The following is a 57044-nucleotide window of genomic DNA, read 5'->3' as shown; positions in this document are numbered from 1 at the left end:
GCGGCGGGCGCGGCGTGTCCAGCGACCCCGACTTCGCACGGCCCGGCCGCGCCGGCCTGGGCGCGCTGATGGCCAACGCCACCCGGCTCTTGCCCGTACTGCGCGGCGCGCAGGTCATCCGCTTCTGGACGGGCGTGGAAGGCAACATGCCCGATCACAACCCCGTGCTGGGACCCAGCGCCCGCGTGCCCGGCCTGTTGCACGCCTTCGGCCTGTCCGGCGCGGGCTTTCAGATCGGTCCCGCGGTGGGTGAAGTGTTGTCCGAACTGGTCGTGCGCGGCCAGTCCTCCATTCCTATCGATGCCTTTTGCATTGAACGATTTACGGCCGCCGCTCACGGCGCCGTGACTCGGCCTGAACCTGTTCGTGAGCAAACGCAGGAGTCACCATGATGGATAAGAAACAGGGCGCATCGCGCCTGACCAAGGGGAAACGGCTGCTGGGCGCGGCGACGCTGGCGTTGCTGTCCGCAGGGGCCATGGCGCAGCAGAAGACGCTGTACGTCGGCATGAACGGCGGCGACATGGAGCGCGCGTTCACGCAGTACGTGTTCCCCGATTTCGAGAAAGCCAACAACGTGAAGATCGTCGTCGTGCCCGGCACCTCGACCGACGTTCTGGCCAAGGCGCAAGCCTACAAAGACAACCCGCAGATGCACGTCATGTTCCTGGACGACGGCATCATGGCGCGCGCGATTTCGATGGGCCTGTGCCAACAGCTCAACGACGACCCCGTCCTGAAAGAGCTCTATCCCACCGCCGTGATGAAGGACCGCATGGCGGCCGGCATCGACATCGGCATGACGGGCCTGGGCTACAACACCAAGATGTTCGCCGACAAGGGCTGGGCGCCGCCCACCTCGTGGATGGACCTGGCCGACCCGAAGTACAAGGGCAAGGTCGTGTTCCAGTCCGCCTCGGGCAGCACCTTCGGCCTGCACGGCTTCCTGATGTTCAACCGCATCCAGGGCGGCGACGACAAGAACTATGAGCCCGGCTTCAAGAAGTGGCCCGACACCATCGGCCCCAACGTGCTGGAATACATCCCCAACTCGGCCAAGCTTGCCGAGATGATCCAGTCCAACGAAGCCGCCATCTTCCCGCTGACGCCCACCGCCATCGCCCGCCTGAAAAAGCGCGACATCCCGGTGGAATACGCGCAGCCCAAGGAAGGGTCCGTCATCTTGATGGTGGGCGAATGCGTCATCGCCAAGAACAGCGAACCCGAGCTGTCGCAAAAGCTCGCGCTGTACCTCTTGTCCGCCAGCGCGCAGGCCAAGGCGCTGGAAATGGGCGGCCACTTCCCGTCCAACAAGAACGTGAAGGCGCCAGCCGATAGCGTCGAGGCGCTCAAGCGTTTCCAAGGCTATATGGAAAACGCCAAGATCCTGGATTGGGACCAGATCAACACCGCGCGTCCGGCCTTCAACGCCCGCTGGAATCGCACCGTCGAACGTTGATAAGATCTTGCGGCGCGCACGCCTGTGGATAAGCCGCAGGCGCGCGCGCCGCAAACCAGGAACTCCACCATGCGGCTCATCATCAACTCCGGCGGCCCCCAGGCGATAGACGCATGGCGCGCGCAATTTCGCACGTTCGCGCCCGAGCTGGACGTGGTGGGCTGGCATGAAGAGGTCGATCCCGCCAGCGTCGATTACGCCCTGGTCTGGGCCCCCGACGCCGGCCGCCTGGCCACCTTTCCCAACCTCAAGCTCATCATCAGCGCCGGCGCGGGCGTCGACCACATCCTGGCCGATCCGCAACTGCCCCGGCACCTGTCCATCGCCCGCATGGTCACCGCCCGCACCCAGACCGAAATGGCGGAATTCGTGCTGACCTGCGCACTCATGCTCACGCGCGATATCAAGCGCGTTGTGGACAACCAGGCGCGACGCCACTGGGAAGTGTTCGAGTCGCTACGCGTCGCCGCCGACGTGCGCGTCGGCATCATGGGCCTGGGCCACCTGGGCATCGCTGCCGCGCAACTGCTCGCGCGCGTGGGCTTCCCCGTCAGCGGCTGGTCACGCGGATCCAGCAAACTCGAAGGCATGCCCTCCTACGCCGGCCAGGCAGAGTTCGGCCAGTTCCTGTCCAACACCGACCTGCTCGTCTGCCTGCTGCCCGCCACCGACGCCACCAAGGGCATCCTCAACACCGCCACGCTATCGCAACTGCCGCGCGGCGCCAGCCTCATCAACGCCGGCCGAGGCGCGCACATGGTCACCCCAGACCTCCTCGCCGCACTGGACAGCGGCCACCTGCAGCAAGCCGTGCTCGACGTCTTCGAGCAAGAGCCGCTACCCGCGGACTCCCCGCTATGGACGCATCCCCAGATCATCATCACCCCGCATTGCGCGGCGATCCCCGACCGCAAGGAACGCGCCCGCCACACCGCATGGCTGATCCAATCCAACGAACGCGGCGAAGCGCTACCCAACATCTACGATCCCAACCGCGGCTATTGACGCCAGGACAGGGCGCGCACCGCCGAGTCGCCACGATGAGGTGCGCGAGTGCGCCCCGCACCACGCCACCCACACCAAGCAAGCTCGCCTCCCACCCCCCACCCCCCATCAGCGCCCCTCACCACGTAAGCCCCAAAAGGCCGCCCGCGCGGCCGACCTGGGGCGGGCCCCGCAAGATCTTCCTCCCCATCCCCTCCCTCCCCAGGAACCCCAAGCACACCGCCCTGCCCCCCCCCGTCAGATTCCCTCTGATCGAGCATGGTGGGGCGGTGGTGGGTGGGAGGCGGGGAGTCGATAAGCCCGAGGGAATCCGAAGGCAGCCGCCGCAGGCGGCAACGAGGATGACGACGGGGCAGTCCGGAGCGAAGGCTCCGGACCGCAATCGTTGACCCGCCTCCCGCCCGCCGCCGCCCCGCCGTGCGCCAAAAGAACACGACCCCAGGCACAACACCGGCACGTCAAACAAAACCCCAGCAACGCCCCTTCCCAACAAAAAAAACAGCAAAATCCGCAAACCCCCCTTAGCTACATTGCCCTCCAAGGAGCAGCCATGAAGCCCACCACCCGATCCCTCTACACCGACCGCCTGGACCCCGTCCTGCGCTGGCTCGCCGCCCACCCCGACGCCGACCCCGACCTGCACCAGCTGGCCGACCTGGCCTGCCTCTCCCCCTATCACTTCCACCGCGTCTACCGCGCCATGCTCGGCGAAACCGTCAACGCCACCGTCCAACGCATCCGCATGCACCGCGCCGCCGCCGCGCTCGCCGATTCCCAAGCCCCCTTGCGAGACATCGCACAACGCGCCGGCTACGACTCCGACGCCGCCTTCAACCGCGCCTTCGGCGCCTTCTTCGGCACCCCGCCCGGCCGCTACCGCACCGCCCGCTCCCAACCCTTCGACTCCCAGGAGAACGCCATGTACCCCATCGCCATCGAAAACTTCGCCGGCGTCACGCTCGCCGTCCTGCCCCACCACGGCAGCTACCAGAACATCGGCCCCGTCTTCACCCGCGCCTTCATGCTCGCCCATGGACAAGGCATCGCCGACCCCGACGCGCCCGGCTTCGGCGTCTACTTCGACGATCCCGAACAAGTCCCCGAAAGCCAGCTGCGATCCCTGGCCGGCATGGTCGTCGCACCCGATGCAACCCTGGGCGGTGGACTGGAACGCCACGTCATCCCCCCGTGCCGCTGCGCCATCCTCACCTACACCGGCCCCTACAACGAAATGGCCAAGCCCTATCAATGGATGTTCTCTGAATGGCTGCCCGCCAGCGGCATGATCCCCGCCGACATCCCCATGTTCGAGCAGTACATGAACGACCCGCGCAGCACCCCGCCCGCCCTGCTGCAAACCCGCATCTGCCTGCCGCTCAAATGACCGCGCCTATCCCAGCACGCCGGCCAGGTACTGCCTGAGCCACGCGTGCGCGGGGTCGTCCTGATAACGCTCGTGCCAGTACAGCGACACCGCGATCGGCGGCAGCGTCAGCGGCACCTTCTGCGTCACGATGCGCGCCGCGCCCGCCATGGCCCGCGCCACGCTCACCGGCATCGTCGCGATCAGATCCGACGCCTCCACGATGAACGGGCACACCAGATAACTCGACAACGTCGCCACGATCTTGCGGCTGCGGTTCTGCCCCATCAGGATGCGGTCGATCGCGGTGCTGAAATAACGCGTGTGCGCCGCCAGATCCAGATGGCCATAACGCAGGTAAGCGTCCAGATTCCAGCGCTTGCGTAAACAGGGATGCCCCTCGCGCACGATGCACACCGCCGGCTCCTGGTACAGAAAGCGCGTGCGCAGATCCGGCGCCGGATCCGGGAAGTATCCCGCGATCAACTCAACATGGTTCGTGTCCAGCATGCTCAAGCCGTGTTGCGGCCGCGCCGGCACGATCTGCAACTGAAAATGCGGCGCGTCCACGGCCAGCCGGGGAATCAGCTTGGGCAACAGCGTGTACTGCACATAGTCCGTCGCATACAGCGACAGCGTGCGTGAAGAGTGAGCCGGGTCGAAGGCCTCGCGCGTGCGCGTTGCGCGATGCCAGCTTTCCAGCAGCGGCTTGAAGTTCTGATGCAGTTCCAGCGCACGCGGCGTGGGCTGCCACGCGCCGCCCTCGCGCACCAGCAGGGGGTCGCCGAACAACTGCCGCAGCCGGTTCATTGCCGCGCTCATCGCGGGCTGGGTGATGTCCAGCGCCTCGGCCGCGCGCGACACGTTGCGGCACGCCATCAGGGCGTCGAAATGCAAAAGCAGATTCAGGTCCGGGTTCTTCACGGCCACGCCCCTATAAATAGCGTTTATACAAATATAAACCTGCCGGACTGCTGCCTTCGAAGCGACAGGCCTAGCATGGCCCTGTTGTTGCAGCGAACCAGGACCGGACACGCATGATCCGGCCACAAGGAAGTTCTATCAACAAGGGGAAACCAAGCCATGAACCATGGGCTGAATAGCAGTTGCCGTCGCATTGCGGCCGGCGTCGTGTTGTTGGCTGCGGCGGGCTCCGCCCACGCCGCGTGGCCGGACAAGGTGATCCGCATCGTCGTGCCGTTTGCGGCTGGCGGGTCCACCGACCTGATCGCGCGCAAGATCGCCGAAGGGCTGGGCCAGCGCCTGTCCGCCAACGTCATCGTCGAAAACCGGCCTGGCGCGGGCGGCACCGTCGGCACGGAGTACGTCGCCCGCCAGCCCGCCGACGGCTACACCATCCTGATGGGTTCGGTCAGCACGCACGGCAGCGCGCCATGCGTCTATTCCAAGCTGCCTTACGACGCCGTCAAGGACTTCACGCCTCTGACCGTGATCGCCACGATTCCGAACGTGATGTCGGTCAACCAGTCAGTGCCCGCCAACAACCTGCCCGAATTCGTAGCCCTGCTGAAGAAGGAGCCCGAGAAATACTCCTTCGCATCCAACGGCCAGGGCACGTCGAACCACCTGGCGGCCGAACTGTTCAAGTCGACCGCGGGCGTGTCGATGGTGCACGTGCCCTATCGCGGTTCGGGTCCCGCCCTGATCGACCTGGTGGGCGGCCAGATCAACATGATGATGGACGTCGTGATGACGTCCTACCCCTATATCAAGGACGGCAAGATCAAGGCGCTGGCTGTCACTTCGCCGCAGCGCTCCAAGCTGTTGCCTGACGTGCCCACCGTGGCGGAGTCCGGTTACCCCGGCTACGAGGCCATGGTGTGGTTCGGCATGCTGGCGCCGGCCAACCTGCCCGAGTCGCTGCGCCAGAAGCTGACCGACGGCCTCACGCAGACCCTGCATGCGCCCGCCATGACAACGTATCTGGAGCAGCAGGGCGCGCAGGTCTCCGATGTGGCGGGCCCCGCATTCGGCGCCATGATCAAGAGCGAGATCGGCAAATGGTGCGGCGTGGTCAAGCAGGCCGGCATCCGCCTGGACTGATCCTGCACCGCAGGACCTTTTCTTTGGAATCAACGATATGTATCGCATAGGGATAGACGTCGGCGGCACCTTCACCGACTTCACGATGATCGACGAGGACGCGGGCGTGGTGCACTTTCACAAAGTGCCCTCGACCCCGCACGATCCATCCGAAGCCATCGCCACGGGTATCGGCCAGATGCTGGAAGACCACGACGTGCCGCCCTCGCAGGTGTCGCACGTGGGGCATGGCACCACGGTCGCCACCAACCTCATCATCGAACGCAAGGGTGCGCGCGTCGGCCTCATCACTACGCGCGGCTTTCGCGACGTGCTGGAGATCGGCCGCCAGACCCGTCCGCATCTGTACGACTACAGCGTCGGCAAGCCGCCCGTTGCCGTGCCGCGCGAGTTCCGTATCGAAGTCAGTGAACGCGTGAACGCCGCGGGCGAAGTGTTGACCGCATTGGACGAGGCGCAGGTGCTGGCGGCCGCGCGGCAATTCGCGGCGGCCGGCATCGAGGCCGTCACGATCTGCTTCCTGCACGCCTACCGCAATCCCGCGCACGAACGCCGCGCGGCGCAGATCGTGGCCGAGGTGATGCCCGACGCCTACATCAGCCTGTCGTCCGACGTGCTGCCCGAGTTCCGCGAATACGAACGCCTGTCCACCACCGTGCTGAATGCGGCGGTCGGCCCGAAGATGGCGCGCTATCTGGAACGCTTCCTGCAACGGGTGCGCGACCTGGACATAGCCCATGAGCCGCACACCATCCATTCCAACGGCGGCCTGATGTCGATAGGCACCGTGCGCCAGTATCCGGTGCGCACCTGCCTGTCCGGCCCGGCAGCCGGCGTCGTGGGCGCGGCGGCGGTCGGACGCGCCATCGGCAGCCTGAATCTGGTCACGTTCGACGTGGGCGGCACCAGCACCGATGTGTCGCTCGTCTGCGAAGGGCGGCCGCTGTTCACCTCGCATCGGCACGTGGCGGGCTATCCCGTGAAGACGCCCATGGTCGATATCCACGTGATCGGCGCGGGCGGTGGCAGCATCGCGTGGCTGGACGACGCGGGCGCCTTGAAGGTGGGGCCGCACAGCGCCGGCGCGGTGCCCGGCCCCGTGGGCTATGGCCGGGGCGGCCAGGAACCCACCATCACCGATGCGGAAATCGCCTTGCAGCGGCTCAATCCCATCGCCCTGCTGAACGGCCGCATGCCCGTGCACGCCGAGGCGGCGCGCGACGTCATCGAACAGCGCGTGGCGCAGCCGCTGGGCCTGGAGCTTGAAGCGGCGGCCGAGGGCATCCTGCGCATCGCGGCGGCCAACATGAGCCGGGCCATCCGCGCGGTGTCGACGGAACGCGGCTATGACCTGTCGCGCTTCGCGCTCTACGCCTACGGCGGCGCGGGGCCGTTGCATGCGGTGGAAGTCGCCGAAGAATGCGGCATCCCCGTGGTGATCGTGCCGCAGGAGCCGGGCACCATGTGTGCGCGCGGCATCCTGCTCAGCGACATCTCCTTTGACTTCGTGCAGAGCGAAATTTCGCTGGCCTCCGAAGCCAGCTGGCCGGCCATCAGCGCCATCTTCGAGAGCCTGCATCAACAAGCCGATCGCTGGTTGGAACAGGAGCGCGTCGATCCCGCGCTGCGCGTGTGCCATCGCGCCATCGACGCGCGCTATGAAGGGCAGAACTTCGAAGTGCAGGTCAGCCTGGACGGCGAAGCTGCCGTTGGCTACGCGGAATTTGCGCGGCGCTTCGCCGAGGCGCACGAGCGCGAATACGGCTACACGGTGGACGATCGCAAGGTGCAGATCATCAATTGCCGCATGCAGGCTGTGGGCCAGGTGGTCAAGGCGCCGCTTGCGCCTCGTCACATTGGCGGTGTGTTGCAGGACGCCAGCCTGGGCCGGCGCAAGGCCTATTTCGGACCGGTGCACGGCTGGCTGGAAACGCCCGTCTACGACCGCGACCGGGTGCCCACGGGCGCGCGCTTCACCGGGCCTGCCCTGCTTGAAGAAATGAGCTCGACCACGGTGGTGGGCGTGGGCCATGAGGCCAGCGTGGACGAGTACGGCAACCTGATCATCCGTTTGCAAGGAGGCTTGCATGACTAAGCCCGACCCCACCGACGCCGGCGCAGCGCTGGCCGATCCGATCGGCATGGAGGTGTTCTGCAACCGCCTGCTGTCCATCACCGAAGACATGAACAACACGCTGGTGCGTGCGTCGTTCTCGACCAATATCAAGGAACGCAAGGATTGCTCGGTGGCGCTGTTCGACGCTACCGGGCGGCTCGTCGCGCAGGGCACCCAGATTCCGCTGCACCTGGGATCGCTCGATGGCGCCATGGGCGCCATCCTGCGCACGTATCCCGTGGATGAGATCCGCGACGGCGACGTGTTCATCTGCAACGATCCCTACCTGGCCGACGGCAGTCACCTGCCCGACATCAACATCGTCACGCCCGTGTTCTGGGACGGCGTGCTGCGCTTCTTCGCGGCCAACATTGCGCACCATTCGGATGTGGGCGGCGCGGTGCCGGGCTCCATCGCGGGCGGCTTGAAGTCCATTTTCGAAGAAGGTATCCGCATCCCCGCCTGCCGCATTGCGCGCCACGGGCAGTCGGACGAAGACCTGTTGCGCCTGATCTGCGCGAACACCCGCGACCCCGAAGAACGCGTGCTGGACCTGCGCGTGCAGATGGCCACGAACCGTCGCGGCGCCGCCGCCGTGCAGGGCCTGATCCGGCAGATGGGACTGGATGCGGTGCTGCGTTCTGTCGATGACGTCATCGCCTATACGCGCCGCCGCCTGCTCAACCGCATCGCCGAGCTTCAGGAAGGCAGCTACACGTTCCGCAGCGACCTGGACGACGACGGCATGGGTGGCGACCCGGTGCCTATCCAGGTCACGCTGACCGTGCGACGCGACAACCTGCACTTTGACTTTGACGGGTCTGGCAAGCAGGCGCGCGGCGCAATGAACCTGCCGTTCAATGCGCTGCGCGCCTGCGTCTATTACGCCGTGAAGGCATTGCTGGATCCCGACCTGGCGCCCAACGCCGGCCTGTTCGATCCCATTACCTTGTCGGCGCCGGTGGGCACCATCACCAATCCGGAACACCCCGCCGCCGTCGGCGCGCGTTCGATCACGGCGCAGAAGGTGGCGGGCGCGATCTTCGGCGCGTTCCGTGGCCTGCTGCCGGCATCCAGGACCATGGCCTCCAGCAACGATTGCTGCCCCGCCATCGTGTTCTCGGGACGCTGGCGCGAACGCGCCGGGCACTTCGTTTACCTGGAAACGCTGGGCGGCGGCGCGGGCGCACGCCTGGACAAGGACGGCATGGACGCCGTGCACGTGCACATGACGAACACGTCGAACCTGCCGGTCGAAGCGCTGGAAAACGAGTACCCATTGTTGATGGACGAATACGCCATGATCCCGGATTCGGGCGGCGCGGGCCGCACGCGCGGCGGCCTGGCGATTGCCAAGCAGATACGCGCGGTGGGGCCGGGCATCGTGTTTTCAGCGCGGTCCGACAGCCATACGGTGGGCGTGGCGTCGGGGGTGGATGGCGGCGGCGACGGGCGCCGCGCGCGGCTGGTGCGCAATTTCGGCACGGAGCAACAGGAAGAACTCTTTTCCAAGACCGCGAACATCGCGCTGGCGCCGGGCGAAAGCGTGCGCATCGAAACGCCGGGCGGCGGTGGCTATGGGCCGCCCTCGGAACGCTCGCAGGCGCGCATCGAGCAGGACCTGGCCGACGGCAAGATCAGCGCCGAGGCGGCGCGCGCCGCATACGGCGTGCGGGGAGCGCTCGCGGTCGACGCTGCGAGTCTGGCTAGGCCACGTTGAGCGTCATCGAGTACTTCATCTTGTCGTGCGGGAAAGTGGTGATGGTGGCCAACAGCAGCAGGCCGCCTTCGCCGTAATAGCGGCGGGTGATGACAAAGCCCGCCGACTTGGGCTCGACCTTGAGTTGCCGGGCAATCGTGGCGTTGATGGGCGTGGCCGAGAACTCCTGGTTCACCTCGGTGATGCGGTCGCCGAAATGGTCTTCGATCAGGCGCAGCAGCGAAATGCGCGACTTGACCTCGACCCGCACGTCGGAGTGCTCGGGATCGGCGTAGATCAGCGTGCTGGCGGCAGCGGTGTTCGCGTCATCCAGCGTTTTGATGGAGTTGATATGCAGCCAGGTCTTGTCGGCCGCGCAGCCCAGCGCTTCGGCCAGGCGCTTGGGCAACTTGATGGTGCGCACGTCCTGCACCAGCAAGGCGGCGTTGCGCGCGTATTGCAGCAGGTCGGGAAACTGCGAGATGCGCTGGGTGAAGCGGGTGCTGGCGCGGGCGGTTTCCACGCGGGTGCCTACGCCGGGGCGGCGCGACACCATGCCTGCCACCGTCAGCATGCGGATGGCTTCGCGGATGGTGTGGCGGCTGGCGTTGAACTGGTCGCACAGCTCGTGTTCGGTGGGCAGCAGCGTCATCACGGGGTAGCGGCCGGTGCTGATGTCGCGCGACAGCGCCTGGAAAATGCTCTTGTAGCGGGGGCCGCCGGCATCGTCTTCGGGCGCGGGCGATTCAGGCTTTCCACGCGCCTGCCGTGCTCCGCCGGGGCCGGCGGCGCGCTCGGAGGATCGGGTCATGGGGGAGGCTCCTTGAATTGTTATATGGGGTTTGTACGGACAATAACCGATTGACAACGATGTCTAGTCGGATTCATTATTTGTCCGGACATTCATGTACGGACAAAGTGTACCAACAATCGGGGGTTTTCATGGGCAAGGTACTTGCAGTGATCGCGGCCGCGACAGTGGCGGCCGGACTCAGCGCGAATGCAGCAGCGCAGCAGAAGTTGGTGGTGGCCGGCTACGGCGGCTCGTTCGAAGACATCATGCGCAAGGACATCTTCCCGCCCTTCGCCAAGCAGCACGGCATCGAGCTGGACTATGTGGCCGGCAACTCCACCAACACGGTGGCGCGTCTGCAAGCGCAGAAAAGCAATCAGCAGATCGATGTGGCCATCATCGATGACGGCCCCATGTACCAGGCCATCGCGCTGGGCTTTTGCGAACCGATCAAGGGCCTGCCCGCCGACGATATCTACAGCACCGCGCGCTACAAGGATGACAAGGCGGTCGCTATCGGCATCGTGGCGACCGGCATCATGTACAACAAGAAGGTCTTCGACGAAAAGAAATGGGCGCCGCCCACGTCCTGGAAGGACCTGAAAGATCCCAAGTACAAAAAGCAGTTGGTCGTGCCGCCGCTGAACAACACCTACGGCCTGCACGCACTGGTGGAATATGCGCGCGAAGGCGGTGGCGGCGAAAAGAAGATCGACCCGGGCTTTACCACCTTCAAGAACGAGGTCGGCCCCAACGTGCTGGTCTACGAGCCTTCGCCCGGCAAGATGACCGAGCTGTTCTCGTCCGGCCAGGCGGTCATTTCTGTGTGGGGCAGCGGCCGCGCCAAATCGTTTGCCGACACGGGCTTCCCGGTGGGCTTCGTGTATCCGCAGGAAGGCGCCTATGCGCTGCTGTCGTCGGTCTGCCCGGTGGCCAAGCCCAACGTCAACCCGATGGCCCAAGCCTTCGTTCAATACCTGGTGACGCCTGAAGTTCAGGAAAAGCTGGCGAACGCATATGGCTACGGCCCGGTCAACAAGAAGGCCAAGGTCACCGACGATCCGCGCGTGCCGTTGCCTATCGGCAAGCGCGCCGCCGACCTGATCGTCATCGATTGGGACACGGTGAACCAGAACCGCGACGACTGGAACAAGCGCTGGACGCGCGAAGTCGAGCGCTGACACGCGCAGCACGCAGTGCAATACGGGGCGGCGCGGCGCGTCGCCCACGGGAGCCTTCATGACCTATCTAGTGCTGGACCGCCTGTGCAAGCGCTATGGCGAGACGACCGCTGTTGAAGAACTGAGCCTGTCGGTGAACCGCGGCGAATTCATATCCCTGCTGGGGCCCTCGGGCTGCGGCAAGACCACCACCTTGCAGATGATCGCGGGCTTTGTCGAACCTACCAGCGGCAGCATCGTGCTGGACGGGCGCGACGTTAGCCGGGTGCCGGCCAACAAGCGCGGCCTGGGTCTGGTGTTTCAGAATTACGCGCTGTTCCCGCACATGACCGCGTCCGAGAACGTGTCGTTCGGCCTGGAGATGCAGCGGGTCAAGAAGGATGAGCGCGAGGCGCGCGTGGCCGATGCGTTGAAGCTGGTGGGACTGGCGCATTTGGCCGACCGCCACCCGGCGCGCATGTCCGGCGGGCAGCAACAACGCGTGGCCCTGGCGCGCGCGCTGGTGATCCGGCCCAGCGTGCTGTTGCTGGACGAGCCCTTGTCGAACCTGGACGCCAAGTTGCGCGAGGAAATGCAGCTGGAACTGCGCAGCATCCAGCGCACGATCGGCACCACCACCATCCTGGTCACGCACGATCAGTCCGAAGCGCTGGCGCTGTCTGACCGCATCGTCGTGATGAACCAGGGCCGCGTCGAGCAGGTGGCCGAACCCTTCCAGGCTTATGAAGGGCCGGCCAGTCATTTCGTGGGCGGCTTTCTGGGCAAAGCCAATGTGTTCACGCCGAAGGCCGAGCAGTACGAGAACGAAACGCGCGCTCGCGTTGGCGAAGCGCACATCCCGATGGCCGGCGCGCCGGTGCCGCAAGGCGCGGTGATCGTGCGGCCCGAGAAGATCCTGTTCTCGGAACCCGCCGCCTGTGCCTTGCCCGGACGCATGAAGACGCGCGTGTTCCAGGGCAACCACTGGCTGTGCCAGGTCGAGACATCGGTGGGCGAAGTCATGGTGATCCGTCAGAACGACGGCGTGGCCGTGCCCGCGGAAGGCGAACCGGTGCATCTGCGCTGGCGCGCGCAGGATATGTGCGAGGTCGCACCCGCGCAACAGGGCCGCGTCTCATGAGCGCGCGCGCCAATCCGTGGATGTTGAGCGCGCCGGCGTTGGTGGTCTACGCCACCTTCCTGGTGGTGCCGATGGCGCTGGTATTGCTGATCAGCTTCTTCGACTTCCAGTTCTACGGCGGCATGCAGGTGACCTTCACCTGGAAGAACTATTTCGAGATCTTCAGCGACGGCTATTACTACGAAATCTACGCGCGCACGTTTGGCGTGGCGGCGGCGGTGACCGTGGCCTGCCTGGTGCTGGGCACGGCGGAAGCCTACGTGCTGTCGCGCATGGCCAATCCGTGGAAGGGCCTGTTCCTGATGGTGGTGCTGGGCCCGTTGCTGATATCGGTCGTGGTGCGCACGCTGGGCTGGGCGCTGCTGTTCGGTTCCACCGGCCTCATCAACAAGGCGCTGATGGGAATCGGATTGATCAGTACGCCCGTTGACCTGATGTACAGCAATCTGGGCGTGGCCATTGCGCTGACGCACGTGCTGGTGCCCTTCATGGTGATCTCGGTGTGGGCGTCGCTGCAACGGATCAACCCGGCGACCGAAGCCGCTGCCTTGTCCTTGGGCGCATCGCAGTTCACGGTGATCCGCCGCGTCATCGTGCCGCAGGTCATGCCCGGCATCCTGTCGGGCGCGATCATGGTGTTTGCAATGGCGGCCAGCTCCTTCGCCACGCCGGCCATCATCGGCGGCCGGCGCTTGAAGAATGTGGCCACCGCCGCCTACGACGAGTTCCTGAACACGCTGAACTGGCCGCTGGGCGCGGCGCTGGCGGTGGTGCTGCTGGTGGCGACCGTGGTGGTGCTGCTGTCGGCCAACCGGATCATCGAGCGCAAATACGGCGCGGTCTTCAACCAGGCAGGAGGCTGACATGCAATTTCGAAACGGCCCCATCGGCCTGGTGTTCCACACGCTGTTCATCCTTTTCATCCTGGCGCCCATCGTCATGGTGTGCGCGGTGGCGTTCACCTCCGAAGGCTTCATCTCCTTGCCCACCAACGGCTTGTCCCTGCGCTGGTTCCGCGCCATCCTGGACAACCCGCGTTTCATCGAAGCGTTCTGGTTCAGCCTGGGCCTGGGCACCTTGTCAGCGACGCTGGCCATCGGGCTGGCCGTGCCCAGCGCGCTGGCGCTGGCGCGCAATCGTTTCCGGGGCCGCGAGGCGCTGGTGGCGTTCTTCCTGTCGCCCCTGATGATTCCGCACGTCGTGCTGGGCCTGGCGTTCCTGAAGTTCTTCACTACGGTCGATCTGGCTGGCACGTATGTGGGCCTGGTGGTGGCGCACGTGATCCTGGTGATGCCGTACGCGCTGCGGCTGGTGCTGGCTTCGGCCACGGGCATCGACCCTGCGCTGGAGCGCGCTGCGCAGTCGTTGGGCGCATCCAACTGGACGGCGTTTCGCCGCGTGGTGCTGCCGCTGTTGCTGCCGGGGGTGGTCAGCGGCTGGGTCATCGCCTTCATCACCAGCTTCGATGAGCTGACCATGTCGATCTTCATCGCCTCGCCGTCCACCACCACGCTGCCGGTGCGGATCTTCCTGCATATCGAAGACACCATCGATCCGCTGGTGACCGCCGTATCGGCCGTGCTGATTTACGTGACGATCATCGCCATTTTCATTCTGGACCGCGTGGTCGGCCTGGAGAAGCTGTTTGTAGGAAAGGGACGCTAATGACGGACGAGAAAGAACTGGCGCCGCGCGCGCCCGTGCATCGCGGCATCTACGACGCCGTGGTGATCGGCGGCGGGCTGGTGGGATCGGCGATTGCCTATGGCTTGCGGCGCGAGCTGGACCATGTGGCGGTGCTGGATGAAGGCGACGTGGCCTATCGCGCGTCGCGCGGCAATTTCGGGCTGGTGTGGGTGCAGAGCAAAGGCATGGGCCTGCCGCGCTACGGCGTGTGGACGATGACGTCCGCCTCGGGCTGGCCGCGTCTGGCCGCGCAACTGCTGGAGGAAACCGGGGTTGATGTGCATCTTGAGCAGCGCGGCGGACTGCATGCGCTGCTCAGTGACGAAGAAGTGGAGGCGCGCGGCAATTTCATGAAGACGCTGCTGGCGCAGCCCGGCATGGCGCAATATGACTGGAAGCTGCTGGACCGCGCCGAGGTGGCCGATCTGGTGCCGGGCATCGGCCCGGATGTGCGCGGCGCCACGTGGACGCCGGTCGATGGCATCGCCAACCCGCTCAAGCTGCTGCGCGCCTTGCATGCGAGTTTTGCACAGCGGGTTGTGGATTACCTGCCGCGCCGTCCCGCGCAAACCGTCACGCAGCGCGACGGCGTGTTCGACATCGCGACGCCGTCGGGCACGGTGCGCGCGCGCAAGGTCGTGCTTGCCTCGGGCCTGTCCAACAAGGATCTGGGCGCGCAGGTGGGGCTGGACGTGCCGGTGCGGCCGCAGCGCGGCCAGATCGTAGTGTTGGAACGCACGCGTCGCCTGCTGGAAACGCCGCTGTCCACGTTGCGCCAGACCGACGAAGGCACGTGGTTGATCGGCGATTCGCAAGAAGAAGCGGGCTATGTGGACAACCTGGTCGGGCTGCCCATCCTGGGCACGCTGGCCGACCGCGCCGTGCGTACCTTGCCCGCCTTGCGCGACGTGCGCGTGGTGCGCAGCTGGGCGGCGCTGCGCGTGATGTCCAAGGACGGCTTTCCGATTTATCAGCAATCCGAAACGTGCCCCGGCGCCTTCGTCGCCACCTGTCATAGCGGCGTGACGCTGGCCGCCGCGCACGCACTCAATCTGGCGCCCATGATCGTGGCCGGCAAGCTTGCCGACGACATGGCGCCCTTCTCGACCCGGAGGTTCCATGTTCAAGAGGCTTGAAGAGGCGCAGCGCCAGACGCAAGGCGCGCCCGTGCGCGTGACGGTCAATGGGGCCGAGCTGCAATGCCGCCAGGGCGACAGCGTGGCGGCGGCCTTGTTCGCCGGTGGCGTGTCGGCCTGTCGCGACACGGCCGTGAACGAAGTGCCGCGCGGCCCCTATTGCATGATGGGCGTGTGCTACGACTGCCTGGTCACCATTGATGGCCAGGCGAACCAGCAGGGCTGCATGACGGCCGTGCGCGAAGGCATGAAGATCGAGCGCCAGCTGGGCGCGCGCAAGGTGCAGGCATGATCGAGACGACGCAATGCGATTTGCTGGTGGTGGGCGCGGGTCCTGCCGGCTTGGCGGCGGCGACGCTGGCGGCCGGGCTGGGCGTGGACACCGTCTTGCTGGACGAACAGGCGGCGCCGGGCGGACAGATCTATCGCGCCATCACAACCACCCCCGTTACCGACCGGGGCATCCTGGGTGAAGACTATTGGCACGGCGCATCGCTGGTTGCGCCGTTCAAGCAGTCGGGCGCGCGATACGTGCCGGGTGCAACGGTATGGGCCGTGGCCGAGCGCACCGCGCCGCATCCCGAAAAAGGATTTGAAGTGGCGTACTCCGTGGCGGGCGAAGCGCGCATCGTGCACGCGCGCCGCCTGCTGCTGGCCACGGGCGCGCAAGAGCGGCCCTTTCCCATTCCCGGCTGGACGCTGCCCGGTGTCATCACCGCGGGCGCGGCGCAGATTCTGTTGAAGTCAGCCGGCGTGGTGCCTGCCGACCGTACGGTGCTGGCGGGCAGCGGCCCGCTGCTGTATCTGGTGGCCTGGCAATATCTGAACGCGGGCGTGAAGATCGACGCGCTGCTGGAAACCACGCCGCCCGGCCGCATGGGGCAGGCGCTGCCCAAGGTGTGGGGCTTTTTGCGTTCGCCGTATCTGGGCAAGGGCCTGAAGCTGCTGCGCGCGGTCAAGGCGGCGGTGCCCATCGTCAAGGGCGTCACGTCGCTGGAAGCGCTGGGCGAGGACAAGCTGCACAGCGTGCGCTACACGGCGGGCGGCGTTACCAAGACCTTGCCCGCCGAACAGCTGATGCTGCATCAGGGCGTGGTGCCCAATGTGAACCTGTCGCGCGCGGTCGGCGCCGAGCACCGCTGGAACGAGGCGCTGGATTGCTGGGAACCGCAGGTCGACGAATGGGGGCTGACGACGGTGGACGGCATCGGCATGGCGGGCGACGGCGCGGGCATCGCGGGCGCGCTGGCGGCGGAGCACCGGGGCCGCCTGGCCGCGTTGCAGGCCGCGCATCTGCTGGGTCGCATCGACGCCCGCAAGCGCGACAGCGAGGCCGCCGCGCCGCGTGACGCGCTGGCCCGTGCGGTGCGGGGCCGCGAGTTCTTCGACGCGCTCTACAAGGCGCCCGATGCATTCAGACGGCCGACGGGCGACACCATCGTGTGCCGCTGCGAGGAAGTCACCGCCGCGCAGGTGCGCGAGACGGTCAAGCTGGGCTGCTCCGGTCCGAACCAGATGAAGGCGTTCCTGCGTTGCGGCATGGGACCGTGCCAGGGCCGCTTCTGCGGGCTGACGGTGGCCGAGATCATCGCCGAGGAACGCGGCGTGCCGACGCAGGAAGTGGGCTACTACCGGCTGCGCTTTCCGACCAAGCCGCTGACACTGGGAGAGCTTGCGTCGCTGCCGCAGACCGACGATTCCCGACAAGCCGTCGTGCGCCTGAAAAAGTGATGCCATGACCGGGTCAACGCGGTCGGCACAGGTCATCATCATCGGCGGCGGGCTGCACGGCAGCTCGGCCGCGCTGCATCTGGCGCGGGCGGGCGTGTCCGCTCTGGTGATCGAAAAGAACTACGTGGGGCGGCATGCTTCCGGCGTGAACGCGGGCGGCGTGCGCACCCTGTCGCGCCATCTGGCCGAGGTGCCGCTGGCGCTGGCCTCGCGCGAACTTTGGTATCGCATCAGCGAGCTGGTCGATGACGACTGCGGTTTCGAGCAGCATGGCCAGGTGCGCGTGGCCGAGGATGCGGCCGACGTCGACACCTTGCAGACGCGCCTGCGCACGATGACCGATCACGGCTACACGCATGAACAATGGATCAGCGCCGAGGACCTGCGTGCAATGATCCCCGCCATCGCGCCCACCGTGCAGGGCGGATTGATTGCGCGCGAGGATGCGGCGGCCGATCCTTATCGCACGACGTTGGCGTTCCGGACCAAGGCCGCCAGCCTGGGCGCGCGCTTTGTCGAAGGCGTGCGGGTGGACAAGGTGGCGCGCGTGGACGGCCAATGGCGCGTCGATACCGATGCGGGCGTCTACACCGCGCCGCAGGTGTTGAACTGCGCGGGCGCCTGGGCCGATCGCATCGCGGCGCAATGGGGCGAACCCGTGCCGCTGTTGGCGATCAGCCCCATGATGCTGGTGACGCTGCGCATGGATCACTTCCTGGACCCGGTGGTGTTGGGCACGGGCCGCGCCTTGTCGTTCAAGCAGCGCAGCAACGGCACCGTGCTGATCGGCGGCGGGCGGCGCGCGTGGGTGGACCGCGATGCGGAATGGACCGAGCTGGATTTCCGGTCCCTTGCCGAAGGCGCGCGCACCGTCTGCGATCTGTTTCCGCACATGCGCGACGCCATCGTGAACCGGGGCTGGGCCGGCATCGAGGCGGCCATGCCCGACGAGATTCCCGTGATCGGCCGCAGCAGCCGGCACGAGACCGCGTTTCATGCGTTCGGCTTTTCGGCGCATGGTTTCGAGCTGGGCCCGATCGTGGGCCGCATCATGGCCGACCTGATCACTACCGGCGCGACGGACTTGCCGATCGCGCCGTTTCGGATAGAACGTTTTTCGGACGCGACCCTCGCGTCCACCCCATCAAAGGAGCAACGCGAATGAACGACGACATCGTGCGCAAGCAAACCAACCAGCGCCTGAGCCGCATCGTGATCCATGGCGACACGGTCTATGTGGCGGGCGTGACATCGAACGCGGAAGGCGGCATCGCCGCGCAGACGCGCGACGCGCTGGCCAAGATCGACGGCTATCTGGCCGAGGCCGGCACCGACAAATCGCGGCTGTTGTCGGTGCAGATCTGGCTCAAGGATATCGACCGCGATTTTGCCGGCATGAACGGCGTGTGGGCCGAGTGGGCGTTGCCCGAGGCGATGCCCACGCGCGCCACCTGCGAGGCCAAGCTGGCCGCGCCCGAGTTGCTGGTGGAGATCATCGTCACCGCCGCGAAACGGCCGCCTTACGTCAGCGGGCCGGTGTCTGAAAGCTGACCTGACCAGGACGACCCGGCAGGTTCAGCGTCGCGGTGGCGGGCGGCGTGGTGGCGATGACCTCGCCGCCTCGCATCACCATCAGGCGAGTGGCGCGCAGGCGTAGCGCTTCGACCGGATCGCGCGCTTGGAGCAATACCAGGTCGGCGCGCTTGCCGACCGCGATGCCCGTTTCGTCCAGGCCCAGGATCTTTGCGGGCGTGGTCGTTACCGCTTCGAAACAGGCGCGCATGGCGTCCTGGCCCGTCATCTGGGCCACGTGCAGGCCCATGTGCGCCACTTCCAGCATGTCGCCAGAACCCAGGCTGTACCACGGGTCCATCACGCAATCATGGCCAAAGGCCACCGGCACGCCGGCCGCCAGCAGCTCGGGCACGCGCGTCATGCCACGGCGCTTTGGATAGGTGTCGTGACGGCCTTGCAGCGTGATGTTGATGAGCGGGTTGGCAATGGCCGACACGCCGGCCTCGCGCATCAGCGGGATCAGCTTGGACACGTAGTAGTTGTCCATCGAATGCATGGATGTCAGGTGCGAGCCGGTGACGCGGCCTTGCAGGCCCAGACGCTGCGTGTGATAGGCCAGCGTTTCGATATGGCGCGAGAGCGGGTCATCGCTTTCGTCGCAGTGCATGTCCACGCGCAAGCCGCGTTCAGCGGCCAGTTCGCACAGGATGCGCACGGATTCCGCGCCGTCCTGCATGGTGCGTTCAAAGTGCGGGATGCCGCCCACCACGTCCACGCCCATGTCGAGCGCGCGTTTCAGGTTGTCCAGTGCGCCCGGCGCGCGCAGCACGCCGTCCTGCGGGAAGGCGACCAGTTGCAGATCCAGATACGGTTTGACCTTGTCGCGCACGTGCAGCAGCGCTTCGGTGGCGAGCAGGCGCGGATCGCAGACGTCCACGTGCGAGCGGATGGCCAGCAGGCCGCGCGCAACTGCCCAATCGCAATAGGCCAGCGCGCGCTCCACCAGCGCCTCTTGCGTCAGGAGCGGCTTGAGTTCGCCCCACAGCGCGATGCCTTCAAGCAGCGTGCCGGACTGGTTCACGCGCGGCAGTCCGAAGGACAGCGTGGAATCCATATGGAAGTGCGCGTCCACAAAGGGCGAGCTCACCAACTGCCCAGCGGCGTCGATGATCTGGCCGGCCTCGGCGCGCAGCGCAGGCTCCACCGCCGTGATGCGGCCTTGCGCCACGCCGATATCCACATTCGTGCGGCCATCGGCCAGCGTGCAGTTCTTGATGATCAAATCGAGCATAGACAGCCCCTAAAACAAATTAAAAAAAGCGCTTCAGCGAAGCCCCCCATCCAGGTCGCACGGAGCCGGCTCCGCCGGTCCGTCGCGACGCCCCCTTGAGGGGGAAGCGCGAAGCGCTGCGGGGGTGGGTCTAGCCTTTTAGCGTTCGCCCTTGCGGTACGGCTTCATCAACGCTTGCGGGTAGGCGGCGCGGCGCGCCATCACCACCAGCGCCAGGATGGACAGGATGTAGGGCAGCATCAGGTACACCTGATACGGTAGCTCAGGCAGGCCGGGCAAGGCCGCGCCGCCCTGTTGCAGGCGCAGTTGCAGGGCGTCGAAGAAGGCGAAGATCAGCGCGCCCAGCAGCGCCTTGCCGGGCCGCCAGGATGCGAACACGACCAGCGCCACGCAGACCCAGCCACGGCCGTTGACCATGTTGAAGAAGAAGGCGTTGAAGGCGGCCAGCGTCAGGAAGCTGCCCGCCACGCCCATCAGCGCGGACCCGGCCACGATGGCGCCGATGCGCAGACGCGTCACCGACAGGCCCTGCCCTTCGGCGGCGGCGGGGTTTTCGCCCACCATGCGGATCGCCAGGCCGACCGGCGTGCGGTTCAGCACCCACGCCAGGATCGGCACGGCGGCCAGCGCGATCAGCGTCATCGGCGTCTGGCCCGCCAGCACGGGACCGATCACGGGTATGCCCTCCAGGAACTTCATCTCGGCAAACGGCGTGATGGTGGGCGGCGTGTTCACGCTGGGAAACGTCACGCGATAAGCGAAGTAAGACAGGCTGGTCGCTAGCAGCGTCACCCCCAGCCCCGACACGTGCTGCGACAGGCCCAGCGGCACCGTCAGCACGGCGTGCAGCAGGCCGAACACCGCGCCGGCCAGCGCCGCCGCCAACACGCCCACGTACAGCGGCGCGCCCAGGTACACCACCAGCCAGCCGGTGAAGGCGCCGGCCGCCATGATGCCCTCGATGCCCAGGTTCAGCACGCCCGCGCGTTCGCATAGCAACACGCCCAGCGTGCCGAGAATCAGCGGCGTCGCCAGACGCAGCACGGCGACCCAGAAGGCCGAGGAACTCAACAGATCCATCCATTCCATGGCGTGCTCCTCAAGCCCGGTTGCGGCGCAGGCGGTACTGCGCAAATAGCGTCGCGACCAGCATGGCGAGCAACGAGGTGGCGACGATGACGTCGGCGATGTAGTTCGGTACGGCGATGGCGCGGCTCATGCTGTCCGCGCCCACCAGCATGCCGGCAACGAAGATGCTGGCCAGGATCACGCCCAGCGGATGCAGGCCGGCCAGCATGGCGACGACCACGCCGGTGTAGCCATAGCCCGGCGACATATCCAACGTGACGTAGCCGGTGCGGCCCGCCACTTCGATGGCGCCCGCCAGACCGGCCAGCGCGCCGGACAACATGGCGGTGCCCAGCATCACGCGGTTGACCGGCAGGCCCAGGAAACGCGAGGCGTGCGCGTTCGCGCCCACCGCGCGCATCTGAAAGCCGAAGACGGTGTAGCGATTGAGCAGCCACAGGCCCAATGCCAGCCCCGCCGCCCACAGCAGCCCGGTGTGCGCGCGCGTGCGTTCGATCAGCTTGCCCAGTTCCAAGTCGCCGTTCAGCGCGACGGACTGCGGCCAGCCCATCGCCATCGGGTCCTTCATGGGACCGTCCAGCATCATGGACACGAACAGCAGCACGATGAAGTTGCCCAGCAGCGTGGTCACCACTTCATCGACGCCCAGCCGGGTTTTCAGCAGCGCCGGAATCAGCAGCAGCAAGGCGCCTGCCAGCGCGGCCGCCAGCATCATGCCGCCGAACAGCACGGGCACCGGCAGGTCGAAGCCCGTGCCGTCATGCAGCCCGCCGATGGCCACGGCCGCCAGCGCGCCCAGGTACAACTGGCCTTCCGCGCCGATGTTGTAGAAGCGCGCGCGAAACGCCACGGCGCAGGCCAGGCCCGTCAGCATCAGCGGCGTGGCGCGGGTCAGCGTTTCCGACAGCGCAAAGCGCGAACCGAACGCGCCTTCGAACAGCAGCGCGTAGGTACGGCCCACCGGCGCGCCGGCCCAGGCGACCAGCAGCGTGCAGACCGCCAGGGTGAAGAGGATGGCCGCGATCGGGGCCAAGGCCAGCGCCATGCGGCTGGGCTCGGGGCGGCGTTCCAGGATCAGTTTCATGCGAGTGATGCTCAATAAAGAGGGAAGCGGCGCGGAACGGCGCGGGCCGTTACGCGCGGGTTCCCGTCATGGCCAGGCCCACGGTGGCGGGCGTCCATTCGGCCACCGGCTTGACGGCGACCAGCTTGCCGCCGCACAACACGGCGATGCGGTCGGCCAGGGCGAAGATTTCTTCCAAGTCTTCGGACACCAGCAGCACGCCCGCACCGCGCGCGCGGGCGGCCAGCAACTGCTCGCGCACGTAGGCCACGGCGCCGATGTCCAGGCCCCAGGTTGGCTGGTCGGCGACGATGAAGCGCGGTTCGCGCGCCAGCGTGCGGCCCAGGATCAGCTTTTGCATATTGCCGCCGGACAGGCTGCGCGTACGCACGTCCAACGACGCCGCGCGCACATCGAACTGCTTGGCCAGCGATGCCGCGTAGGCTCGGCCCGCGCGCGCGCGGATCAGGCCATAGCGCGCGAAGCGCTTGTCCTTCAAATCTTCGACGATGGCGTTTTCCCAAAGCGGGCTGTCGCCGATCATGCCTTCGCCGTGGCGGTCTTCGGGGATGCGGCCCACGCGGGCGGCGGTCCAGCCCGCAGGCGTGGTGGGCGCGACGGCGTGTTCTGCGCCCAGCCGGATCGTGCCATCGCTGGGTTGGCGCAGGCCGGTCAATACCGACACCAGCGCCTGCTGCCCGTTGCCGGCCACGCCGGCGATCGCCACGATTTCATGTTTGTGGACAACGAGGTCCAGGCTGTCCAGGCGCGGCGCACCCTCGCGGCCATCGCGCACGGTGACTTGCGACAGCGTCACGACCGGCGCGGCCTGTTCGGCGGCAGCCACGGCTTCGGCGCGCGGCATGACCACCTTGCGGCCCACCATCAGCTCGGCCAGTTCGGCGGGGCTGGTGCCGGCGGTGTCGCACTCGGCCACCAGCTTGCCCTGGCGCAGCACGGCCACGCGGCGCGACACGGCCATCACTTCGTCCAGCTTGTGCGAGATGAAGATGACTGCCAGGCCTTCGTCGACAAAGCCGCGCAAGGTCGCGAACAGATCCTGCACTTCCTGCGGCGTCAGCACCGCGGTGGGCTCGTCCAGGATGAGCACGCGCGCGCCGCGATACAGCGCCTTCAGGATTTCCACGCGCTGCTTTTCGCCGACGGACAGGCTGCCCACGCGCGCGTCCGGGTCCACGCCCAGGCCGAAGCGCTGGCCCAGTTCAACCAGGCGGCGGCGCGCCTTGGTGCGGCCCGAGGCCAGCTTCCACAACGATTCCGTGCCGACCATGATGTTGTCCAGCACGGTCAGGTTGTCGGCCAGCGTGAAGTGCTGATGCACCATGCCTACGCCCGCCGCCAGCGCGGCGTCGGGCCGGCCGGGCGGCAGGGGCTTGCCGAACACATCGATACTGCCGGCGTCGGCCACGTAGTGGCCGAACAGGATCGACACCAGGGTCGATTTGCCGGCGCCGTTCTCGCCCAGCAAGGCCAACACCTCGCCTTGCGCGAGCGTCAGCGAGATGTCGTCGTTGGCCGTGAGGCTGCCGAACCGCTTGGTGATCCCTGTCAGTTGCAGGGCGAGAGGCGCTGGTTTCATCGTGCCGAGGACTTGGGTTCTTTGTCGTTGACCTTGACGGTGAAGCTGCCATCCAGAATGGCCTTCTGCTTGGCATCCACCTTGGCGATCAGGTCGGCGGGGATCTTCGATTGGAAGGTGCCCAACGGCGCCAGCGACGAGCCCTTGTGCTTCATCAGCGAGTATTGGCCATAGTCGTCGGCCTTGAACGTGCCGGCCTTCACTTGCTTGAGCGCTTCGTCGATGGTGGGCTCCATGCTCCACAGGGCGGACGCCACGACGGTCTCGGGGTATTGCGGCTGGGTGTCGATCACGTTGCCGATGGCCAGCTTGCCGCGTTCCTTGGCGGCGTCCGACACGCCAAAGCGCTCGGCGTACAGCACGTCCGCGCCCTTGTCGATCATGGCGAAGGCGGCTTCCTTGGCCTTCGGGGGATCGAACCACGACCCGATGAAAGTCACGGTGAACTCGGCCTTCGGGTTCACTTCCTTGGCGCCTTCCATGAAGGCTTGCATCAGACGGTTCACTTCCGGAATGGGATAGCCGCCGACCAGGCCGATCTTGCCCGACTTGCTCATGCCGCCGGCGATCATGCCGGTCAGGTAGGCCGGTTCCTGGATGTAGTTGTCGAACACCGAGAAGTTCGGTTGCTGCGGCTTGCCCGAGGAACCCATCAGGAAGGCGGTCTGCGGGTAGTCCTTGGCCACCTTGCGGGCGGCGGCTTCCACCGCGAAGGCTTCGCCCACCACCAGCTTGTTGCCCTGCTCGGCGTACTGGCGCATGACGCGCTCGTAGTCGGCGTTGGTGACGTTTTCCGAGAAGGTGTAGTCGATCTCGCCACGGTCGCGAGCGGCCGTCAGGGCCTTGTGAATGCGCGACACCCATTGCTGTTCCACCGGCACCGTATAGATGGCGGCGACCTTGGTCTTGGCGGGCGCCTGGGCATGCGCCAGGCCCGAGAACAGCAGCGCGCCGGTGGCGGCGGCCGCGGCCAGCTTGAGCAGGCCACGGCGGGCGATGCCGCCTGCGGACGGGAGGGACAGGGATTTCATGCGGGTGACTCCTTCGCGGGGGATGGAAACGTGAGGGAAAGACGGTGTTGCGGGGACGCTGCGGTGCGCCTCGGGACGGGCGGCGCGGGCCGGGTCGCGGCTCGCGGCCCCATGGTTCCGGCCGTCGGCGGGCAGGCCAGGACGAGCGGGCGGAAACGTAGGCGTGGGATCGGTCATCGGATGGAGGCGCCAGACGGCGCGCCCTATCCACATGGTCGGGTCCGCAGCCAGTGCTGGCGAAGCAAGTTGTATGCCATGGAAGTCCACCCGGACTAGTCGGGGAAACCTGATGGCCGGGCGGAATTATAGGCACCCTCGCAGGGAAACGTGGCACCAATTTGGTGCCCGCCGTTGCTCGTCTTGGACATGCGTGTCGCAAAACGCGATTCGAATGGCGGGTTCGTCCGGTAAACCGACAGGCGGCGCTGCCGCACCCGTAAAATCGCCGCTTCGGCTGCGCGTGGCGCGGCAGGCTGGAAGATCCATGCAAGACATTCAATTGCTGCTCGAACAGTACGGCGGGTGGCTGGTGTTCGCCAACGTCCTGGTCGAACAGGCGGGGCTGCCCGTGCCCGCCTATCCCATGTTGATCGCGGCCGGTGCGCTGGGCGGCGCGGCGGGCTGGCTCGCGCCGTGGCTGGCCGCCACCGTGGCATGCCTGTTGGCCGACACGCTTTGGTACGTGGCGGGCCGGCGCTATGGCGCGCGGCTGCTGGGGGTGGTGTGCAAGCTGTCGCTGTCGCAGGATTCCTGCATCCGCCAGACGCAGCGCCTGTATTTGCGCATAGGCGTGCGCGCCTTGCTGGTGTGCAAATTCCTGCCGGGCGCTGGCGCGCTGTCGACCGTCATGGCCGGGCTGACCGGCACCGCCTACCGGCGCTTTCTGCTCTACGACCTGGCCGGCGCCATGATCTGGGCCGGCTCGGCGCTGCTGCTGGGCGGGCTGTTCCATAGCGTGATCAACGACGTGCTCGATCTGTTGGGCACGTATGGGCCGATGGGCCTGGGCGTCCTGGCGGCGGTGCTGGGCCTGTACATCCTGGCGCGCTTTCTGCGCCGCCGCATTCTGCTGCGCAGCCTGCGCATCATTCCGCGCGTGTCCGTCGACGAGCTGATGCAGTGGCGCCAGGACGGCCGCAACCCGCTGGTCTTTGACGTGCGGCCCGAGGCCACGAGCGACGCCGCGCGCATTCCCGGCGCTATCGCTGTGGACCTGAAGGCGCCCTTGCCCGCGCTGGATGCGCAAGCGCTGGAGTCCGACATCGTGGTCTATTGCGCCTGCCCCAACGAGGTGTCGGCCGCGCTGCTGGCCTCGCGCCTGCGCGCGGCGGGCTATCCGAAGACGTGGGCGCTGCGCGGCGGCTTCGAGGCCTGGACGGAGCGCAACCACGGAGCTTGAACCGGGCGCGCGCGGTGTGCGTTGCGAAAGATCGGGCCTACGTAGTGCCGGAGACGACGCCTGCGCGCTACGTCCGGCCCGTTGAAGGTGGAACCCAACTACGACGCGGTCTCTGGCGGCGTTGCTCGGCGAGCCTCGGACGCGGCCGAGGCGCATCAGCGATTATTTCCCTTTCTGGCCGCGCCCCAAAAGCAGTCTTGCGCCTGATCTCGGGAACGGGGTCGTGCGAAGCATTTCCCACCGGCCCGCAGACCTTCATGCATCAGGTGATCTTTCCGCGAATCAACGGGCAGGACGTGACGTGGCGGCTGGTGAAACTCTTGAAATAAGCGTCGTCTCCTTCCGCCACCGTTCACGGGCCGTTCAGGTTCCGGCCGGGCTGGGCGAGCCTGCGCGCCAAGCGCATAATTCCATCTCAGCCCGTCACAGAGGCGGGCGGCAACAGGAGAGACGAATGCGGTTGTTGTTTTTGGGTGCCGGCGGCACCGGTGGCTATTTCGGCGGACGCGCCGCCCAGGCGGGCGCGGACGTGACGTTTTTGGTGCGTGAGCCGCGCGCGGCGCGTATCCGTGAACACGGCTTGCGCATTCAGAGCCCGCTGGGCGACGCCACCTTGCACCCGAAGCTTGCCACGCAACAAACCCTGCAAGGCCATTACGACGTTGTCGTGCTCAGTTGCAAGGCCTATGACCTGGCCAGCGCCGTCGAGGCCATCCGCCCCGCCGTCGGCCCGGACACGGCCGTGTTGCCCATCATGAACGGCGTGCTGCAATACGACGTGCTGGACCGCGAATTCGAGCCGCATCGCGTGTTGGGCGGGCTGTGCCAGATCAACGCCACGCTGGGTCCGGAAGGCGAAGTGGTGCATCTGGGCAAGCATGCGAACATCGTGTTCGGCGAGCGTGCCGGCCCCGCCCGCAGCGAGCGTTGCGTGGCGCTGGAACAGGCGCTTGCCGGAGGCGAGTACGTCAGCCGCCTCAGTGAAGACATCCACCAGGACATGTGGGAAAAGTACGTCATGCTGACGACGCTGGCGGCGGCGACCTGCCTGATGCGCGGCTCGATCGGCCAGATCGCTTCCACCGATGACGGCATCGACATCCTGAAAAGCCTGTTGCAGGAATCCCAGGCCGTGGCGGCGGCATCCGGCCATGCCGTGCGTCCCGAAGCCGATGCCTTCGTGCAGAACCTGATCAGCGACCGCACGCAACCGATGACGGCGTCCATGTTCCGTGATCTGCGTCAGGGTCTGCCTGTCGAAGCCGATCACATCGTGGGCGACATGGTTCACCGCGCGCAGACGCTGGGCGTGGACGCCACCTATCTGCGTGTGGCGTACTCGCATCTTCAGGTTTATCAGGCGCAGCGCGCAGCGGGTTGATCCGACAATTGATGCATGGATTGCAAAAAACTCGTGTGATGGAATGGGTTTTTTGTTCGGATTCGACCGAATAGTATGGATTGCCAGATCCGGGGCGGCAGGCGGCGCATCGCGCACCGCGTGTCGCCTCGGTCCTCTCCCAAGGAGCAAGACCATGAAAATCGCATTGATCGGAATCACGGGCCGCGTCGGCTCGCGCGTCGCGGACGAACTGCTCAAACGCGGCCACCAAGTGACGGGCATCGCCCGCAACCCGGCCGACGTCAACGCCCAACCGGGCTTGACCGTCCAACAGGGCGACGCCACCGACCCGGCCGCGCTGACCCCCCTGCTGACCGGCCACGACGCCGTGGTCAGCGCCACGCGCTTTGTCTCGACCGACGCCAAGCCCTTGATCGCCGCCGTGAAAAACGCCGGCGTGCCGCGCCTGCTGGTGGTGGGCGGCGCGGGCAGCCTGCTGGTGGCGCCGGGCAAGCTGCTGATCGATACGCCCGAATTTCCGGATGCCTACAAACCTGAGGCCCGCGCGGGCGTCGTGTTCCTGGACACGCTGCGCCAGGAAAAGGTGCTGAACTGGACGTTCCTGTCGCCCTCGGCGATGTTCGAACCCGGCGAGCGCACAGGCTCGTTTCGGCTGGGCGAAGACCATCTGCTGGCCGACGACGAAGGCAAGAGCTGGATTTCGATGGAAGACTACGCCATCGCCCTGGTCGATGAAATCGAAAACCCCAAGCATGCGCGCCGCCGCTACACGGTAGGGTACTGAACCGCTGGCGGGCTAAGTTCTGCCTGCTTTCCGGGGAGCCCGTCAAGGGCTCCTTTTCTATTGTGCAAGCGTGCCGGCGCCGCTGTTTTTATTTGTAAACTGGCAGGCCGCCCGTCGGCGTATTCGAAAGTTGTCTGTATGCGTATGAAGTGCAAAGCCTTGGCCGCCTGTGTGCTGGTCGCGTCCCAATGCCTGGCCGTCGCGCCGGCGCTGGCGGCCGCGCCCCAGTCGAACAAGGAGATCGTCGTCGCGTTTTTTCGCATGATGTTCCAGGACCGCGAGATCGACGAAGCGGTGCGTCTGTACGTCAGTCCCAACTATGTGCAGCACAATCCCTACATGCGCGATGGCGTGGGCCCGATGGTGGATTTCTTTCCGCCCTACTTCGACCAGCATCCGCAAGCCATCGTCGATATCAAGCGCGTGATCGCCGAGGGCGATCTTGTGGTTATCCACAACCAGTGGCGCGATTCGCCGGAAGATCGTGGCCAGGCGGTTGTGGATATCTTCAGGGTGGACAAAGGCAAGATCGTCGAGCATTGGGACGTGAGCCAGGAAATTCCCGAAAACCCCGCCAACCAGAACGGCATGTTCTAGGAGAGCCGCCCATGTCCCCCATCGAACCGGTCGAATTGGCGCGTGCGTATCTGCTGCTCAACCACGGGCCCACGGTGCTGGTCACCAGCGCCCATGGCCAGGCGCGCAATGTCATGGCGGCGGCGTGGGCGATGCCGCTGGATTTCAGCCCGCCCAAGATGCTTGTGGTGGTGGACAAGAACACCTACACGCGCGAACTGATCGAGGCGTCCGGCGAATTCGCGCTGTGCATTCCGTCACGCGCGCAAGCGTCCGCGACCTTCAAGGTGGGATCGGAATCGGGCCGCGACGAAGACAAGTTCCAGGCCGCAGGCCTGACCACGTTCGCGGCCAGCAAGATTGGCGCGCCCTTGGTGGCCGATTGCCTGGGCTGGCTGGAATGCAAGGTGGTGCCCGAGCCCCACAACCAGCAGGCTTATGATCTGTTCATCGGCGAAGTCGTGGCGGCCTGGGCCGCGCCGGATGTGTACTCGCAAAATCGCTGGCACTTTCCCAGCGACGAGCGCCGTTCGATCCACTACCTGGCTGGCGGGTCTTTCTTTGCCACGGGCGACGCCTTCAACGTTTCAGAACCGGAGTAGCTTTTATGCGCAGCGTGTATCTCGCGGGTTTCGATGTGTTCCTGCCCGATGCCGTGGCGCACGGCCAGCGGCTCAAGGCGTTGTGCGCCACCTATGGATTCGACGGGCTTTTTCCCCTGGACAACACCGCGCCGCCGGAACTGTCGGGCGCGGCGCTGGCGCAATGGATCTACCGTGAAAACGTGGCGCTGATCCGACGCGCGGATATGGTGATGGCCAACCTGAACTGCTTCCGTGGCGCCGAGCCCGATTCGGGCACCGCGTTTGAAGTGGGCTACGCCATCGCTTGCGGCAAACCGGTGTGGGGCTATACCAGCCAGGCCGGCACGCTGATCGATCAGGTGGCCGTGGGCGCCGCAGCCGACGACGGCATCTCGCGCATGGTGGATGCCGATGGCCACACGGTGGAAGACTTCGGCTTGAACCTGAACCTGATGCTTGCGTGCAGCGCGCGCATCGTCGTGGGCAAGGCGTCCGATTGCCTGGCCCGTATGGCCCAGGACGCGTCGCGTTGACGTTGCGCGTTTGTCGTTGGATCAGCCGGCGGCTTTGCGGCGCGGGGCCTTCTTGGCTGCCGTGGGCAAGGCAGCCGGCGTTGCAGCCCGGCCTGTCTTGGCCGGACGCGCGGCCTTCGCAGCCGCCGCCGTTTTCGCCGTCGTCCTGAGCTTCGTCGCCTTCGCTGGCCGGGGCGTTGCGGCCGCACCGGGCGTCGCCAGATAGCCCATCACCGCATCGACCACCGACTGTTCAAGCTGCCGCGCGTCAAAGCCCGCGGGCGGCTCCAGCGCCATCGCGTGCACCAGCGACTCCATGATGCGCAGCACCACGTAGGTGGCCAGATCGCGGTCCTGCTGCGCGATCTCGGCGCGATGCAGCTCCAGCAGATGCCGCATGCGGCGATGGATATCCTGATCGGCCAGGCTGTGGTCGCCCGGGATGTCGAACAGCGGGAATTCGCGCTCCAGCACGCGGTGCAGCGCGGGTTCGAGCAGGTGCGCATGCAACATGGCCTGCACGATGGCGGCCACGCGCTCTTTCAGCGTGGCGGCGGGATTGCTGTTCAACACGTCGTCGATGACGTCCAGCATCTGGTTGTCGTGGCGCTGGTGCAGCGCGGCGATCAGCGCGTTCTTGTTCGGAAAGTACTGATACAGCGACCCGACGCTGACGCCGGCGGTTTCAGCGATCAGGTTGGTATTGGTGCCCGCATAGCCGTGCGCGGCCAACACGCGCGCCGTGGCTTGCAGAATGGTGTCGACGGTTTGCTGGGACCGCTGCTGGCGCGGCGATTTGCGGGGCTGGGGGATAGCGGTCATGGGTGCGTTCAAGGCGATTATCAAACCTGAGCAATGGCTCATAAGCGTTGCAGCAGGCAATCCGGCTCGTCACCCGCAAGCGCGGATTATGCCATCGACGAATTCTCCGCGATGGTTTCGGATTGTCATCACCCCTGGAAGCACGCATCGGGGTACGCAGCGATGCGCGCCCCGACTGCGCGCGGGTCTGCTCTTCAGACCGTGGCGGCCATTTCCAGGACCTCGTCATCGACGGGTTCGGCCTGGCCATCCTTCAGCTTTTGCAGATGGTCGGCCAGCTCGGCGATGGTCAGGGCGACCAGGCCGTGCTGGGCCGCATAGCGTTCCAGCGAGGCGCCGCGCATCATGGTGCCATCGGCATTCATCAGTTCGCACAGCACGCCAGCCGGACGCAGGCCGGCCAGCACGGCCAGGTCCACCGAGCCTTCGGTGTGGCCCCGGCGGGTCAGCACGCCACCGGGCTGGGCACGCAGCGGGAACACGTGGCCGGGGCTGACGATGTCTTCGCTTTGGGCCGACGGCGAGATGGCGGCGCGGATGGTGGTGACGCGGTCAACGGCAGACACGCCGGTGCTGACGCCTTCGCGGGCTTCGATCGACACGGTGAAAGCGGTGGCGAAGCGGCTTTGGTTGCGCGCGACCATGGGCGGCAATTCCAGCCGGTCCAGCGTTTCGCCGGGCAGGCACAGGCAGACAATGCCGCTGCCGTCGCGGATCAGTTGGGCCATGACGGGCACGGTCAGCTTGTCGGCGGCGACGATGAGGTCGGCTTCGTTTTCGCGGTCGAAGTCGTCCATGAGGATGACGGGACGGCCCAGGCGCAGATGATGCAGCGCGCGCTGCAAGCGGGCGGCGAACGGTTGTGAAGCCAGGCTGGGAAGGGACTGCTGGGTATTGAAGTGGGACATTGAAACGCTCTCGCAAAATAAAAGGGGGCGAAAAACGTTTCAGGGCTAATCGACAGCCGTACGCAATACGACGTTCCAGGCGCGAGCGCGCCTGGATGACGGGGTGTTGCGGCGGCACATCTTCTCTCATCCGGACTATGACCGTCGGCTCTGGCATCTCACCAGATCTGCTGACCCCGATGTCCGTACTGGACGCCGGGCGCTCGCGGGCTCGCCACATTGCATGGCATACCGCCGGTGGGGAATTGCACCCCGCCCTGAAGACGTACTGCATGTCGTGTTAACGACATCGGCGATTGTACGCCTGTCCGCGCGGGTGGCGGAACAGGGCGGCGCAGGGATGCGTTTTTAAGGGACGGTCTTGTCGGAACTGGCCGGTTTCGGAGCGCTGGCGGGTTTCTTGGCGCTGGCCGTTTTGGTGGGCTTGGGAGACGTGAGCGGCTTGGCCGAGGTGGCCGTTTTCGCGGTCTTGCGTCCCGTTGTCCTGGACGGGGCCGCTTGCACGGCCGCTTCGACAGGCGCCTGGACAGTCGCTTCGACAGGCGCGTCCGCTACGGGCGCGGCATCCGCACTCTTGGACTTCTTCGTCTTCTTTTTCGGCAGCGCCAGCATCGTGCCCCGGCACGGCGGCGTGCCGCAAAGGCAGCGGTAGCCTTCTTTCAGCGCCTTGGTGATGCGCCCATCCAGCACCAGGCCGTAGTCGTACGACAGCTCGGTGCCGCGCGGGATGTCCTGCAAGGCGACGATGTAGACGCGCTTGCCGTGCTTGCCTTCCTGCGCTTCACAGTTGGGCTGACAGGAATGGTTGATCCAGCGCGCGTCGTTGCCTTCGTCGCCACCGTCGATCACGCGGCCCGAACTGAGCGCGAAGAAGAAAGTGTGAAACGGGTCATCGGGATTGGTCGGATGGCGCCGGTCGGCTTCTTTTGCGCTGATGCGCGCGCCACCGTACTCGATGATGCGCGTGCCGGCTGGGATCTTGCGGGCGGCGAAGACGCCGTTGCCATGCAGCTTGGAGCGGCGAACGACGTGCCAGGGCTTGATCGGGGTGGCTTCGGTGGTCATGGAGGCGGCAGCGTGTCGGTGGGGGGCGGGTGAGACGAAACAGAATTATATCGACGCGTCCATGACGTGGATGACAGGCGTATAGTGAGCGCCGCCTTGTCCTTACTTGATATTCATCATGATCGTCCGTCCGCGGCCCTCCGCGCTGGCTTTGTTCTTTGTACTGCGCGGTTCCATCATCCCGCGCATTCTCAGCAGGATCCTGGTCATCACCCTGCTGTCGTGCGTGGTCGTGTGGATGTACCACCGGCAGTGGTTCTCGCCCGCGCATCTGACGGCGGTGCCCTTCTCGCTGTTCGGCCTGGCCTTGTCGGTGTTCATGGGGTTTCGCAACAACGTCTGTTATGACCGTTGGTGGGAAGCGCGCAAGCAGTGGGGCGACCTGATCGTGCAGGCGCGCAGCCTGGCCCGCGAAAGCGCGGTGCTGCTGGCGGCCAGCACGGCCAACCCCATCCAGGAACGGCTGGTGCGGCGCTGCATCGGATTCGGCTACGGACTGGCGGCGCGCCTGCGCGGGCAGGACATGGTCGAGGCGGTACGCCCGTGGGTGCAGCAAGACGAGCTCGACACGCTGGCCGGTTGCCGCAATGTGCCCGACGCCTTGCTCATGGCGATCAACCGCGATCTGGCCGGCTGCCTGCGGCGCGGCGAACTCAGCGACATTCTTTATCAGGGCCTGACCCAGCGCGTGGCGCAATGCGCCGCCATCCAGGCCGCCTGCGAACGCATCAAGTTCACGCCCTGTCCGTTCGCGTATTCCTTGCTGCTGCATCGCACGGCCTGGCTGTTCTGCCTGCTGCTGCCGTTCGGCCTCGTAGGCACGCTGGAATACCTGACGCCGGTGGCGGTCACCATCATCGCCTATACCTTCTTCGGCCTGGACGCCCTGGGCGACGAGCTTGAAGACCCCTTCGGCCTGGAAGAAAACGACCTGCCGCTGTCGGCGCTGGCGCGCGTGATCGAGATCGACCTGCTGGAAGGGCTGGGCGTGCGCCCGCTGCCCACACCCGCCGAACCGGACGACTTCGTGCTGCGCTGAAAGCGCGGCTTATCCCACCGGGCCGGTCAGCGGCAGCATGGTTTCCTTCAAGCGGCGCAGCACGAAGCACGATTTGCTGTGGCGGATGCCGGGAATGCGGTACAGCTGTTCGCGCAGCAGGCGTTCATAGTCGCGCGTATCGCGCACCGCGATGCGGATGTAATAGTCGTAGTCGCCCGACACGAGAAACGCTTCCAGCACTTCGGGGATGGCCGCCAGCGCGCGGCCGAACTCGTACAGGGTTTCTTCGCTGTGGCTCTCCAGCGTGACGTGGACGATCACCGTGTCCATGAACCCCAGGCTGGCCGGGTCGATGTCCACCGTATAGCCTCGGATGACGCCGGCGCCCTCCATGCGCTTGATGCGATTCCAGCAGGGCGTGGACGACAGCCCCACCGCCGCGCCGATCTCGTTCAGGCTGGCGCGCGCGTTCTCTTGCAGCACCTTCAAAATGGCGAGGTCGAATTTGTCCAGGTTCATTTTCTTTGATTCCTCCAAATCAAAGACAAATTTACTCCGATCGACCGGTATTCGTGGAAAAGAAGATAAAAATTCTGCGGCGCTACGAATAAGATAGATAGTATGAACGATCGCCTGCACCCCACCGCCGCTGCCGCGCTAGCCGCCACCTCCGCCCCGCTTGCGAACGGGGCCAAGATTCTGCTCGACACGCTGATTGCGAACGGGGTGGACACCGTCTTCGGCTATCCCGGCGGCGCGGTCCTACCGCTGTATGACGCCTTGTACGCCGAACCGCGCTTGCGCCACGTACTGGTGCGCCACGAGCAGGCCGCCGTGCACGCCGCTGAAGGCTACGCCCGCACCACCGGCCGCACAGGCGTCGTGTTCGTCACCTCGGGCCCCGGCATGGCCAACACCACTTCGGGTCTGCTGGACGCCATGTGCGATTCGATCCCTGTGTTGTGCATCAGCGGCCAGGTGGCCACTGCCGCCATCGGCACCGACGCGTTCCAGGAATGCGACGCCATCGGCATCTCGCGTTCCGTCACCAAGTGGAATACCCAGATCCGCGCCGTCGACGACGTGGCCAACGTCGTGGGCCGCGCGTTCGACTTGACCCGCCAGGGCCGGCCCGGCCCGGTGCTGGTGGATTTTCCCAAGGATGTGCAGCTGGCCGTGCCGCGCGATGCGGACGACGACGTGCCGGGCCTGCCGTCGCAACAGAAGCTGGCCGCGCTGCGTGCGCGCCGGCAGTCGGGCAAGCTGGCGACCAAGCTGCCGCAGTCGGCCGTGCGCCGCGCCGCCGCGCTGATCGCCCAGGCCCGCCGCCCCATCTTTTACGGCGGAGGCGGGCTGATCAACGCCGGCCCCGAGGCCTGCGAGGCTTACACCGATCTGGTCCGCCACACCGGCGCGCCGTGCACGCTGACCCTGATGGGGCTGGGCGCCTTTCCCGCGTCCGACCCGCAGTTCGTCGGCATGCTGGGCATGCACGGCACGGTCGAAGCCAACCTGGCCATGCACAACGCCGATCTGGTGGTGTGCATAGGCGCCCGTTTCGATGACCGCATCACCGGCAAGCTGTCCGAATTCTGCCCGCATGCGCGCAAGATCCATATCGACATCGACCCCGCTTCCATCAACAAGGTGGTGCGCGTGGACGTGGCGCTGGTGGGCGATTGCCTGCCGCTGGTGCGCGCGCTGCGCGCCGAGCTGGGCGATACGCCGCTGGAGGCCGCGCGGCTGGCGCCGTGGTTCAAGCGCATCGACGCCTGGCGTGCGCAGGACTGCCTGGGTTTCACGCCCGCCGCCGACGCCATCCTGCCGCAGCACCTGATGTCCAGCCTGAACGCCGCGCTGTCGGACCGGGACGCCATCGTCTCGACCGACGTGGGCCAGCATCAGATGTGGGCCGCGCAGTACCTGCGGTTCGACAAGCCGAACCGTTGGCTGACCTCGGGCGGCGCGGGCACGATGGGTTACGGCGTGCCGGCCGCGATCGGCGCGCAGGTGGCGCATCCGGACAAGACAGTGGTGTGCGTCAGCGGCGACGCCTCGGTGCTGATGAACATCCAGGAATTGTCCACGGCCATGCAGCACCAGACGCCCGTGAAGGTCGTGCTGTGCAACAACGGCTACATGGGCATGGTGCGCCAATGGCAGGAGCTGATCCATGGCGGGCGGTACAGCCATAGCTACAACGCATCGCTACCCGATTTCGTGGCGCTGGCGCGTGCGTTCGGCTGGGGCGCGGCGCGCGTGGACGATCCGGCCAAGCTGGATGCGGCGCTGGCCGAATGCCTGGCCCACGATGGCCCCTACTTCCTGGACGTGGCCGTGACCGCGCAAGAGAACTGCTTTCCGATGATGCCGGCAGGTCATGGGCATCAGAAGATGATGCTGGCCGAAGGCGTCTGGTACCAGGACGAGACGACCTGATCGGGCTGGGGCCGAGGGGGGGCGCACCGCGCCCGCCTTGCCCTTAGAACTGAATCGACAGGCCGCCGTCCACCACCAGCACGTGCCCGTTCACATAGGACGCGGCCGGCGAGGCCAGGAACACCGCCGCGCCGGCGATTTCCTCGGGTTCGCCCCAACGCCCCGTCGGATTGCGGGCCGCGACGCGCGGGCCGACGTTGGGATCGGCCACCATGGTCGCATTGGTTTCGGTGGCGAAGGTGCCGGGCGCAATCGCGTTGCTGGTGATGTGATGGCCGCCGAATTCCGCCGCCAGCGCGCGCACCATGCCGGTCAGGCCCTGCTTGGCGGCCGGATACACGGCGTCGCCCGCGCGGGCCAGCTCCCCCACCACCGAAGTGATCGCGATCAGGCGGCCGCCGCCCTGGCGCATCATGCGCTCGGCCGCGAACTTCGCCAGCAGCATGCCGGCGACCAGGTCCGTATCGATCAGCTCGCGGATTTCGGCGGGGCTGGTGTCGCGCAGCGTCTTGCGGTTGCGCGCGCCGACGTTGTTGACCAGCACGTCGAGACGGCCGTGTTCATCGTCGATGCGCTGGAAGGCGCGCTGCATTTCATCGTCGCGGCTGACGTCGAACGGCAAGCCATGCGCGTCCAGCCCGGCATTGGCCAGCTCGGCCACGGCGGCGTCGACCGACGCGGCGCTGCGCCCGTTGATCAGCACGCGCGCGCCGCAGCCCGCCAAGGCCCGCGCGATGCAAAAGCCCAGCCCACGCGCCGAGCCGGTCACCAGCGCGACCTGGCCCGTCAGGTCGAAGTTACGCAGATACGGAAGTGTGCTCATCGATGCGGTCCCGATTTTTCCATGGTCATTCCCTGAATTCCGGCGCCCAGTGCAGCAGCCGCCGTTCAAGCCAGGTCACACAATAAACCAGCGCGATGCCGACGATGGACAACAAGGTCACGGCGGCGAACATGTCGGTGGCGTTCAGGGTGGCCAGCGCGGTGATCATCAGATAGCCCATGCCGGTGGTGGACCCGACGAATTCGGCCAGCACCACGCCGATCAGCGCGAAGCTGATCGCGTTGGGTAACGCGGCGAAGGTCCAGGCCGCCGCCGTGGGTATGCGCACGCGCCACAGGATCTGGCGCGGCGAGGCGCCCAGCGTACGGCAGAAGTCCACCAATTCGCGCTCGACGCTGCGGCCGCCCTTGTAGGTGTTGAAGAACACCAGGAAGAACACCACGAACCACGACGTCACCACCTTGGACGCCAGCCCCAGGCCGAAGAACATGGTGATGAGCGGCACGAACGCGATGCGCGGCATCGAGTTGAACGCCACGATGAAAGGGTTGAACACATCGGCCAGGAAGCGGCTGCGGCTAAGGGTCATGCCGACGATGAAGCCGCTGCCCACGCCCACCACCAGCCCCACCATCGTCGCCTGCAAGGTCAGCCACAGGTGCGGCCAGACCGAGCGCGGCCCGGGCTGTAGCCATTCCCACAGCCGCACCGCCACGCGCGAAGGCTGGCTGATGAAGAAGGGGTCGAACAAGGTGTTCTGCGTGAACCACGGAATGCGCGTCAGCGTTTCCCAGGAGCCCAGGATGACGGCAAGTATCAGCACTTGCCACAAGGTGATGCGCAGCCGGCGCTTGATGCCGGCGCGGCGGTCCAGCCGCAGCTGGTCCTGCAAGGAATCGGAAGTTTCAGTCGACATCATGGAGGCGTAAGCGTCAGGCGGCGGCGCGGAACTGCTGGCCCAGCACGCTCCACAGGCTTTGTACGTGGGCAACGAATTGCGGCGTTTCGCGCAGCGTGAAGACGTCGCGCGGATGCGGAATGCGGATGCGCTCATCGAGCAGTACGCGGCTGGGCGGGCCGGACAGCACCACCACGCGGTCCGACAGCAGGATGGCTTCGTCCAGGTCGTGCGTGACCATCACGATGGTCTGGCCCAGCTTGCGCCAGATCTCCATGAGTTCCCGATGCAGGTGCGTCTTGGTGTGCGTGTCCAGCGCGCCGAAGGGTTCGTCCAGCAGCAGGATGCGCGGCTCGACGGCCAGGCTCATCAACAGCGCCACGCGCCGCCGCATGCCGCCCGAGAGCTGGTGGGGATAGGCGTTGGCGAAGTCGGTCAGGTGGCCGAGCTCAAGCAGTTCGGCCACCCGGCGCTCGATCCGGTCAGGCGCCACGCCCTGGAATTTCAGTCCCAGCGCCACGTTCTTCTTGACGCTGAACCAGGGGAGCAGCGTGTCCTTCTGAAAGATGTAGCCCAGCGCGGGCGGCACCTGCCCATCGACCAGGCGGCCGTCGACGTGGATGGCTCCCGTGGTGGGGCGCAGAAAGCCCGCGATCATGTTCAAGAGCGTGCTCTTGCCGCAGCCCGAAGGACCGACGATGGAGACGAATTCGCCCGCTTCGATGGTCAGGCTGACTTCGCCCACCGCATGCGTCGTGCCCTGGCGCGACTGGTACGCCTTGCCGACCTTGTCCAGCGTGATCATCAAAGGCCCCGCGCTTTGCGCACGAAGCTCATGTCGACACACTTGGCGTAGGGCACGGTCTTGATTTCGTCGTTCGAGAACTGGCGGCCATCGCCCATGATGGCCGTCATGCGGTTGTAGGCGTCTTCGGTGATGATGTTGTCTTTCAAGAACACCGTGTCCTTGTAGACGCCCAGCGTCTTTTCAATGGCGGCGCGCGGGAACGCGCTGAGGTAGTCGTCGTAGATGACGTCGGTGATGCCGGATGCCGAGTTGGCGGTGATGAAGTCCTGCGCCTTGACCATCGCGGTCACGAAGGCCTGCACCACTTCGGGCCGCTTCTGGATGGTGTCTTGCAGCGTCAGCGCGGCGATGCCGGGGACGTCGCCGCCCATGAATTCGTTCCACGAACTTTCGGTGGTGGCGTCGAATATCGGTACGCCCCAGCCTTCCTGGCGCGCCTGTTCCATCATGGACATCGTGGCCATGCTGGCCGATACCGAGCCGGTCTTGAGCGCGCCCAGCATCGTGGCCAGATCGCCCAGCGGGCGGATGTCCACCTTGTCGGCCACGCCGGCCTTCTGCATCAGGTAGAGCGCCATCAGCCAGGTGCTGGACTGTGGCTGCGTGGCGCCGACGCGCTTGCCTGCGAGGTCTTTCAGCGATTTGATCTTGCCGCTGTCGTAGTCTTCGCGGCGCACGATGACGTTGGCGTAGGTCAGCTTGCGGTCAAAGCCGAACACCAGCGTGGCGGCCTTGCCGGCAATGGTCAGCGCGGGCGCGGCGGTGGCGGCGGTAGCGCCAAATACGATCTGGCCGGCCGCCAGCAACTGGTTGGTGCGCGGGCCGCTTTGCGAATTCAGGTACTCGACTTCCAGCCCGCCTTCACCGAAATAGCCCTTCTTGAGCGCCACATAGCCGGCCGCGAAAAAAGGGTCGATGCTGCCTTGCCCGTAGACGACGCGGCCCAGCTTGGGTTGGGCGAACGCGACGCGTCCGTCCAGCAAGGCGATGCCGGCCAGGGACCCGGCGGCCGCCAGCACGCGGCGGCGAGTGGTAAAGCGGGAACTAGCGGTCATGTCGTCCTCGTCGTGGTTTTGGTTGCAGCTGTTTGGCGTAAACAATACCCCAGCGCCTGCCGTCCAACAATGGAAAACGCCCGGCTTGTCCGGGCGTTGGTGCGTATCGGGATGATGGCGCTCAAGGCGGCGATGGGCGGGGCCGGGCTTGCGGCCGGCCCCCCATGCCGTGACCCTTTACGCGGCGGTCTTCTTGGGCGCGGCCTTCTTCACGGCTTTCTTGACGGCGGTTTTGCTTGCCGTCTTGGTGGCCGTTTTCGTGGCGGTCTTGGTCGCGGCTTTCTTCACCGCAGCCTTCTTGGCTGGCGCCTTCTTGGCGGCCGTCTTGGTCGCGGTTTTTGCAGCGGTCTTGGACGGCGCGCGGCCCGGTTTTTCAGGACGCGGCTCGAATTCGAAGCCGATCTTGCCGTCGGGCTGACGCACCAGGAACGCCTTGAACTTGCGGTTGGTGCGGCTGGACACAAAGCCTTCGAGCAGGTCGGTGCGGCCCGCGGACAGCAGCTTGCCCATCTGCTCGGCCGAGATCTCCTGTTGCAGGATGACCTTGCCCGAACGGAAGTCGCAGGTCTTTTCGGGACCGACCGACTTCTCGCACACGTAGCTCATGCCGTGTTCGAATACGCGCGATTGGCACTTGGGGCAGGCGCCCACCGGCGTGTGGCCGGAGAAGTCCACCGCTTCGGCATCGTCTTCGTCGTTCTGGCCGAAGTCGAATTCCAGCTTGTATTCGTCACTGATGCGCAGGATGGCCGCGAACGGCCGACCCATCTTGCTGATGAAGCCTTGCAGCGGACCGATCTCGCGCTTGGCCAGCAGCTCTTCGACTTCGGGCAGCTCGAACGTGCGGCCGCCCGGGTGCTTGCCGATCGAGAAATCGCAGGCGGTGCAGGCAAAGCGGCGGTAGTTTTCCTTCACCACCGCGCCGCACTTGGGGCACGGCGTCTGCAAGGTGGCGTAGTCGCCGGGCACCGTGTCGCGCTCGTATTCCTTGGCGCGCTTGACGATGACCTGCGTCATCTGCGCGATTTCGCGCATGAACGCCTCGCGGCCCAGGCCGCCCTGCTCGATCTGCTTGAGCTTGTGTTCCCACTCGCCCGTCAGTTCGGGCGAAGTCAGTTCGGTCACGTCCAGGCCCGACAGCAGCGTCATCAACTGGCGCGCCTTGGCGGTGGGCACCAGGTCGCGGCCTTCGCGGCGCAGGTAGACCTCGTTGAGCAGGCCTTCGATGATGGCGGCGCGCGTGGCCGGCGTGCCCAGGCCGCGCTCGGACATGGCTTCGCGCAGCTCTTCGTCGTCCACCAGCTTGCCCGCGCCTTCCATGGCGGACAGCAACGTGCCTTCGTTGAAGCGGGCGGGCGGCTTGGTGGACAGGCCGACGGCTTCCACGTCTTCCGTGCGCACGGTTTCGCCATCGGCAACCGGCACCAGGTTGGCGTCTTCGCCCTGGGCTTCCTTGCCGTACACGGCGAGCCAGCCCGGGGTGACCAGCACCTTGCCGTCGGTGCGGAAGCGGTGCCCCTGCACTTCGGTCAGGCGGGTGGTGACGCGGTATTCGGCGGCCGGGAAGAACACGGCCAGGAAGCGCTTGAGCACCAGGTCGTACAGCTTGGCCTCGGCTTCGCTCAGGTCATGCGGAATTTGCAGCGTGGGGATGATGGCAAAGTGATCCGACACCTTCTTGTTGTCGAAGATGCGGCGGTTCGGCTTCACCCATTGCTGGCTGACGACGGTATCGGCGTGGCGCGACAGGCCGCCGACGGCGTTCGAACCGCCCTTGGCCAGCGCGCGCATCGTCTCCTGCACCGTGGTGATGTAGTCCTCGGGCAGATAGCGCGAGTCGGTACGCGGATAGGTCAGCGCCTTGTGGCGTTCGTACAAGGTCTGCGCCAGCGCCAGCGTGGTCTTGGCGGAAAAGCCGAAACGGCCGTTGGCTTCGCGCTGGAGCGAGGTCAGGTCGTACAGGGCCGGCGACATCTGGGTCGACGGCTTGGATTCCTCGGTAACGCTGCCCGGCTGCTCGCGGCAGGCGGCAACCACGCTTTGCGCGGCGGCGGCCGACCACAGGCGCGACTCGCGTTTTTCGGGGTCGCGGTCATCTTTCTTGAATTGCGGGTCGATCCAGCGGCCTTCGTAAAGGCCGGCGGCGGCGATGAAGGTCGCGCGCACTTCCCAGTAGTCGCGCGGCACGAAACGACGGATGCGCTCTTCGCGTTCGGCCACGATGGCCAGCGTCGGCGTCTGCACGCGGCCCACCGGCGTCTTGAAGAAGCCGCCGTCCTTGCTGTTGAAGGCGGTCATGGCGCGCGTGCCGTTGATGCCCACCAGCCAGTCGGCCTCGGCGCGCGAACGGGCGGCCGCTTCCAGCGGCTTCAGCTGCGAGTCGTCGCGCAGGTTGGCGAAGGCTTCGCGGATGGCGGCCTGCGTCATCGATTGCAGCCACAGACGCTGAATCGGCTTTTTCACGCCCGCATACTGAATGATGTAGCGGAAGATCAGTTCGCCTTCGCGTCCGGCGTCACAGGCGTTGATGATCGAGTCCACGTCCTTGCGCTTGGCCAGGCGGACCAGCAGCTTCAGACGTTCGGCCGACTTCTTGTCAGTGGGGCCCAGTTCGAATTCCGGCGGAATCACGGGCAGGTGCGTGAAGCTCCACTTTCCCTTGACCGGATCATTGGGCGCGACCAAGCTCAACAAGTGGCCAATGCTGGACGCCAGGACGTAACGTTCGCTTTCAAAATAGTCGCCCTCGCGCGCGAAGCCTCCCAAGGCGCGTGATATATCAAGGGCCACCGAGGGCTTCTCGGCAATAATCAGCGTTTTATTCATGTGTATCCAGTGGCGGTAGTCCCGCCTTAGTAGCGCGGATAATAAGATCGGAGATTCGCCAGATGCAAGTCGGCACTGAAAGACAAGCGGGATCCGAACTGCACGCTTGGCGTCAATTTTTGGCGCGAAGCACCTTGTGGCTAGGTGTTTTGCTGCTGGGCAGCGCTGCAATTTGCTGGGTCGCCGCCAACTGGCAGGACATGACAAAAGTGCAGCGCTTTGCCGGCACGCAAGGTTTGCTGGCGATATCGGCGCTTGCCGCGGCATGGGCCGGTTTGCGCCTTCGCGCCTCGCCCGGCGTGCGGCGCAGCATCCCCGGCGCGCTTCTGGCATTGGCCGGCATCCTGCTGGGCGCCTTGCTCGCGTTATTGGGTCAAACTTACCAGACTGGCGCCGATACCTGGGAATTGTTCGCCTGGTGGGCGGTTCTGCTGCTGCCGTGGGCGCTGGCTTCGGCCAGCCAGGCCGTGTGGCTATTGTGGGTGCTGGTGCTGAACGTTGCCGCCGCATTGTGGCTGGGCGAACGGGTGTTCACCTGGTATGCCCTCTATGACGGCTCGGGCCTGCCCAATCTCATCATGGCGGCGCTCAACCTGACCTTGCTGCTGGGCTGGGAACTGGCGGCGCGCCGCTGGCGGGCCAGCACGCTGATTGGTCCCCGCGTCCTGGCCGCCATCGTCATCAGCACCCTGGTGGTGTCGCTGATGTTCGGCGACTTCATCGGACGCAACGTCGGATCGCTCAATGGCATCGCCTGGGTCGCCGCGACGCTGGGCCTGGGCTTTTTCTATCAGCGTGGGCGGCGCGACCTGATCATCCTGGCCATGCTGGCGGCGGGCGTCATCTGCGTCTCGCTGCGGGTGGTGGGCGAATGGCTGCTGCGGCTGGAGCCCGGCGTGTGGGCGGCGCTGCCGCTGGCCGCCCTGCTCATGGCCGAGGCCGTCCTGGCCGCGCGCTGGCTGCGCAAGCTGGCGGCCGAACCGGCGACCCCCATCGTGACGGCGGACGCCGAACCCGCCGCCGCCTCGGCGGGTAACGCGGTGGAATCGGGCGACGCCGGCACGCCGGTGGCGCAACTGGCCCCCGCCGCCAAGCCGCATGCCGAACCGCCTTGGTACGTGCAATGCCTGCTTGGCCTGAGCGCCTGGCTGGCGACCTTGCTGTTGCTGGTGTTCGTGGCGTTCTCCAACATCGTCACGACCGACGAGAGCGCGCTCGTGGCCGGCCTGGTGCTATGCGGCGCGGGCGTGGCGGTGCTGCGCAGCGACGCCGGCCCATTCTGGCGCCAATGCGGCACCGCGATGGCTTTCACCGGCCAGCTGCTTCTTATCTACGGCCTTGCCAGCTCCACCTCGTTCACCAGCGCGTGCTTGTTCGTGCTGCTGATGGCGGCGGTGGTCTACGCGCTGGGTCCCGACGTGATCCTGCGCTTTCTTTCGGGCCTGCTGATCGCGCAGGCCGGCGCCGCCCTGATCTGGCGCGTGCTCTCGCCCGACCTGTTGAGCGACGATCTGCTGGATGCCTGGCTGTACTTCGATCCGAACCGCGCGGGCTTCGTCTGGTTGCCCATTGCCGTCATCGGCGCGTGGTCCACGGCGGTCATCCTGACCTGGAGCCATCGCATGGGCGGCAAGCGCGGCCACGCGCTGGAGCCGCTGGCCTGGGCTTTCCTCTTGTCCGTGCAGGGCATGGTGTGGCTGGCGGGCGGTATCTCGGCCCTGAACTTGCCGGCCATGTGGCAGCTCAATCCCCAGGGCGCGTTCCTGGTGGTGGCGGGTGCTCTGCTTCCGGCGGCAGCAGCGATGGCAGTGCTCTGGCCGCGCCGCCACGTGTTGACGGCAGGCGTCACCTGGGGCGTGCCCCTGGCCTTGCTGGCGCTGGCGTTGTTCTGGCTGCCCAGCCCGGGCGTCGGGTTTGCGCTGGCCTGGCTGCTGCTGGGTTTTGGATTGAACCAACTGCGCCTGGTCATTTTCGGCGTGTTGAGCCTGCTGGTGTATCTGGGCGTCTATTACTACCAGCTTGAGGTGCCACTGCTGCAAAAGGCCCTGTGGCTGGGCGGTGGTGCGCTGCTGCTGTTCGTGCTGCGCGGCCTGGTCTGGCTGGTGCCGCGCCTGATGCGCACGCAATCGCCCGACCGGCGCGCGCCGCTGCCTCCGGTGTCAGGTCCGCTGCGCTGGCGCACGCTGGCCATCCTGGGCGGACTGGCACTGGTGCTGGTGGTGGCCAACGGCGGCATCTGGCAGCGCGAGAAGCTGCTGGCGACCGGCAAGGTCGTGATCCTGGAGTTGGCGCCCGTGGACCCCCGCTCATTGATGCAGGGCGACTACATGGCGCTGAATTTCGCGGCCAGCCGCGATATCACCCGCTTGCGGCTGGGGGGCGATCGCCCGGTCGATGACGATTCCCTGATGGGCGTCGAACCCGACGGCTACGTGATGCTGCAACCTGATGCGCGCGGCGTCGCCACGGCGCTGCGCATCCAGCCGGACGTGCAGCCGAAAGCGCCGGGCGAAGTGCCGTTGCGGTACCGCGTCCGCGATCGCGGCGTGCGCATCGTGACCAACGCCTGGTTCTTTCCGGAGGGCGAGGCCAAGCGCTACGAAGTGGCGCGGTATGGCGAACTGCGGGTCGCCGACAATGGCGAGGCCTTGCTGGTGCGGATGCTGGGCGAAGATCTCCAGCCGCTGTAGCGCGTCAGCCGGCGACGGCTGGCAGCGGAAAGCGCCGCGCCCAGTGCGCGGTGGCTGCCGACAGGAAATCGGCTGGGCGGTCGGCGGCGATGGGCGCGAATCCCAGGTTGCGCCAGGCGCTTTGCAGCGCGGCTAGCGGTGAGCCGGTATCGATTGCGGGCGCACCATTTTGCTTGGACAGCTTCAGGCCGCTATCGATGTCCAGGATCAACGGCACATGCAGGTAACGCAGCGGCGGTGCGCCCAGCAGGCGGCCCAGCACGCGTTGGCGCGCCGTGGAACTGAGCAGGTCCGCCCCGCGCACCACGTCCGTCACGCCCTGTTCCGCATCGTCCACGACCACCGCCAATTGATACGCCCACAAACCGTCGGCGCGGCGTAAGGCGAAGTCGCCTACGGCCGTCGCCACGTCCTGTGTTTGCGGGCCGAGCCATCTGTCTTCAAAGTGTTCGACGCCCGGCGGCACGCGCAATCGCCACGCGCGCGCCTGGCGGCCTGGCGGTAAGCCGTGGCGGCACGTGCCTGGGTAGGGACGCTCGCCGTCCATGCCGGGCGCGGTCTGGCCCCGCAACGCGGAGTCGGTGATTTCGCGACGGGTGCAGCCGCAGCCGTAGATCAAGCCACGCGCGGCGAGCGAGTCAAATGCGGATTGGTAGGCGGCGTTGCGCTGCGATTGCCACATGACCTCGCCGTCCCAGTGCAGGCCCAGCGCGGTCAGTTGCGACATGATGGTGTCGGCGGCCCCCGCCACGGTGCGCGGGGTGTCTACGTCTTCCATGCGCAACAGCCAGCGCCCATTTTGGGCGCGCGCATCCAGCCAACTGGCAAGCGCGGCCACCAGCGAACCCGCATGTAGCGGGCCGCTGGGGCTGGGGGCGAATCGGCCTACGTACGTCACAGCAACAGCAAACAGCCTGAGCGCCGTGTCAATGCAACAGCCGCACGCCCTCTTCGTCCAGCAGCTCTTCCAGGACCAGGTTGTCGATCTCGGCTTCCTGGCTCCAGAGAACCATGAGGGCGATGATCTTGATCTTGGAAAGCGGCACGGGCGTTTCGGGCGAAGCCAGGCCTCGATCGATGACGATTTCTCGCAGGGGCGCCGGCAGCACGCCGGCCGATTCCAGGAAGGCGATGAAGCCGATGGATTCGGAGCCGAGCTGGCTGTATTCGTTGTCGGTGTAGATCCGGGTTCCGGTGTTGGGAGCCTGAGCGAGGTCGACACATCGTTCGGTGGTCTCGGCCAAGCCATACAGCCAGCCGAGGGCGTCGTCGATGTCTTCGTGCTCGAAGCCGGCGGCGGCTAGCCGCTTTGCGAGCACATCGGCCGCAGGACAGGCTTGCGGCGTGTAGTAATTCTCGAACAGATAAACCAGGATATCGAACATATGGCGCAGTGTTGTGCCTGTTTGCACAGTCGGCCCGCATATCGGCAGACCAGCAAACATGAATTTTACTTTACGCTGATTTATTTAGCCGGGCAACCGGCGAAAAGGCGGAATGTTGTATGGCGTCACCCTGTCGTGGACGGCCCCCATTCTGCCCGTATTTGCTGCCAGAATGCATGATTGCGCAAAAGAAAACAGGGGCGGACACCAAAGGTCCGCCCCTGTTTTTATCTGCGGCCAGATCGCCGCGACGGGACCGCGCTATGCCGCCTTGGCCGCGCTTTCCAGTTTGAGCTGCGTCATCTGCCGGATGAACACCGGGATGCAAATGGCCAGGCCGATCAACCCGCTGGCAATGCCCGGCAGGATCGTGAGCAGCGCGCCCAGCGTGCACAACCAACGCTCCCAGCTCTTCATGCCGACAAGCATGTAGCGCGAGAACGCCGCCGACAGCAGCACCAGACCCACCATGCAGCCGATCAGCGTCACGAAGAAGTCCTGCCAGGTGAAGCCCTGCACCGAAATCAGCAGCGACGGCGAGAACACGAACACGAAGGGAACGATCAGCTTGGTGATCCCCAGCCTGAACGCCGTGTTGCCGGTCTTGAACGGATCACTGCCCGCCATGCCCGCCGCCGCGTAGGCTGCCAGCGCCACCGGGGGCGTGATGTCCGCCAGGATGCCGAAATAGAACACGAAGAAGTGCGCCGCGATCGGTTGCACGCCCAACTGCACGAGCGTAGGCGCGGCCACCGCCACCATGATCAGGTAGTTGGCGGTGGTGGGAATGCCGCAGCCCATCAGGATGCAGACGATGCCCGTCATGATCAGCGCCGCCACCAGTGTCAGCGACTGCGTGTTGGCGATGGCTTCGGGGATCACGACCGAGGCCACGCCGGCAATCGATTGCGCCGCCGAGATCACGATGTACGAAACCTTGAAGCCCACCCCGGTCAGCGTCACCACGCCGATCACGATGCCCACGGTGCCGGCGGCCGCGCCCACGGCCAGCGCATACTTGGCGCCGGTCTCGAAGGCTTCGTACAGATCGCGCAGACGCAGGCGCTGATACGGATTGAACAGGCCCACCAGAATGCAGCCCGTAATGCCGGCGAACGCCGCCAGATACGGCGTGCGGCCGCTGGCCAACACGCCGATCAGCAGGAACAGCGGAATCAGCGTCGGCCAGCGCATCTTGAACGATTGCTTGAGCTTGGGCATTTCTTCGGGCGTCAGGCCGCGCAAGCCTTCACGCTTGGCCTCGAAGTGCACCTGCATGAACATGCCGAAGAAGTACAGGAAGGCGGGGAAGATGCCCGCGATGGCGATATCCTGATACGGAATGCCCAGGAATTCGATCATCAGGAACGCGGCCGCGCCCATGATGGGGGGCGTGATCTGGCCGCCCGTGCTGCTGGCTGCCTCGACGCCCGCCGCGAAATGCCGGGGGTAGCCGATGCGGATCATGGCCGGAATGGTCAGCGACCCCACCGTGACCGCGTTGGCCACCGACGACCCCGACAGCATGCCGAACATGGCCGAGCCGAACACCGATACCTTGGCCGGTCCGCCCGCGTAACGCCCGGCGATGGTCGAGGCGACATCCAGGAACAGCTGGCCCAATCCGATACGGGTGGCCAGCACGCCGAACAGCACGAAGTGAAAGACGTAGGTCGCCACCACGCCGACCGCCACGCCGTACACGCCCTGACTGGTCAGGTACATGTGGTTGACGATCTGGGACCACGTGTTGCCCGCGTGTTGCAGCAGGCCCGGGAAATACGGACCGAACATGGCGTAGGCCATGAACACCAGGGCGATGATGGGCAGCGGCCAGCCCATGGCGCGGCGCGTGGCTTCCAGCAGGCCGATCAGCAGGATGGAGCCCATGAAGACGTCGATGGGCAGCGGATTGCCCACGCGGAACGCCAGGTCTTCGAAGATGTACGGGATGTACATCACCGACAGCGCCAGCGCTACGGCGATGATCCAGTCATACAGCGGGATGCCGCCCGGTGCGTACCAGGTGGACTTGGGCTCGCGCTGATAGTGCGACTTGGAAAAGCCGAACACCAGGAAAATCAGGCTCAGCACAAACGCCAGGTGTACGCCGCGATGGGTTGCTTCGCGCAGCAGGCCGAAGCCGGCGGTGTAGTAGTGAAAGATCGAAAGCGTGACGAGCAGGCCCGAAACGATCCAGGTGGCGGTCTTGTCCAGCGGCCGGAAGCGGATTTCGGAATCGTACTTTTCCGCCAGCTGCTGGGTCTTTTCGTGGTCTATTTCCATCGGGTATTTCTCAGGTGAATCCGCGAACAGGGCCGCACTAGGCGGCCCTGCGCAATGCCGGCGCGCTCGGGGCGCGCGGGCGTATCGCCGTGTGTAGAACGGCTCGTGCTTACTTCAACAGGCCGATTTCCTTGTAGAACTTCTCGGCGCCCGGGTGGAACGGGATGCCGGCGCCCTTGATCGCGTTGTCGCGCGTGATGAGCTTGCCCTTGGCATGGCCGTTGTCCAGCGTCTTGCGCGTGGCGTCGCTGTACAGCGCCTTGGTGACGTCATACACGACCTGTTCGGGCAGCTTGGCCGACGTGACCATTTGCGCGTTGACCGAGATGGTCTTCACTTCGCCCACGTTCTGGTAGGTGTTGGCGGCGATGGTGTCGGGCGTGAAGAATTCCTGCTTGGCGCGCAGCGCATCGATTTCCGGGCCGACCAGCGGCACGATCTCGATGCCCGCGCCGCTCGAGGCCAGCTCGGCAATCGCGCCGGCCGGCGCGCCGCCCACGAAGAAGAACGCATCCAGCCCGCCGTCCTTGAGCTTGTCGCCCGCCTGGTTCGGCTTGAGGTATTCGGCCTTGATGTCCTTGTCGGTCATGCCGTAGGCGCCCAGGATCAGGCGCACGTCAACCAGCGTGCCCGAACCCGGCTCGTCCATCGACACGCGTTTGCCCTTCAGGTCGGCCACGCTCTTGATGCCCGCGCCCTTGCGCGTCACCAGGTGGATGCTTTCCGGATACAGCGTTGCGATCAGGCGCAGGTCTTGCGCCTTGGGCTTGCCTTCGAACGTGCCCGTGCCGCTATAGGCCCAGTACGCCACGTCCGATTGCGTGAAGCCGGCTTCAAAGGAGCCGCCCAGGATGCCGTTGATGTTGGCCACCGACCCGTTGGACGCCACGGCCGTAGCGACGAGCTTGCCCGGTTGGGACACGGCGTTGGCGATGATGCCGCCGATCGGGTAGTAGGTGCCGGCCGTGCCGCCCGTGCCGATACGGAAGAACTGTTGGGCCTGTGCCGAGCCCGTGGCGCCGACGGCGGCGACCGCAACGGTCAGGGCGGTGATCCAGTGTTTGAGTTTCATTCGAGCTTCTCCGAGTGATGGTGCAGCGTGTTGATTGATGTTGATGTGTTCCACGTGGACGGGTATTGTTCCAGGCGTCTTTTGCCGCCGGGCCTACCCTTGCCAGAGGCGCTTTATCGGGGCAAAAAGCCCGCGAGTCGGGCGCGCCGTGGAGTCCCCTTTTCTATGGTGAAATTCTGTCATGCAGGGCATGCGTAGCCAATGGTTACGGAGCTATCGTTTACCTGGGGGTCGATGAGCCTTGGGGTTATGGATGGTCTTCGTTTGGTTATGCGTCCGGCCCTACGGTTACATCCTTTGCGGTGCAAATAACGGAGTTACCCGATGTCCCAGGAAGTCATACGCGGCATAGCGCTGCCCCCGCCAGCGCAGCCGGGTGATCCGTTGGCCCAAGTCGACACGCCCAGCCTCGTGCTGGACCTGACGCCCTTCGAAGCCAATCTGCGCGCCATGCAGGCTTGGGCGGACCGCCACGAGGTGGCCTTGCGGCCGCACGCCAAGGCGCACAAATGCCCCGAGATCGCGCGGCGCCAACTCGCGCTGGGCGCGCGTGGCATCTGTTGCCAGAAGGTCAGCGAGGCGCTGCCTTTCGTGGCCGCGGGCATCCACGACATCCACATCAGCAACGAAGTCGTCGGGCCTGCCAAGCTTGCCTTGCTGGGCCAGCTGGCGCGCGTGGCCAAGATGAGCGTCTGTGTGGATAACGCCCACAACCTGGCGCAGCTCTCGCAAGCCATGACGCAGGCGGGCGCGCAGATCGACGTGCTGGTCGAAGTGGACGTCGGCCAAGGCCGCTGCGGCGTGTCGGACGATGCGCTGGTGCTGGCGCTGGCGCAACAGGCGCGTGACCTGCCCGGCGTGCAGTTCGTGGGCTTGCAGGCCTATCACGGCTCGGTGCAGCACGCCCGTACGCGTGAGGAGCGCGCGCAGATCTGCAAGCAGGCCGCGCGTATCGCGGCCTCGTACGCCCAGCTGCTGCGTGAAAGCGGCATCGCTTGCGACATCATTACCGGGGGCGGCACGGGCAGCGCAGAATTCGACGCGGCAAGCGGCGTCTATACCGAACTGCAAGCGGGCTCTTACGCGTTCATGGACGGCGACTACGGCGCGAACGAATGGGACGGTCCGCTGAAATTCCAGAACAGCCTGTTCCTGTTGTCCACCGTCATGAGCGTGCCGGCGCCCGACCGCGTGATCCTGGACGCAGGCCTGAAGTCCACCACCGCCGAATGCGGCCCGCCCGCCGTCTTCGATACGGCGGGCCTGACCTATGCGGCGATTAACGACGAACACGGCGTCGTGCGCGTTGCGCCCGATGCCACCGCGCCCGCGCTGGGCGACGTGCTGCGTCTGGTGCCCTCGCACGTGGACCCGACGTTCAACCTGCACGACGGCCTGGTCGTGGTGCGCAATGACGTCGTAGAAGACGTCTGGGAAATCGCCGCGCGCGGCTTCTCGCGCTGAACGCCTGCTTGCGCGCCCCTATGGCGCCAGATTCGTCATCCCCAGGAATTGACGCAATTCGGCGGTAGCGGGCGCGGCGAACAATTCCTCGGGCGGGCCGATCTCATGCACGCGGCCCTGGTGCATGAAGACGACCCGGTCGCACACCTCGCGCGCAAAGCGCATTTCGTGCGTGACCATCAGCAGCGTCATGCCATCGGCTGCCAGCTCGCGCACCACCGCCAGCACTTCGTTGACCAGCTCGGGGTCCAGCGCCGATGTGATTTCATCGCACAGCAAGGCAAGCGGCTGCATCGCCAGCGCACGCGCGATCGCCACGCGTTGCTGCTGTCCGCCGGACAACTCTTCCGGCCACGCATCGAACTTGTGCGCCAGCCCCACGCGCGTCAGCATGGCGCGCGCCATGTCGGCCGCCTCGGCTTCCGGCATGCGCTTGGCCACCATGGGCGAGAGCATCACGTTGCGCCCCACGGTCAGGTGCGGAAACAGGTTGAACTGCTGGAAGATCATGCCCACCTTGAGCCGCAGCGCGCGCAGCCGCAGTTCATCGTCGCCCAGCTGCGCGTCGGCCACCATGATGGCGCCGCCGTCGATCTGCTCCAGCCCGTTCACGCAGCGCAGCAGCGTGCTCTTGCCCGAGCCGCTCTTGCCGATGATGGCGATGACCTCACCGGGCTCGACGCGTAGCGTCACTCCCTTCAGGACTTCGTTGTCGCCGAATTTCTTGCGGACGTCTTCAAGGGCGATGAGGGGCATGCAACTTCCTTTCCAGCCGGAGGCTGAGGCGCGACAGGGGCCAGCACAGCGCGAAGTAGATCAGCGCCGCGCAGGCATAGACGGTGAAGGGACTGAAGGTGGCGTTGGTGATCACCGTGCTGGCCTTGGACAGCTCGGTGAACCCGATGATGGAGGTCAGCGCGGTGCTCTTGACGATCTGCACGGCAAAGCCCACGGTGGGCGCAATGGCGATACGCAGCGCCTGGGGCAGCACCACGTAGCGCATCTGCTGCACGTAGCCCAGCGCCAGGCTGGCGGATGCTTCCCATTGGCCTTTTGGAATCGCCTCCACGCAGCCGCGCCAGATTTCGGCCAGGAACGCGCCCGACCACAGCGTCAGCGCCGCGCCCGCCGCCAGCCAGGGCGGCACTTCCACGCCCAGCAGCGACAACCCGAAGAACGCCAGGAACAACTGCATCAGCAGCGGAGTGCCCTGGAACAGTTCGATGTACGCCCAACTGACGCGGCGCATCAGCGCCACGCGAGACGTGCGCATCATCAGCGCCAGCACGCCCATCAGCGCGCCGCCCACGAACGCCACCAGCGACAGCACCACCGTCCAGCGCGCGGCCAGCAGCAGGTTGCGCACGATGTCCCATGTTGAAAATTCAATCATCGCGCCGCCTTGCGAAACAAACGCCGGCCCGCCATGCGCAGCAATTGGCGCAAGACGATGGCCAGCACCAGATAGATGCCGGTCGTGACCAGGTACACCTCGAACGCGCGGAAATTGCGCGACTGGATGAAGTTGGCCGCGAAGGTCAGGTCCTCGGCTGCGATCTGCGAACACACCGCCGAGCCCAGCATCACGATCACGATCTGCGAGGACAAGGCCGGCCAGATGCGCTTCAAGGCGGGCTTGAGCACCACGTGCCGAAACACCTGCAAGCGCGTCATCGCCAGGCTGGCGCCCGCTTCGTACTGCCCTTTGGGCGTGGCGTCGATGCCGGCGCGGATGATCTCGGTGCTGTACGCGCCCAGGTTCAGCGCCATCGCCAGGCATGCCGCCTGCATCTCGCCCAGCTGCACGCCCAGGGACGGCAGGCCGAAGAACACGAAGAACAGCTGGATCAGGAATGGCGTGTTGCGGATCACCTCGACATAGGCGGTCACGGGCACGCGCAACCAGCGCGGCCCCTGCGTGCGGACCCAGGCGCAGACAATGCCCAGCGCCACGCCCGCCACCGCGCCGAAGGCGATCAGCTCAACCGTGACGCCGATGCCCTTGATCAGCACCGGCGTGTAGTCCAAGACCGACGCGAAGTCGTATTGATAAGCCATGATGGCCGCCGTCGGAACTTACAGGTCCTTGGGCAGCGGGGCTCCCAGCCACTTCTGCGAAATCGCCGACAGCGATCCATCGTGCTTGGCAGCCGCAAGAATGTCGTTGACCTTGGCGCGCAGCTTGGGCTCGTCCTTGTTCATGCCGATGTAGCACGGCGAATTCTTGATGAGGAATTTCGTTTCCGGCTTCTTGGGCGGGTTGCGCGCCAGGATGGCCGCGGCCACCACGTTGCCCGTGGCGATCATCGGCACCTGGCCCGACAGGAAGGCGGTGATGGTGCCGTTGTTGTCTTCATAGCGCTTGAGCGTGGCCGAGGCCGGCGCGATCTTGGACAGCTCGATGTCTTCCACCGCACCGCGCGTCACGCCGATGGTCTTGCCCGCCAGATCCGCCGCCGACGACACCTTCAGGTCTGCCGGGCCGAACACGCCATTGAAGAACGGCGCGTAGGCGTCGGAAAAGTCGATGGCCTTTTCGCGTTCCGCATTCTTGCCCAGGCTGGAAATCACCAGATCGACCTTGCGGGTCTGCAAGTAAGGCACGCGGTTGGCGCTGGTGACCGGCACCAGTTCCAGCTTCACGCCCAATTGCTTGGCGATCAGCGCCGCCGTATCGATGTCATAGCCCAGAGGCTTCATGTCGCTGCCCACCGAGCCGAATGGCGGAAAATCTTGCGGCACGGCGATCTTGATGACGCCGGCCTTGACGATATCGTCCAGGGTGTCGGCATGCGTCAGCGGCGCGGCCAACAGGCTGGCGGCGGTGCAAAGGGACAACAGCAGGGTTCTACGGTTCATGAGGAACTCTCCAGAGCGCGCATCGCCCGGGGCGGGCCGACGCGTTGCACACCGATTCGGTATACAAAGCTGGAAAAGCAAGTTCCGTGCCATTTCCGGGCGGGGTGCATCGCGCGGGGAACGGCCGACCGGGCCGTTACGCTCTGCCCCGTTCTGGTGCGGCAGACGCGCCGCAAGCGGGCATGGATTGCACCGGTTTGGGCGGGGCGCATTGCGAGCGCCGCCCATGAAAAAGCCGTCCCAAAATGAACCAACCCCCGAATGTTGGACCTAGATCCAATCTTCGGGGGTTGGGCATGACGAAGTGCGGCGAGCCGTTCAAGCTCGAGGCGGAATTCAGTCCACCTGCGCGCCCGACTGCTTGACCGCGCTGCCCCACTTGGTGACTTCCGAGGCAATGAACGCACCGGTCGCCTGCGGCGTCAGCGGCATGGGCTCGGCACCCCGGTCACGCAGGAATTTCTGCATTTCCGGCGTGTTCAGCGCCACGCCGATCTGGCGGCTGAGGTAGTTGGTGACTTCAGGCGGCGTGTCGCGCGGGGCCAGCACGGCGGCCCAGCCAATCGCCTCGAAGCCCGGGTAGCCCGATTCAGCCACCGTCGGCACGTCCGGCAACTGCGGCAGACGCTTGGCGGTCGTGACGGCCAGCGCCACGGCCTTCTTGTTCTGCACGTGCGGCAGGCCCGCCGTGACGGAGTCGACCATCAGCGGCACCTGGTGCCCCAGGAAGTCCGCCTGCGCCGGGCCGCTGCCCTTGTACGGGATGTGCCGGATATCGATGTTGGCCGCCGCCTTGAACATTTCGGCGGACAGATGCTGCGTGCCGCCGATGCCGGCGCTGGCGTAAGCCAGTTCGCCCGGATTGGCGCGCGCCTGCGTCACCAGCTGGTTCAGCGACGTGATGCCCGAAGCGGGAGTGGCCAGGAACATCAGCGGCACCGAGAACACGCCCGACACCGGCGCGAAATCCTTGGTCAGGCTGTAGTTGATGGTCTTGTACAGCGTCTGGTTGACCGCCGCCGCGCTGCCCGCGATGACCAGCGTGTAGCCGTCGGGCGTGGCGCGCGAGGCCTGCTCCATACCGATGTTGCTGCCTGCGCCGGCGCGGTTTTCCACGACGATCGGCTGCTTCACGGCAGCGCCCAGCTTTTCGGCCAGCGCGCGGGCAAAGATGTCGGTCGCCTGTCCGGGCGGGAATGGCACGATCAGGCGGATGGGGCGTTCGGGATACTCGGCGTGCACTGGCGCGCCGGCCGCCGCCAGCGCCAGGCCGGCGGCAAGACTGGAAAGAATACGTTTCATGATTGGTCAGTAAAAAGCGACAAGCGGCTGCGCGCGAACGGCGCGCCTCTTCTCATAAAATAGAGCGCCCGACACGGCGGCCCTTGTGAGGCGGCCCGGGGCGATTCGGCGGGGGGTGCGTCACGATAGCATCCCTCTGTCGGTGCTACATTTGCCTTTTCGCGCGCAGTGCGCGAAGTTCCTCCTTCACCGCAGTCCATACACCCCGCAGGAACCGCCATGGAATTCAGCCAGTTCAACGTCAACACCCTCATGGATATCACTTCCCGCCCGGACCTCGTGTTCGTCAGCGGCAAGGGATCCTGGCTGGAGGATCACGCGGGCAAGCGATACCTGGATTTCGTGCAAGGCTGGGCGGTGAACACCCTGGGCCACTCGGCTCCGGAAATGCAGCGCGCGCTGGTCGAACAGTCGCAAAAGCTGATGAACCCCTCGCCGGCGTTCTACAATATCCCCTCGATCGAGCTGGCCCAACGCCTGACCGGCGCGTCCTGCTTTGACCGCGTCTTCTTCGCCAACAGCGGCGGCGAAGCCAACGAAGGCGCCATCAAGCTGGCGCGCAAGTGGGGCCAAGTCAAGAAGAACGGCGCCTACAAGATCATCACGATGAACCACGGCTTCCACGGCCGCACGCTGGCCACGATGTCCGCATCGGGCAAGCCGGGCTGGGACAAGATGTTCGCGCCGCAAGTCGAAGGCTTCCCCAAGGCCGAATTGAACGACCTGGAATCCGTGAAGAAGCTGATCGATGACAAGACCGTCGCCATCATGCTGGAACCGGTGCAAGGCGAAGGCGGTGTCATCCCCGCCACCAAGGAGTTCATGCAAGGCCTGCGCAAGCTCGCCGACGAAAACCAGCTGCTCTTGATCGTCGACGAAGTACAGACGGGCATGGGCCGCACCGGCAAGATGTTTGCCTACCAACATTCCGACGTCACGCCGGACATCATGACGCTGGCCAAGGGCATCGGCGGCGGCGTGCCGCTGGCCGCGCTGCTGGCGCGTCAGGACGCCTGCGTGTTCTCGCACGGCGACCAGGGCGGCACGTATAACGGCAACCCGCTGACCACCGCGGTGGGCGTGGCCGTGTTCGACGCCCTGGCAGCCCCGGGCTTCATGGACGCCGTCAACGCGCGCGCCAAGCAATTGTCCGAAGGCCTGCTGGCGCTGTCGGCCAAGTACGGCATGAAGGGCGAACGCGGCCTGGGCCTGTTGCGCGCC

The 57044-nt window shown here is 65.9% G+C and carries 50 protein-coding genes, 2 pseudogenes and 1 riboswitch (2 of these 53 only partly in view); of the genes and pseudogenes, 27 read left to right on the top strand and 25 right to left on the bottom strand.

Features of this window, described 5'->3' with window-relative positions; genetic code table 11:
* The 4 genes from API01S_RS22730 to API01S_RS22715 all read left to right on the top strand — a co-directional run.
* Positions 1 to 392: the final stretch of an NAD(P)/FAD-dependent oxidoreductase gene (locus API01S_RS22730; RefSeq protein WP_050728339.1), read on the top strand. 778 nt of this gene lie to the left of the window's left edge; only the last 392 of its 1170 coding nucleotides appear in the window; its start codon lies beyond the left edge, outside the window; its stop codon occupies positions 390 to 392.
* Positions 389 to 1459, top strand: coding sequence for an ABC transporter substrate-binding protein (locus tag API01S_RS22725; protein ID WP_050728338.1), 1071 nt, complete (start codon positions 389 to 391; stop codon positions 1457 to 1459). The genes API01S_RS22730 and API01S_RS22725 overlap by 4 nt, the downstream gene beginning before the upstream one ends.
* A 69-nt stretch (positions 1460 to 1528) precedes the next feature.
* A complete protein-coding gene (locus tag API01S_RS22720) occupies positions 1529 to 2464 on the top strand; it encodes a 2-hydroxyacid dehydrogenase (protein ID WP_050728337.1) in 936 nt (311 codons plus the stop codon).
* A 550-nt stretch (positions 2465 to 3014) separates the two neighbouring features.
* A complete protein-coding gene (locus API01S_RS22715) occupies positions 3015 to 3848 on the top strand; it encodes an AraC family transcriptional regulator (protein ID WP_050728336.1) in 834 nt (277 codons plus the stop codon).
* A 6-nt stretch (positions 3849 to 3854) separates the two neighbouring features.
* Here API01S_RS22715 and API01S_RS22710 read toward each other — a convergent pair whose 3' ends face one another.
* On the bottom strand, positions 3855 to 4751 hold the full coding sequence (locus API01S_RS22710) for a LysR family transcriptional regulator (RefSeq protein ID WP_231689345.1): 897 nt from the start codon (positions 4749 to 4751) through the stop codon (positions 3855 to 3857).
* Positions 4752 to 4910: 159 nt separating this feature from the next.
* On the opposite strand from API01S_RS22710, the gene API01S_RS22705 reads away from it, so the two are divergent.
* Genes API01S_RS22705 through API01S_RS22695 form a run of 3 tightly spaced genes read left to right on the top strand, consistent with a single transcriptional unit; the run spans position 4911 to position 9727 of the window.
* Positions 4911 to 5891, top strand: coding sequence for a Bug family tripartite tricarboxylate transporter substrate binding protein (locus tag API01S_RS22705; protein ID WP_050728335.1), 981 nt, complete (start codon positions 4911 to 4913; stop codon positions 5889 to 5891).
* A gap of 37 nt (positions 5892 to 5928) precedes the next feature.
* Positions 5929 to 7986, top strand: a complete 2058-nt coding sequence (locus tag API01S_RS22700; RefSeq protein WP_050728334.1) for a hydantoinase/oxoprolinase family protein — start codon at positions 5929 to 5931, stop codon at positions 7984 to 7986.
* Positions 7979 to 9727, top strand: coding sequence for a hydantoinase B/oxoprolinase family protein (locus tag API01S_RS22695; protein WP_061306194.1), 1749 nt, complete (start codon positions 7979 to 7981; stop codon positions 9725 to 9727). The genes API01S_RS22700 and API01S_RS22695 overlap by 8 nt, the downstream gene beginning before the upstream one ends.
* Here the strand turns inward: API01S_RS22695 and API01S_RS22690 are convergent.
* A complete protein-coding gene (locus API01S_RS22690) occupies positions 9714 to 10517 on the bottom strand; it encodes a GntR family transcriptional regulator (protein WP_006216662.1) in 804 nt (267 codons plus the stop codon). The genes API01S_RS22695 and API01S_RS22690 overlap by 14 nt on opposite strands.
* Before the next feature lie 131 nt (positions 10518 to 10648).
* Between API01S_RS22690 and API01S_RS22685 the strand changes: the two genes are divergently transcribed.
* Genes API01S_RS22685 through API01S_RS22645 form a run of 9 tightly spaced genes read left to right on the top strand, consistent with a single transcriptional unit; the run spans position 10649 to position 18904 of the window.
* On the top strand, positions 10649 to 11680 hold the full coding sequence (locus API01S_RS22685) for an ABC transporter substrate-binding protein (protein WP_006216663.1): 1032 nt from the start codon (positions 10649 to 10651) through the stop codon (positions 11678 to 11680).
* A gap of 58 nt (positions 11681 to 11738) precedes the next feature.
* Positions 11739 to 12800, top strand: a complete 1062-nt coding sequence (locus API01S_RS22680; RefSeq protein WP_006216664.1) for an ABC transporter ATP-binding protein — start codon at positions 11739 to 11741, stop codon at positions 12798 to 12800.
* Positions 12797 to 13663 (top strand): ABC transporter permease, encoded by an 867-nt coding sequence (locus API01S_RS22675; protein WP_061306193.1) that lies wholly within the window; start codon positions 12797 to 12799, stop codon positions 13661 to 13663. The genes API01S_RS22680 and API01S_RS22675 overlap by 4 nt, the downstream gene beginning before the upstream one ends.
* Before the next feature lies 1 nt (position 13664).
* Entirely contained in the window at positions 13665 to 14465 is an 801-nt protein-coding gene (locus API01S_RS22670; RefSeq protein WP_006216666.1) for an ABC transporter permease, read from the top strand.
* Positions 14465 to 15622: an NAD(P)/FAD-dependent oxidoreductase gene (locus API01S_RS22665; protein WP_006216667.1), complete on the top strand. Its 1158-nt coding sequence runs from the start codon at positions 14465 to 14467 to the stop codon at positions 15620 to 15622. The genes API01S_RS22670 and API01S_RS22665 overlap by 1 nt, the downstream gene beginning before the upstream one ends.
* A complete protein-coding gene (locus API01S_RS22660; protein WP_006216668.1) occupies positions 15606 to 15914 on the top strand; it encodes a (2Fe-2S)-binding protein in 309 nt (102 codons plus the stop codon). Before API01S_RS22665 ends, API01S_RS22660 begins: the two co-directional genes overlap by 17 nt.
* The gene (locus API01S_RS22655) at positions 15911 to 17353 is read left to right on the top strand and encodes an FAD/NAD(P)-dependent oxidoreductase (RefSeq protein ID WP_061306192.1); all 1443 of its coding nucleotides are present in this window, start codon (positions 15911 to 15913) and stop codon (positions 17351 to 17353) included. The genes API01S_RS22660 and API01S_RS22655 overlap by 4 nt, the downstream gene beginning before the upstream one ends.
* Positions 17354 to 17357: 4 nt before the next feature.
* Positions 17358 to 18518 carry an NAD(P)/FAD-dependent oxidoreductase gene (locus tag API01S_RS22650; protein WP_050728329.1) on the top strand — a complete coding sequence of 387 codons (1161 nt, stop codon included), beginning with the start codon at positions 17358 to 17360 and terminating at the stop codon, positions 18516 to 18518.
* Entirely contained in the window at positions 18515 to 18904 is a 390-nt protein-coding gene (locus tag API01S_RS22645) for a RidA family protein (protein ID WP_006216672.1), read from the top strand. Before API01S_RS22650 ends, API01S_RS22645 begins: the two co-directional genes overlap by 4 nt.
* On the opposite strand, the gene API01S_RS22640 is transcribed toward API01S_RS22645, so the two are convergent.
* The 5 genes from API01S_RS22640 to API01S_RS22620 form a co-directional block, all read right to left on the bottom strand.
* Positions 18879 to 20159, bottom strand: coding sequence for an amidohydrolase family protein (locus tag API01S_RS22640; RefSeq protein ID WP_050728328.1), 1281 nt, complete (start codon positions 20157 to 20159; stop codon positions 18879 to 18881). The two genes, API01S_RS22645 and API01S_RS22640, sit on opposite strands and share 26 nt — an antisense overlap.
* Positions 20160 to 20297: 138 nt before the next feature.
* Positions 20298 to 21248 (bottom strand): ABC transporter permease, encoded by a 951-nt coding sequence (locus API01S_RS22635; protein ID WP_050728327.1) that lies wholly within the window; start codon positions 21246 to 21248, stop codon positions 20298 to 20300.
* A 10-nt stretch (positions 21249 to 21258) separates the two neighbouring features.
* On the bottom strand, positions 21259 to 22332 hold the full coding sequence (locus API01S_RS22630; protein ID WP_050728326.1) for an ABC transporter permease: 1074 nt from the start codon (positions 22330 to 22332) through the stop codon (positions 21259 to 21261).
* A gap of 49 nt (positions 22333 to 22381) precedes the next feature.
* Complete coding sequence (locus API01S_RS22625) at positions 22382 to 23911, bottom strand: ABC transporter ATP-binding protein (protein WP_050728325.1); 1530 nt, start codon at positions 23909 to 23911, stop codon at positions 22382 to 22384.
* On the bottom strand, positions 23908 to 24942 hold the full coding sequence (locus API01S_RS22620) for a BMP family protein (RefSeq protein ID WP_006216680.1): 1035 nt from the start codon (positions 24940 to 24942) through the stop codon (positions 23908 to 23910). Before API01S_RS22620 ends, API01S_RS22625 begins: the two co-directional genes overlap by 4 nt.
* Before the next feature lie 484 nt (positions 24943 to 25426).
* Here API01S_RS22620 and API01S_RS22615 point away from each other — a divergent pair, with 484 nt between their 5' ends.
* The 6 genes from API01S_RS22615 to API01S_RS22590 all read left to right on the top strand — a co-directional run bounded on the left by API01S_RS22615 (position 25427) and on the right by API01S_RS22590 (position 30181).
* Positions 25427 to 26341, top strand: coding sequence for a DedA family protein/thiosulfate sulfurtransferase GlpE (locus API01S_RS22615; RefSeq protein WP_050728324.1), 915 nt, complete (start codon positions 25427 to 25429; stop codon positions 26339 to 26341).
* Between the two features lie 454 nt (positions 26342 to 26795).
* Entirely contained in the window at positions 26796 to 27722 is a 927-nt protein-coding gene (panE, locus tag API01S_RS22610; RefSeq protein ID WP_050728323.1) for a 2-dehydropantoate 2-reductase, read from the top strand.
* 154 nt (positions 27723 to 27876) lie between these two features.
* Positions 27877 to 28488: an NAD(P)-dependent oxidoreductase gene (locus tag API01S_RS22605; RefSeq protein ID WP_050728322.1), complete on the top strand. Its 612-nt coding sequence runs from the start codon at positions 27877 to 27879 to the stop codon at positions 28486 to 28488.
* A gap of 138 nt (positions 28489 to 28626) precedes the next feature.
* Positions 28627 to 29085, top strand: coding sequence for a nuclear transport factor 2 family protein (locus API01S_RS22600; RefSeq protein WP_039882565.1), 459 nt, complete (start codon positions 28627 to 28629; stop codon positions 29083 to 29085).
* A gap of 11 nt (positions 29086 to 29096) precedes the next feature.
* Positions 29097 to 29666 (top strand): flavin reductase family protein, encoded by a 570-nt coding sequence (locus tag API01S_RS22595; RefSeq protein WP_006216688.1) that lies wholly within the window; start codon positions 29097 to 29099, stop codon positions 29664 to 29666.
* 5 nt (positions 29667 to 29671) lie between these two features.
* The gene (locus API01S_RS22590; RefSeq protein ID WP_006216689.1) at positions 29672 to 30181 is read left to right on the top strand and encodes a nucleoside 2-deoxyribosyltransferase; all 510 of its coding nucleotides are present in this window, start codon (positions 29672 to 29674) and stop codon (positions 30179 to 30181) included.
* A 168-nt stretch (positions 30182 to 30349) separates the two neighbouring features.
* On the opposite strand, the pseudogene API01S_RS22585 reads toward API01S_RS22590, so the two are convergent.
* From API01S_RS22585 to API01S_RS22575, 3 genes and pseudogenes are all read right to left on the bottom strand, one after another.
* Positions 30350 to 30982 (bottom strand): annotated as a pseudogene (locus API01S_RS22585) (TetR/AcrR family transcriptional regulator); the annotation flags it as partial.
* Positions 30983 to 31176: 194 nt separating this feature from the next.
* A complete protein-coding gene (gene ribB / locus API01S_RS22580) occupies positions 31177 to 31890 on the bottom strand; it encodes a 3,4-dihydroxy-2-butanone-4-phosphate synthase (RefSeq protein WP_050728320.1) in 714 nt (237 codons plus the stop codon).
* Between the two features lie 114 nt (positions 31891 to 32004).
* Positions 32005 to 32159, bottom strand: a riboswitch (FMN riboswitch).
* Between the two features lie 289 nt (positions 32160 to 32448).
* A pseudogene (locus API01S_RS22575) lies at positions 32449 to 32955 on the bottom strand (SET domain-containing protein); the annotation flags it as partial.
* 118 nt (positions 32956 to 33073) lie between these two features.
* Here API01S_RS22575 and API01S_RS22570 point away from each other — a divergent pair.
* Positions 33074 to 33994 carry a bestrophin family protein gene (locus tag API01S_RS22570; protein WP_039882566.1) on the top strand — a complete coding sequence of 307 codons (921 nt, stop codon included), beginning with the start codon at positions 33074 to 33076 and terminating at the stop codon, positions 33992 to 33994.
* A gap of 9 nt (positions 33995 to 34003) precedes the next feature.
* On the opposite strand, the gene API01S_RS22565 is transcribed toward API01S_RS22570, so the two are convergent.
* Complete coding sequence (locus API01S_RS22565; RefSeq protein ID WP_006216696.1) at positions 34004 to 34474, bottom strand: Lrp/AsnC family transcriptional regulator; 471 nt, start codon at positions 34472 to 34474, stop codon at positions 34004 to 34006.
* Between the two features lie 93 nt (positions 34475 to 34567).
* On the opposite strand from API01S_RS22565, the gene ilvB reads away from it, so the two are divergent.
* Complete coding sequence (gene ilvB, locus API01S_RS22560; protein WP_156329837.1) at positions 34568 to 36394, top strand: biosynthetic-type acetolactate synthase large subunit; 1827 nt, start codon at positions 34568 to 34570, stop codon at positions 36392 to 36394.
* Between the two features lie 43 nt (positions 36395 to 36437).
* On the opposite strand, the gene API01S_RS22555 is transcribed toward ilvB, so the two are convergent.
* The 5 genes from API01S_RS22555 to API01S_RS22535 all read right to left on the bottom strand — a co-directional run bounded on the left by API01S_RS22555 (position 36438) and on the right by API01S_RS22535 (position 42765).
* On the bottom strand, positions 36438 to 37217 hold the full coding sequence (locus tag API01S_RS22555) for an SDR family oxidoreductase (protein WP_006216699.1): 780 nt from the start codon (positions 37215 to 37217) through the stop codon (positions 36438 to 36440).
* A gap of 25 nt (positions 37218 to 37242) precedes the next feature.
* Positions 37243 to 38097, bottom strand: a complete 855-nt coding sequence (locus API01S_RS22550; RefSeq protein WP_050728317.1) for an ABC transporter permease — start codon at positions 38095 to 38097, stop codon at positions 37243 to 37245.
* Between the two features lie 13 nt (positions 38098 to 38110).
* A complete protein-coding gene (locus API01S_RS22545; protein WP_050728316.1) occupies positions 38111 to 38881 on the bottom strand; it encodes an ABC transporter ATP-binding protein in 771 nt (256 codons plus the stop codon).
* On the bottom strand, positions 38881 to 39939 hold the full coding sequence (locus API01S_RS22540) for an ABC transporter substrate-binding protein (protein ID WP_006216704.1): 1059 nt from the start codon (positions 39937 to 39939) through the stop codon (positions 38881 to 38883). Before API01S_RS22540 ends, API01S_RS22545 begins: the two co-directional genes overlap by 1 nt.
* A gap of 177 nt (positions 39940 to 40116) precedes the next feature.
* Positions 40117 to 42765 carry a DNA topoisomerase III gene (locus API01S_RS22535; RefSeq protein ID WP_050728315.1) on the bottom strand — a complete coding sequence of 883 codons (2649 nt, stop codon included), beginning with the start codon at positions 42763 to 42765 and terminating at the stop codon, positions 40117 to 40119.
* A 62-nt stretch (positions 42766 to 42827) separates the two neighbouring features.
* On the opposite strand from API01S_RS22535, the gene API01S_RS22530 reads away from it, so the two are divergent.
* The gene (locus API01S_RS22530) at positions 42828 to 45455 is read left to right on the top strand and encodes a GDYXXLXY domain-containing protein (RefSeq protein WP_061306191.1); all 2628 of its coding nucleotides are present in this window, start codon (positions 42828 to 42830) and stop codon (positions 45453 to 45455) included.
* A 4-nt stretch (positions 45456 to 45459) separates the two neighbouring features.
* Here API01S_RS22530 and gluQRS read toward each other — a convergent pair whose 3' ends face one another.
* From gluQRS to API01S_RS22510, 4 genes are all read right to left on the bottom strand, one after another.
* The gene (gene gluQRS, locus API01S_RS22525) at positions 45460 to 46353 is read right to left on the bottom strand and encodes a tRNA glutamyl-Q(34) synthetase GluQRS (protein WP_061306190.1); all 894 of its coding nucleotides are present in this window, start codon (positions 46351 to 46353) and stop codon (positions 45460 to 45462) included.
* Between the two features lie 28 nt (positions 46354 to 46381).
* Positions 46382 to 46840 (bottom strand): Smg family protein, encoded by a 459-nt coding sequence (locus tag API01S_RS22520; protein ID WP_006216709.1) that lies wholly within the window; start codon positions 46838 to 46840, stop codon positions 46382 to 46384.
* A 261-nt stretch (positions 46841 to 47101) separates the two neighbouring features.
* Complete coding sequence (locus API01S_RS22515) at positions 47102 to 49126, bottom strand: TRAP transporter permease (protein WP_006216710.1); 2025 nt, start codon at positions 49124 to 49126, stop codon at positions 47102 to 47104.
* 109 nt (positions 49127 to 49235) lie between these two features.
* On the bottom strand, positions 49236 to 50198 hold the full coding sequence (locus API01S_RS22510) for a TAXI family TRAP transporter solute-binding subunit (protein ID WP_006216711.1): 963 nt from the start codon (positions 50196 to 50198) through the stop codon (positions 49236 to 49238).
* Positions 50199 to 50522: 324 nt separating this feature from the next.
* Here API01S_RS22510 and API01S_RS22505 point away from each other — a divergent pair, with 324 nt between their 5' ends.
* On the top strand, positions 50523 to 51662 hold the full coding sequence (locus tag API01S_RS22505) for a DSD1 family PLP-dependent enzyme (protein WP_050728312.1): 1140 nt from the start codon (positions 50523 to 50525) through the stop codon (positions 51660 to 51662).
* An 18-nt stretch (positions 51663 to 51680) separates the two neighbouring features.
* Here API01S_RS22505 and API01S_RS22500 read toward each other — a convergent pair whose 3' ends face one another.
* The 5 genes from API01S_RS22500 to API01S_RS22480 all read right to left on the bottom strand — a co-directional run bounded on the left by API01S_RS22500 (position 51681) and on the right by API01S_RS22480 (position 55823).
* The gene (locus API01S_RS22500; protein ID WP_006216714.1) at positions 51681 to 52418 is read right to left on the bottom strand and encodes an amino acid ABC transporter ATP-binding protein; all 738 of its coding nucleotides are present in this window, start codon (positions 52416 to 52418) and stop codon (positions 51681 to 51683) included.
* Positions 52399 to 53055 (bottom strand): amino acid ABC transporter permease, encoded by a 657-nt coding sequence (locus tag API01S_RS22495; RefSeq protein ID WP_050728311.1) that lies wholly within the window; start codon positions 53053 to 53055, stop codon positions 52399 to 52401. The genes API01S_RS22500 and API01S_RS22495 overlap by 20 nt, the downstream gene beginning before the upstream one ends.
* The gene (locus tag API01S_RS22490) at positions 53052 to 53720 is read right to left on the bottom strand and encodes an amino acid ABC transporter permease (RefSeq protein ID WP_006216717.1); all 669 of its coding nucleotides are present in this window, start codon (positions 53718 to 53720) and stop codon (positions 53052 to 53054) included. The genes API01S_RS22495 and API01S_RS22490 overlap by 4 nt, the downstream gene beginning before the upstream one ends.
* Positions 53721 to 53738: 18 nt before the next feature.
* Positions 53739 to 54521, bottom strand: coding sequence for a transporter substrate-binding domain-containing protein (locus API01S_RS22485; protein ID WP_006216718.1), 783 nt, complete (start codon positions 54519 to 54521; stop codon positions 53739 to 53741).
* A gap of 336 nt (positions 54522 to 54857) precedes the next feature.
* Complete coding sequence (locus tag API01S_RS22480) at positions 54858 to 55823, bottom strand: Bug family tripartite tricarboxylate transporter substrate binding protein (RefSeq protein ID WP_006216720.1); 966 nt, start codon at positions 55821 to 55823, stop codon at positions 54858 to 54860.
* Positions 55824 to 56042: 219 nt separating this feature from the next.
* Between API01S_RS22480 and API01S_RS22475 the strand changes: the two genes are divergently transcribed.
* Positions 56043 to 57044: the 5' portion of an acetylornithine transaminase gene (locus tag API01S_RS22475; protein ID WP_006216721.1), read on the top strand. 192 nt of this gene lie beyond the right edge of the window; only the first 1002 of its 1194 coding nucleotides appear in the window; its start codon is at positions 56043 to 56045; its stop codon lies beyond the right edge, outside the window.

The sequence above is a fragment of the Achromobacter piechaudii NBRC 102461 genome (assembly GCF_001571245.1).
GTDB classification, from domain to species: Bacteria; Pseudomonadota; Gammaproteobacteria; order Burkholderiales; family Burkholderiaceae_B; genus Achromobacter; species Achromobacter piechaudii.
This window is presented reverse-complemented; position numbering and strand designations above follow the sequence as displayed.

Coding starts and splice junctions, on each gene's coding strand:
- ribB (WP_050728320.1), bottom strand. CDS start 31,890: ATGTCCCACTTCAATACCCAGCAGTCCCTTCCCAGCCTGGCTTCACAA.
- API01S_RS22665 (WP_006216667.1), top strand. CDS start 14,465: ATGACGGACGAGAAAGAACTGGCGCCGCGCGCGCCCGTGCATCGCGGC.
- API01S_RS22720 (WP_050728337.1), top strand. CDS start 1,529: ATGCGGCTCATCATCAACTCCGGCGGCCCCCAGGCGATAGACGCATGG.
- API01S_RS22495 (WP_050728311.1), bottom strand. CDS start 53,055: ATGATTGAATTTTCAACATGGGACATCGTGCGCAACCTGCTGCTGGCC.
- API01S_RS22520 (WP_006216709.1), bottom strand. CDS start 46,840: ATGTTCGATATCCTGGTTTATCTGTTCGAGAATTACTACACGCCGCAA.
- API01S_RS22625 (WP_050728325.1), bottom strand. CDS start 23,911: ATGAAACCAGCGCCTCTCGCCCTGCAACTGACAGGGATCACCAAGCGG.
- API01S_RS22705 (WP_050728335.1), top strand. CDS start 4,911: ATGAACCATGGGCTGAATAGCAGTTGCCGTCGCATTGCGGCCGGCGTC.
- API01S_RS22600 (WP_039882565.1), top strand. CDS start 28,627: ATGCGTATGAAGTGCAAAGCCTTGGCCGCCTGTGTGCTGGTCGCGTCC.
- API01S_RS22650 (WP_050728329.1), top strand. CDS start 17,358: ATGACCGGGTCAACGCGGTCGGCACAGGTCATCATCATCGGCGGCGGG.
- API01S_RS22660 (WP_006216668.1), top strand. CDS start 15,606: ATGTTCAAGAGGCTTGAAGAGGCGCAGCGCCAGACGCAAGGCGCGCCC.
- API01S_RS22620 (WP_006216680.1), bottom strand. CDS start 24,942: ATGAAATCCCTGTCCCTCCCGTCCGCAGGCGGCATCGCCCGCCGTGGC.
- API01S_RS22480 (WP_006216720.1), bottom strand. CDS start 55,823: ATGAAACGTATTCTTTCCAGTCTTGCCGCCGGCCTGGCGCTGGCGGCG.
- API01S_RS22565 (WP_006216696.1), bottom strand. CDS start 34,474: ATGAACCTGGACAAATTCGACCTCGCCATTTTGAAGGTGCTGCAAGAG.
- API01S_RS22615 (WP_050728324.1), top strand. CDS start 25,427: ATGCAAGACATTCAATTGCTGCTCGAACAGTACGGCGGGTGGCTGGTG.
- API01S_RS22490 (WP_006216717.1), bottom strand. CDS start 53,720: ATGGCTTATCAATACGACTTCGCGTCGGTCTTGGACTACACGCCGGTG.
- API01S_RS22670 (WP_006216666.1), top strand. CDS start 13,665: ATGCAATTTCGAAACGGCCCCATCGGCCTGGTGTTCCACACGCTGTTC.
- API01S_RS22640 (WP_050728328.1), bottom strand. CDS start 20,159: ATGCTCGATTTGATCATCAAGAACTGCACGCTGGCCGATGGCCGCACG.
- API01S_RS22515 (WP_006216710.1), bottom strand. CDS start 49,126: ATGGAAATAGACCACGAAAAGACCCAGCAGCTGGCGGAAAAGTACGAT.
- API01S_RS22530 (WP_061306191.1), top strand. CDS start 42,828: ATGCAAGTCGGCACTGAAAGACAAGCGGGATCCGAACTGCACGCTTGG.
- API01S_RS22715 (WP_050728336.1), top strand. CDS start 3,015: ATGAAGCCCACCACCCGATCCCTCTACACCGACCGCCTGGACCCCGTC.
- API01S_RS22500 (WP_006216714.1), bottom strand. CDS start 52,418: ATGCCCCTCATCGCCCTTGAAGACGTCCGCAAGAAATTCGGCGACAAC.
- API01S_RS22550 (WP_050728317.1), bottom strand. CDS start 38,097: ATGATGTCGACTGAAACTTCCGATTCCTTGCAGGACCAGCTGCGGCTG.
- API01S_RS22555 (WP_006216699.1), bottom strand. CDS start 37,217: ATGAGCACACTTCCGTATCTGCGTAACTTCGACCTGACGGGCCAGGTC.
- API01S_RS22540 (WP_006216704.1), bottom strand. CDS start 39,939: ATGACCGCTAGTTCCCGCTTTACCACTCGCCGCCGCGTGCTGGCGGCC.
- API01S_RS22595 (WP_006216688.1), top strand. CDS start 29,097: ATGTCCCCCATCGAACCGGTCGAATTGGCGCGTGCGTATCTGCTGCTC.
- API01S_RS22590 (WP_006216689.1), top strand. CDS start 29,672: ATGCGCAGCGTGTATCTCGCGGGTTTCGATGTGTTCCTGCCCGATGCC.
- API01S_RS22605 (WP_050728322.1), top strand. CDS start 27,877: ATGAAAATCGCATTGATCGGAATCACGGGCCGCGTCGGCTCGCGCGTC.
- API01S_RS22725 (WP_050728338.1), top strand. CDS start 389: ATGATGGATAAGAAACAGGGCGCATCGCGCCTGACCAAGGGGAAACGG.
- API01S_RS22680 (WP_006216664.1), top strand. CDS start 11,739: ATGACCTATCTAGTGCTGGACCGCCTGTGCAAGCGCTATGGCGAGACG.
- API01S_RS22695 (WP_061306194.1), top strand. CDS start 7,979: ATGACTAAGCCCGACCCCACCGACGCCGGCGCAGCGCTGGCCGATCCG.
- API01S_RS22510 (WP_006216711.1), bottom strand. CDS start 50,198: ATGAAACTCAAACACTGGATCACCGCCCTGACCGTTGCGGTCGCCGCC.
- API01S_RS22675 (WP_061306193.1), top strand. CDS start 12,797: ATGAGCGCGCGCGCCAATCCGTGGATGTTGAGCGCGCCGGCGTTGGTG.
- API01S_RS22535 (WP_050728315.1), bottom strand. CDS start 42,765: ATGAATAAAACGCTGATTATTGCCGAGAAGCCCTCGGTGGCCCTTGAT.
- API01S_RS22635 (WP_050728327.1), bottom strand. CDS start 21,248: ATGGAATGGATGGATCTGTTGAGTTCCTCGGCCTTCTGGGTCGCCGTG.
- API01S_RS22505 (WP_050728312.1), top strand. CDS start 50,523: ATGTCCCAGGAAGTCATACGCGGCATAGCGCTGCCCCCGCCAGCGCAG.
- API01S_RS22630 (WP_050728326.1), bottom strand. CDS start 22,332: ATGAAACTGATCCTGGAACGCCGCCCCGAGCCCAGCCGCATGGCGCTG.
- API01S_RS22700 (WP_050728334.1), top strand. CDS start 5,929: ATGTATCGCATAGGGATAGACGTCGGCGGCACCTTCACCGACTTCACG.
- API01S_RS22545 (WP_050728316.1), bottom strand. CDS start 38,881: ATGATCACGCTGGACAAGGTCGGCAAGGCGTACCAGTCGCGCCAGGGC.
- API01S_RS22570 (WP_039882566.1), top strand. CDS start 33,074: ATGATCGTCCGTCCGCGGCCCTCCGCGCTGGCTTTGTTCTTTGTACTG.
- API01S_RS22485 (WP_006216718.1), bottom strand. CDS start 54,521: ATGAACCGTAGAACCCTGCTGTTGTCCCTTTGCACCGCCGCCAGCCTG.
- panE (WP_050728323.1), top strand. CDS start 26,796: ATGCGGTTGTTGTTTTTGGGTGCCGGCGGCACCGGTGGCTATTTCGGC.
- API01S_RS22645 (WP_006216672.1), top strand. CDS start 18,515: ATGAACGACGACATCGTGCGCAAGCAAACCAACCAGCGCCTGAGCCGC.
- API01S_RS22690 (WP_006216662.1), bottom strand. CDS start 10,517: ATGACCCGATCCTCCGAGCGCGCCGCCGGCCCCGGCGGAGCACGGCAG.
- API01S_RS22685 (WP_006216663.1), top strand. CDS start 10,649: ATGGGCAAGGTACTTGCAGTGATCGCGGCCGCGACAGTGGCGGCCGGA.
- API01S_RS22655 (WP_061306192.1), top strand. CDS start 15,911: ATGATCGAGACGACGCAATGCGATTTGCTGGTGGTGGGCGCGGGTCCT.